This is a genomic window from Mycolicibacterium chubuense (assembly GCF_001044255.1).
In the GTDB taxonomy this organism is placed as follows: domain Bacteria; phylum Actinomycetota; class Actinomycetes; order Mycobacteriales; family Mycobacteriaceae; genus Mycobacterium; species Mycobacterium chubuense.
The window spans coordinates 1-54,735 of record NZ_JYNX01000014.1 but is presented as its reverse complement, the minus strand read 5'-3'; the positions used below and the strand labels follow the sequence as shown (position 1 = coordinate 54,735).

Sequence of the window (54,735 nt, the reverse complement as noted above, 5' to 3'; positions counted from 1 at the left end):
TCGGGAAGTCGCTGGAGGCCGGTGGAGCCGTCGCCGCTGAGCGCCGCGACCAGGAGCTCGCCGAAATCGCGCTCCGGATCACCTGCGGCCCGCCGCAGGGCGCGCCGCAGCTGGCGCAACGACACCGGGTCGACGCGCCCGATCGGGCCGGTCACCAGTGCCAGCGCCCGTTCGCCGTCCAAGCCGTCGGCCGTGGCCTCCAGCACCGTCAGCAGCGCCCGCACCGCCGGCATGTCGGCGAGCGCGACATCGCTCTGCGGCAACTCGACCGGGACACCGGCGGCGCTCAGCGCGCGGCTCAGCGGCGCGCCCATCCGGGGCACCGAGCGCACGATCACCGCCATCTGCGACCACGGCACGTCGTCGACGAGGTGCGCCCGGCGCAACGTGTCGGCGATGATCGCTGATTCGGCGTGCGCGGACGCGGCGATGCGCACCGCGACCGACCCGGCAGCGTCGGTGCCGGCGAATTGCCTTGTGGCGTCGGGACCGGGCAGCCTGCGGCCGACCGCGGCGATGGCGTCGGCCACCGGCCCCGCGCACCGGTGCGACCGGGTCAGCGTGATGGCCGGGCCGTCCCCGCGCAGCAGGGCCGGATCGGCGCCGCGGTACCCGAACACCGTCTGATGCGGATCGCCGGCGATCACGGTCAGCTCGGCGCCGGCGGCGAGCACCGTCACCAGCCGCGCAGCCTGCGGGTCGAGGTGCTGGGCGTCGTCGACGAGCAGCAGTGCCACCCGCGCCCGCTCGGCCGCCAGCAGGTCGGCGTCGGCGGCCAGCGCTTCCAGCGCGGCACCGACGAGTTCGGCGGCACCGAGCGCCGGCACCGTGGCCTGCGGCGCGGCCATGCCCACGGCCGACCGCAGCAGCATGATCTGTTCATAGGCCTGCGCGAAGCGGCCCGCGGCCTGCCACTCGGCGCGGTCGGCGCGCCGGCCGATGCGTTGCAGTGCAAGCGGATCGACGCCGCGCTCGCTGCAGCGGGCCAGCAGGTCGCGCAGTTCGGTGGCGAAACCGACCGTGCTCAGCGCGGGCCGCAGCCGCTCGGGCCACCGCACCGGTGAGGCGTCACCGTCCTCGAGGTCACCGGCGAGCAGCTCGCGGATGATCCCGTCCTGTTCGGCACCGGTGATCAGGCGCGGCGGCGGGCTCCCGGCACGCTGTGCGGCCAGCCGCAGCACCGCGAACGCGTAGGAGTGGACCGTGCGCACCAGCGGCTCCCGCACCACCGTCCGCTCGCCGCCGGCGAGCATCGTCGCGGTGATCGCGGCGCGGGCCTGCGCGCCGAGCGTCGACGAACCCGTCAGCAGCAGAACCGATTCCGGATCGCGACCGGCCGTCAGATGCGCCGCCGCGGTCGTGATCAGCGTGCTGGTCTTGCCCGTACCCGGGCCGCCGAGCAACCGCACCGTACCGCGCGTCTCCGGACGGGCCAGGGCGTCGGTCGTCAGTTCGGTGTGCGGCGCGGACATGAACGCACTACATCACGAGGGTCCGACAAGTGGGCTGCGGTGGTGTCTCGGGCAGCCGCCTGGCAGCATCGACACCTGTGACCGAGCTGTTGTGCACCTACCGATTCGGGCCGTCGACCCCTGTGCGGGTGCTGGCCGTCCACGGTCTGACCGGACACGGCAAGCGGTGGGAGACCCTGTTCGACACGCACCTCCCCGACGTCGCCGTGCTCGCGCCGGATCTGCTCGGCCACGGCCGGTCGTCGTGGGACGCGCCGTGGACGATCGAGGCGAACGTCGGCGCCCTGGCAGCCCTGCTCGACGCCGAGGGCGGAGATCCGGTGGTGGTGGTCGGGCATTCGTTCGGCGGGGCGGTTGCCCTCAATCTCGCGGCGGCACGGCCGGATCTGATCGCCGGCCTCGTGCTCCTCGATCCCGCGGTCGCCCTCGACGGCCGGTGGATGCGGGAGGTCGCCGACGACATGTACTCCTCGCCCGACTACACCGACCGCGCCGAGGCCCGCAACGAGAAGATCGGCGGGTCGTGGGGCGAGGTCGACGAGACCGAGCTCGACCGCGAACTCGACGAACACCTCGTCGACCTGCCCAACGGGCGGGTGGGATGGCGCATCAGCATCCCCGCGACGCTAGCGTACTGGAGTGAGCTGACCCGGCCGGTGCCCGTTCCGCGCGACGGCACTCCGACCACGCTGGTGCGGGCCACCTACACCGAGCCGCCGTATGCCACCGACGAGGTGATCGCCGCGCTCGACGCCGGTCTGGGTCCGAATCTGACGGTGCTGGAATGGGATTGCGACCACATGGTGCCGCTGGCCAAGCCCGCCGAGACGGCCGCGGTGATCCGGGACCTGCTCGGCTGACCCGTGGCGGCCATCACCGACGAGCAGGTGGAGACCGTGCGCGCACTGGTCGCGTCGGTTCCCTCGGGAGCGGTCACGACCTACGGCGACATCGCCGACGCGGCCGGCCTGCCGAGCCCGCGCATCGTCGCGTGGATCATGCGCACCGATTCGTCGGACCTGCCCTGGCACCGGGTGATCCGGGCGTCGGGGCGGCCGGCGCCGCACCTGGCGACCCGCCAGCTGGAGCGGCTGCGCGCCGAGGGCGTGCTGGCCCGTGACGGACGGATCGCATTGGCCGAGTACCGGCACACCTTTTGACGCGCCGGTGAGAACACAGGGCTGTGCTCGAGGGCTGATTCGCGACCAGGAATGCTATTCCGCGGGGAACTACAGGGCGAGGCGCACCAGGGCCGCCGTGCGCGCCAGACCGGGGAACGCAGCCGCCGTCGACCGCGGATGCAGCGCGTGCACGGCGAGCCGGAACATCAACGCGCGCAACAACATCTGCGGCCACTCCGGCAGGGCGTTCCAGCGCTCGATCAGCCCGTCGTCGGCCTCACCCCACGACAGCGCGTCGACGACGACGACACCGGCCGCCCAGGCCGGGGGCCGCCAGTACGGCGTGATGTCGGTGATGCCGGGCGCCGCCGTGCCGGCGAAAAGCACTGTGCCGTAGAGATCTCCGTGCACCAGCTGGCTGGGGCTGCGCGTCGGCCGGCGCAGCGTCGCGAGCTGGTTGATCAGCTCCACGGACTTCTGCCCGTCCGCGGTGCCGGGCGCCACCCGCGCCCCGGGCGGCAGCGAGTGCAGCGGCCGTTCCTCCCATGCGGCGCGGTCGGCGGCGATGAACACGTCGACGTCGGCCCACGGCGCGATCGGGGGCTGGGTCAGGAAACGCGGCCGCTCCAGCTTGGCGGTGGCCTCGTGCAAACGCACCGCGGCCGAGACGACCTCGTCGTGGCGCGGTTCAGGGGTGCCGGCCACGTAGGTGTCGGCCCGCCAGCCGGCGACGACGTAGCGACCATCGGTGGAACGGACCGGACGCGCGAGCCGGACCCCGTCGACGAACAGCGTCTCGCGCACTTTCGCCGACCAGGCGGCGCGGGCGTGATCGGCGACCATCGAGAGCACGACCTCACCGCAGCGCCAACCGCCCTCCCAGCTGGAACCCAGCGGCACCGGCTGCACTCCGGACAGCCCGAAGGCTGTGAGGACATGCTCGGGTGGGCGCTCGGCGGTCACCGCATCAGCGTAATTGCCGCGGACGCCAACCCCGCGTTAGTACATCACCATGTCGGGTTCGAGTTGCTTGCCCCAGGCCACGATCCCGCCCTGGACGTGCAGCGCATCGGAGAACCCGGCGTTCTTGACGATCGCGAGCACCTCTGCCGAGCGCACGCCGGTCTTGCAGTAGAACACCGGGGTCCGGTCGACGGTCAGCTTCGACAGCGCCTCGCCGCTCTCGAACGCGCCCTTGGGAATCAGCTGCGCACCCTCGATGTGGTTGATGTCCCACTCCACGGGCTCCCGCACGTCGATCAGCGCCAGCGGCTTCCCCGAATCCAGCAGCTCGGCCAGTTCGCGGGGCGTGATCGTCGATTCCGCGGCAGCCTCCGCGGCGGCGTCGGACACCACGCCGCAGAACTCCTCGTAGTCGATGAGCTCGGTGATCTTCGGCGTCGACGGATCCTTGCGGATCTTGATCGTCCGGTACGTCATGTCCAGCGCGTCGTAGACCATCAACCGCCCCAGCAGCGGCTCGCCGATGCCGGTGAGCAGCTTGATCGCCTCGGTGCCCATCACCGACGCGATCGAGGCGCACAGGATGCCCAGCACACCGCCCTCGGCGCACGACGGCACCATCCCCGGTGGCGGCGGCTCGGGGTAGAGGTCGCGGTAATTCAGGCCCAGGCCGTCGGGCGCGTCCTCCCAGAACACCGACACCTGGCCCTCGAAGCGGTAGATCGACCCCCACACGTACGGCTTGCCGGCCAGCACGGCGGCGTCGTTGACGAGGTAGCGCGTCGCGAAGTTGTCGGTGCCGTCGAGGATCAGGTCGTAGTCGCCGAAGATCTCGACCGCGTTGTCGGGCTCCAGGCGGACCTCGTGCAGCACCACCTTCACCAGCGGGTTGACCTCGAGGATCGAGTCGCGGGCGCTCTCCGCCTTGGAGCGGCCGATGTCGGACTGGCCGTGGATGATCTGGCGCTGCAGGTTGGATTCGTCGACGACGTCGAACTCGACGATGCCGATCGTCCCGACCCCGGCGGCGGCCAGGTAGAGCAGCGTCGGCGAGCCGAGGCCGCCGGCCCCGATCACCAGGACGCGCGCGTTCTTGAGCCGCTTCTGCCCGTCGAGGCCGAGGTCAGGGATGATCAGGTGACGGCTGTACCGCGCGACCTCGTCGCGGGTGAGTTCAGCCGCTGGCTCGACCAGCGGCGGCAACGGTGAGGACACCGAGTTCTCCTTGGTTGGCGTGCAAGACCCATCTCAACAGGTACGGGTTCCAACAGCAACGAGGCCCTGACCCTTCCCTGGTCGATTCCGCGATGCTCAGGCGATCGGATACGGCCACGGATTGAAGCGGCAGGTCTTCCCGTCGGGGGTGACGGTGCCCGGGTCGAACCGGGCCGCATCGTTGTTGTTGGTCGAGAACGTCTGCTGCATCATGATCGGCGCCAGTTCGCCGCTGACCGTGCACTGCTCGTGCCGGGGATACCCGATCGCGTGCCCCACCTCGTGGTTGATGACGTACTGCCGGTAAGAGCCGATATCGCCCTGGAACGGCACCGCGCCACGCACCCAGCGGGCCTCGTTGATGAACACCCGCGGCTGGCCCTCGAACGCCGGGTTGTAGCAGGACGCCTCGAGCTGGATGTCGTAGCCGCAGCCCTCACGCACCGTCATCGGTGAGGTCAGCGACACCCGGAAATCAGGCTGCACACCGGCGCTGTCGTCGACGCGGACGAACGCGAACTGCGGGTTGTGCGTCCAGCTCTTCGGGTTGGCCAGGGTTTCGCTGACCATCCGGGCGAAGCCGTCGTCACCGCCGAACGTCGTGGTGTCCACGCCGTCCTCCACCTCGACGGTGTAGGTGAAGACCTTGCTGGTGCCCTCCCCGACCTGCGGGGCAGTGCCTGGAACGACGTGCCAGGTGCGCGCGCCCGCCTCGGTGAACGGCCCGCCCTCGGGAAGGATCCCGGTCGGCAGATTCGCGTCGAACTGGGTGAGTCCCTTGGGGGGTGCGCCGACGATCGCGGTGCTGGCCATGCCGATCGTCGGCGGGCCCTGCACGGGGCCCTCCTCCTCCGCGGCCGGCGGGGCGACGCTGGTGCCGGTGACGGTCTGGTAGACGACGACCGCGGTCAGCACCACCAGCAGCGGCAGCGCGTAGGCACGCCAGCCGTACGTGGAGACGAACCGGCCCAGCCACGTCTGCTTGCGCCAGCGCTGATGCTCGTCGCGGTTGGACCGGGCCCGCCCGGAGTCCTCGGCCAGCGGGTCCCGCTGCGCGCGAAGGGGCTCACGCCACTCGTCGCGGAGCACGGGAACGCGACCGCTCCCGCGACGCCCCGGGTCGTAGGTCACCGACACAGGATGTCACAGGACGACCGGTCCCGACCTTCGGCGCGCCTGCACCGGGCCGATGTCCTCCCGCCCGGGCCCGGCCAACGGTAGTAGTGTCAGCGGAACCGAACTCACGACGGTGCATGCGCCGGAAGTAGAACTCGAGGTCCTGATGAGCGAACCCGCCAGAACGGCGCAGCGGCGTGGTGGGCAGCCGGCCAACGGCACCGGCCTGTCCACTCCCAGCGCAGCCCGGCGCGGTAACCGGTTGCCCCGTGACGAGCGCCGTGGCCAGTTGTTGATCGCCGCCAGCGAAGTGTTCGTCGACCGCGGCTACCACGCCGCCGGGATGGACGAGATCGCCGATCGCGCCGGCGTCAGCAAACCGGTGCTGTATCAGCACTTCTCGTCGAAGGTGGAGCTTTATCTCGCGGTGCTGCAGCGCCACGTCGACAATCTGGTCTCCGGGGTGCGCCAGGCGCTGCGCACCACCACCGACAACCGGCAGCGTGTGCGCGCGGCGGTCGAGGCGTTCTTCGACTTCATCGAGCACGACAGCCAGGGCTACCGGCTCATCTTCGAAAACGACTACGTGACCGAGCCCCAGGTGGCGGCGCAGGTGAAGGTCGCCACCGAGGCGTGCACCGACGCCGTGTTCGATCTGATCAGCCATGACTCGGGGCTGGAACCGCACCGCGCCCGGATGATCGCGGTCGGTCTGGTCAGCATCAGCGTCGACTCGGCGCGTTACTGGCTCAACAACGAGCGGCCGATCGCCAAGGACGACGCGGTGGAAGGCACCGTGGCGTTCATCTGGGGCGGGCTGTCGCACGTCCCGCTGACGCGTTCCTGAGCGGCGACAGCCCGCTGCAGCCTCAGCCCGCCGAGCGGGTGACCTCGGAGCCGACGGCGCCCACACCGAATCCCACGCGGCGCGCGTCGGCGGCGCCGATCTCGACATAGGCGATCCGCGCGGCCTGCACGAGGTACCGCCGGCCCTTCTCGTCGGTGAGGGCCAGCACGCCGGAGCCCGCCTCCAACGCGTCGGAGACCAGCTTCTCCACTTCTGCCGGCGTCTGCGCGCTGCTGAGGATCAGCTCGCGCGGGCTGTCGGTGACACCGATCTTGACCTCCACAGTGGGAACCCTTCTGTCGTTCGAAATCTCTTCTCCAGGAGGCTAGTGGACGCCGCCCGGGCGGCGCCGGTCGGCGGACCTACGCGCTCAGCGAACGCCCGCGCCGGTGTGCAACGGCGGCGCGACCGAACCGAGTCCCGACCGTGACTGCGGCGGCAGGCGCGTCACCCTGAGCCGTCAGCGCAGCCTTCGTAGCATCGGCCCGGCAACTGCGAAGAAACGACTGGGACAGCTGGATGAACAGGCCATACACCGCACACTCGCCGTACTCCCTGACGCCGACCGAACGCATCCGCAGCCCGCGGGGCCGCGGGCGCTACGCCGCCGACCCCCACGGCGACGACCGCTACGGCGAAACGGACCGCTACGGCGACCTCGACACCGATGTGTATCCGCCCTACCCGGGCGATGACGACCTCGGCGACGCCGACTACGACGACTACCTCGACGAGGCCCGCATCGACCGGCGCTGGATGTGGATCGCCGGCATCGCCGGGGTCATCCTGTTCGTCGCCGTGATCACCGCCAGCATGATCCTCGGCGGCGGGGACAGCGGGTCGGTGTCGGCGACCGTCGCCTCCGACGAGCCCAGCACCAGCGCAGCGCCGGAACCCTCCGCGACACCCCGGGTGGCAGCCCCGCCCCCGGCACAGCCGTCGCTGCCCGCCGAAACGGTCACCACGATCTCGCCGACGCCCACCCCGACCGCGCAGAGCCCCGTGCCACAGCCGGCCACGCCGCTACTGCCCGCGCCGCAAGCCGCTCCCCCGCCGCCCGCGGCCGCGCCGGGCGCCGTCACCTACCGCATCACCGGCAACCGGGCGCTGCTCGATCTGGTCACGGTCATCTACACCGACGAGAAGGGTGCGTTGCAGACCGAGGTCAATGCGGCGCTGCCGTGGACGAAGACCGTCGTGCTCGATCCGGGCGTCACGCTGAGCTCGGTGACCGCGACCAGCGTTGCCGGTCAGCTCAACTGCAGCATCCTCGACGCGAACGGCTCGCTGATCGCCGCACAGAACAACAACTCGATCATCACCAACTGCACGCGCTGAGGGCGCTCAGGCCAGGCCCAGCTCCTGCATGCGGGCGCTGTGAGTCTGCTGCAGCTTGTCGAAGAAGTCGGTGATCTGGGACAGCCCACCCCCGGACATCACCAGGTCGACGAGTTCGTCGTGGTCGGCCAGCACGTACTGGGCCTGCGTGATGGCCTCCCCGAGCAGCCGCCGCGACCACAGCGCCAGCCGGTGACGCTGGCGGTCGCTGGCCGTCACCGCGGCGCGCACCTCGGCGACCACGAACTGCGAGTGACCGGTCTCGGACAGCACGGAACGGATGACGTCGGCCACCGGCCCGGGCAGGGAGTCGGCGATCTCGAGGTAGAAATCGGCGGCCAGCGCGTCACCGACGTAGGTCTTGACAAGTGCTTCCAGCCAGGTGCTCGGAGTGGTGAGCCTGTGGTAGTTCTCCAGCGCCGAGGCGTATCTCGTCATCGCCGGAACCACGTCGACGCCACGGTGTTCCAGCGCGTCGCGCAGCACCTCGTAGTGGTTCATCTCGGCGGCGGCCATGCTCGCCATGTTGATCCGGCCCCGTAGATTCGGCGCCATCCGGGCCTCGTCGGTCAGCCGGTAGAACGCGGCGACCTCGCCGTAGGCCAGCAGCGCGAACAGCTCGACGACGCCGGGATGGTCGGCGGAAACAGTGGGCGCCGCCGGGGGGCTCGACGCCGCTGCCGGGGCTGACGCGGAGGCCGCGGACGGCGTGGAATTCATGCGCCCAACTCTAGTCCGCGGCGGCGAAGGTGACTGAGCGCCGGGCGACCGGCTACCATGGAGCGCGGTGTCGGCGCGTAAGCCGACAGATCGATCCAGGTCAGACAGGCGTCATCGCCGCAGGCACCGTGGCAATGTGCGTGCACGGAGCGGCCCGCCCCCTCAGAGCAGGGCCCGGCGAAGATCACTTCTCAACTCGTGCGCGCGTGGAAACGCATGAGGATTGACAAGTGAAAGGCTTCGTCCACACGTATGACTCCCGTAACCCCGCACCCCACCCCGACCTTCGCCGAGCTGGGGGTGCGCGATGAAATCGTGCGCGCCCTCGCCGAGAGCGGCATCGAACACGCCTTCGCGATCCAGGAGCTGACGCTGCCGCTCGCGCTGGCCGGCGACGACCTGATCGGCCAGGCCCGCACCGGCATGGGCAAGACGTTCGCGTTCGGTGTGCCGCTGCTGCACCGGATCACCACCGACACCGAACGCCCCCTGACCGGGATCCCGCGGGCCCTGATCGTCGTCCCGACCCGCGAACTCTGCATCCAGGTGTACGAGGACCTCGTCGGCGCGTCGAAGTACCTGATGGCCGACGACACCCGCAAGCTCACCGTGACCGCGATCTACGGCGGCCGTCCGTACGAGCCGCAGATCGAGGCGCTCCAGAAGGGCGTCGACGTCGTCGTGGGCACGCCGGGCCGCCTGCTGGACCTCGCGCAGCAAGGGCACCTGCAGCTCGGCGGCCTGTCGACGCTGGTGCTCGATGAGGCCGACGAGATGCTCGATCTGGGCTTCCTGCCCGACATCGAGCGCATCCTCAAGCAGATCCCCGAGCAGCGTCAGGCGATGCTGTTCTCGGCCACCATGCCGGACCCGATCATCACGCTGGCCCGCACGTTCATGACCCAGCCGACGCACATCCGCGCCGAGGCCCCGCACTCGTCGGCCACCCACGACAGCACCGAGCAGTTCGCCTACCGGGCGCACGCGCTCGACAAGGTCGAGATGGTCAGCCGCATCCTGCAGGCCGAGGGCCGCGGCGCGACGATGATCTTCACCCGAACCAAGCGCACCGCCCAGAAGGTCGCCGACGAACTCGCCGAGCGCGGCTTCAAGGTCGGCGCGGTGCACGGCGATCTCGGCCAGGGCGCGCGCGAGAAGGCGCTCAAGTCGTTCCGCACCGGCGAGGTCGACGTGCTGGTGGCCACCGACGTCGCCGCCCGTGGCATTGACATCGACGACATCACCCACGTCATCAACTTCCAGATCCCCGAGGACGAGCAGGCCTACGTCCACCGCATCGGCCGTACCGGTCGCGCCGGCAAGACGGGCATCGCCGTCACGCTGGTCGACTGGGACGAACTGCCCCGCTGGTCGATGATCGACAAGGCGCTCGGGTTGGACACGCCCGACCCGGCCGAGACCTACTCGAGTTCCCCGCACCTCTACGAGGAACTCAACATCCCGACCGATGCCGGTGGTTCGGTCGGCACGCCGAGCCGCGGCGCCGACAAGCCCAAGCGCGAACCCCGCGAGCGCACCGAGCGGCCCGCGAGCAACCGCAGCCGCCGTCGCACCCGCGGCGGTCAGCCGGTCGGTCACCCCGAGGCGGCCGATCAGGCCGTGGCGGCCGACGCCGACGCCCCTGCGGGTGACTCCGACGCCTCCCGTGCGCCGCGTCGCCGCCGTCGGCGTCGTCCCAACAAGACCGCCTCCGCGGGCGCCAGCTAAAGCCGAACCCGCGCGATGGTCAGACCGGAGCGCCGCACCCGAGCAGATGTGGTGGCGGCCGTGGTGATCGCCGCCGTCGTCGTCCTCGTCGCCGCGATCGTGTGGTGGACCAGTGACGCCCGTGCCACCCTCAGCCGGCCCGCCGCCTCCCCGGTCCCGACCCTGAAGCCGGCCATTGCCGTACCCACCGCGCTGCGGCAGGTGTGGGAGGCGCCGAGTGCGCGCACCAGCCTGCCGCTCGTCGTGTCCGGCGCGGTGGTCACCGGGGACGGCCGCGCCATGCAGGGCCGCGACCCCGCGACCGGTGACGTGCTGTGGAGTTACGAGCGCGACCTGGATCTGTGCGGGGTCACCTGGGTGTACAACTACGCGGTCGCGGTGTATCCCGACGTCCGTGGCTGCGGCCAGGTCAGCACCGTCGACGCCCGCACCGGCATGCGGGGCCCGGCCCGGACGAGCTACGCCGACAAGCAGGTGACGCTGTCCGGAGACGGCACCACGGTGCTGTCCGCCGGCGACACCCGGTTGGAGATGTGGCGCTCGGACATGGTGCGCATGCTCAGCTACGGGGCGCTCGATGCTCCGCTGAACCCGGGCAAGTCGGCCTCGCCGCTGTGTCGCTTCACCTCGGCCGCGGCGAGTTCGACGGCGGTGTCGGTGCTCGAGGCCTGCCCGAACCAGGCCGACGTGCGGTTGACCCTGCTGCGACCGTCCGACGAAGAGGACACCCCCGAACTCAAGTACGTGCCACAGAAGGGCGTGGCCGACGGCAGCGGAGCGCGCGTCGTGGCCGTGTCGGACACCACGACCGCGCTGTACGTGCCCACCCCGAAACCGCGGTTGGACATCGTCGACGAGACCGGAGCGACGATCGACAGCACCGTCGTCCCCGCCGCCCCGTCCCCCGAGGCGACGACCTCGCGCGCCGGCGACCTGATCACCTGGTGGACCGGTGACGCGCTGATGGTGTTCTCGGCGACGAACCTGAAGTACCGCTACACCGTCGCCGCGTCGGGCGCCAACGCTCCCGTCGGTCCCGCGACGATCATGGCCGGGAAACTCCTGGTGCCGGTGACGAGCGGCTACGACGTGTTCGACCCGGCCACCGGCGCCGGTGAGCGGAACATCCCGCTGCAGCGACCGGCCGGGAAGGGTCCGGTGGTTCCCGCGGTGGCGGGCACGACGCTGCTCGAACAGCGCGGCGGCGAGCTGGTGGCGCTCTCCGGTTAGAGCTCCGGGGTGAACGTCGCCAGGGCCTTGCCGCTCTTCCAGTGCTTGAGCAGCGCATCGGCGAACTCGCGGTAGGCGACCGCGCCCTTGTTCTTGCGGCCGGTCAGCACCGACGACCCCGACGCGCTGGCTTCGGCGAAGCGCACCGTGCGCGGGATCGGCGGCGCCAGCACCGGCAATCCGTAGCGGTCCGCGACGTCGAACAGCACGTCCCGGCTGTGCGTGGTGCGTGCGTCGTACAGCGTGGGCAGCGCGCCGAGCAGCTTCAGGTCGGCGTTGGTGATCTGCTGGACGTCGTTGATGGTGCGCAGGAACTGCCCGACTCCGCGGTGCGCCAGCGTCTCGCACTGCAGCGGCACGACGACCTCGTCGGCCGCGGTCAGGCCGTTGAGCGTCAGCACGCCCAGCGACGGCGGGCAGTCGATGATCACGACGTCGAACTTGTCGGCGATCTTCGCCAGCGCCCGCTTGAGGGCGTACTCCCGGCCCGCCCGCATCAGCAGCATCGCCTCGGCCCCGGCCAGGTCGATGTTGGCCGGCAGCAACGTCATTCCTTCGGCGGTGTCGACCAGTGCGGCGTCGGGTTCGACGTCGCCGAGCAGCACCTCGTGCACCGACACCGCGAGCTTGTCCGGGTCCTGGCCCAGCGAGAACGTCAGACAGCCCTGCGGGTCGAGGTCCACGAGCAGCACCCGCTTGCCCGACTCGACCAACGCCGCGCCCAGCGACGCCACCGTCGTCGTCTTGGCGACCCCACCCTTTTGATTGGCGACCGCCAATACCCGCGTCACAGTGCCATCTTGGCACGCCGTCCTGCCACCGCGCCGTCCGGCGGTACCGCGCCGTGCGGCAGAATCGGACATCGTGGCCCCTCTGCAGCACCGGTTGATCCTGCTCCGCCACGGCGAGACCGAGTGGTCGAAGTCCGGTAAGCACACCGGTCGCACCGAACTCGAGCTCACCGATCACGGGCGCGAGCAGGCCGCTGCGGCTGCCGAGACGATCACCCAGCTGCGACTCGAGAACCCCTTCGTCGTGAGCAGCCCGCGGGTGCGGGCCAGGACCACCGCCGAGTTGGCCGGGCTGAGCATCGACGAGGTCAACCCGCTGATCAGCGAGTGGGATTACGGCGACTACGAGGGCACCACCACCGAGGAGATCCGCAAGGCCGTGCCGAACTGGCTGGTGTGGACGCACGGCTGTCCGGGCGGCGAGACCACCGCGCAGGTCTGCGAACGCGCCGACCGCGCGATCGCCTTCGCCCTCGAGCACATGCAGACCCGCGACGTGGTGTTCGTCGGCCACGGCCATTTCTCCCGCGCCGTGATCACCCGCTGGATCGAACAACCCGTCTACGAGGGCATCCGGTTCGCGATGCCGGCTGTGTCGATCGCCGTGTGCGGCTTCGAGCACGGCCAGCGTCAGCTCAGCGCGCTGGGTCTGACCGGACATCCCGACCCGGCCGTGTCCACGTGACGCGGGAGCCGACGTTCGTCCTGGCCGGACCCGACGGCGTCATCACCGCCGAGGGCGTGCACACGGCGTTCCCGCGCATCGCCGACGCACGCGCCGCGCTGGCGTCGCACAGCGCCCCGATCATCGTCGGCGCACTGCCCTTCGACCTGACGGCGCCGGCGGCGCTGATCCGGCCGCAGACGGTCCGCTTCACCGACACGCTGCCGTCGTGGCCGCTGCGCGAGCTGGGCACGACGCGGATCACCGAGACGACGCCCGACGCCGACGAACACCGCCGCCGCATCGCGGTCGCGCTGCAGCGGCTCCGCGACGCCGACTCCGGCCTGCACAAGGTGGTACTGGCCCGGGCGCTGCGCATCAGCGCCGACGGGCCGCTCGACGCCCGGACCGTGCTGCACCGACTCGCGGGCGCCGACGCGCAGGCCACCAAGTATCTCGTGGACCTGTCCGCGGCCGGCGACGGCTACTCCGGCACCGCCCTGGTCGGCGCCAGCCCGGAATTGCTGGTGGCGCGCAACGGATTGCAGGTGACCTGCCGGCCGTTCGCGGGATCGGCCCCCCGGCGGGCCGATCCGGACGAGGACGCGGCCAGCGGCGCGGCGCTGGCGGACTCGGCGAAGAATAGGCACGAACATCAACTCGTGGTCGATGCGCTGCGCGAAGCGCTCGATCCGCTGTGCACCGATGTCCAGATCGCTGATCGGCCGCAGCTGACCCGGACCGCTGCGGTATGGCACCTCTACACACCGATCACTGGGCGGCTGCGCGAAAAGGCCACCACGGCATTGGATCTCGCGTTGGCACTGCATCCCACACCGGCTGTGGGCGGCTCCCCCACCACCGCGGCCACCGCGTTGATCAGTGAGCTCGAGGGCGATCGGGGCTTCTACGCCGGCACGGTGGGTTGGTGCGATCAGCGCGGCGACGGCCGCTGGGTGGTGTCCATCCGGTGCGCGCAGCTGTCCGCCGACCGCCGCTCGGCGCTCGCCCACTCCGGCGGGGGCATCGTCGCCGAATCCGAGCCCGACGACGAACTCGACGAGACCACAACGAAATTCAGGACGATTCTGAGCGCGCTGGGAGTGCCCGATGACTGAGTCCGACACCGTGATCCGCGCCGTGCGGCCCGGCGACGAAACCGAGTTGACGGCGATGATCCACGAACTCGCCGCGTTCGAACGCGCCTCCGCGGAGTGCACGGTGACCGAAAGTCAGTTGCGGGACGCCCTTTTCGGGCCGAATCCGGTGGTGTTCGGCCATCTCGTCGAGGTCGACGGGCAGGCCGCCGCCGGGGCCCTGTGGTTCCGCAACTTCTCGACGTGGGACGGCGTGGCCGGCATCTACCTCGAAGACCTGTTCGTGCGTCCGCAGTTCCGTCGACGCGGGCTGGCCCGCACGCTCCTGGCGACGCTGGCCCGCGAGTGCGTGGACAACGGCTACAGCCGGCTCACGTGGGCCGTCCTCGACTGGAACGTCAACGCGATCGCCCTGTACGACGGCGTCGGTGGGCGGCCGCAGAGCGAGTGGATCACCTACCGGGTGTCGGGACCCGAGCTGTCCGAGCTGGCGGCCTCGTCGCCGGCCTGAGTGAGCCACTGCAGCCCCGGCGGGCTGAACAGCAGCGCCAGCACCGAGACCGACACCCCGGCCACCAGCACCGCGTAGGCCAGCTGCCCAGAGCTGAAGACGTACCAGGCGACACCGAGCAGGACGAGGTTCGCGAACACGGCGATGCCTCGGCCCCACCGCCGCCCCGTCCACAGCGCCCAGCCCGCGGCGGCGACGGCCGACCCCATGATCGCGAACCACACCGCGGTGCCATAGCCGCTGATGGCGTCCTCGTGGTGGCCGGCGATTTCGCGCACGACGAGCACGACCGCCGTCACCAGCGCGAGCGATCCCTGCAGCGCAGCGATGACCCCGGCCGCGCGGACCACCCGCGGCGTCACCGGGCGATCCTGTCCGCCAGATACCGGACCGCCATCTCGTAGCCGAGTGGACCGGCGCCGGCCACCACCATGTCGGCCACCGCCGACACATAGGAGTGGTGCCGGAACTCTTCGCGCGCATGGATATTGCTCAGATGCACCTCGGCGACCGGCAGATCGACCGAGCGCAGCGCGTCGGCGATGGCCACCGACGTGTGGCTGTAGGCGGCGGGATTGATGACGATGGCCGCACAGTCCTCACGCGCGGACTGGATGGCGTCGATGAGGGCGCCCTCGTGGTTGCTCTGCACGGCGCGCACCTCGAGGCCGGCTTCGGCGGCGACCTCGCGCACCCGTGCCTCGATCTGGGCGAGCGTCGTCGAGCCGTAGACCTCGGGTTGCCGGGTGCCGAGCAGGTTCAGGTTCGGCCCGTTGACGAGGAGCAGACGGCGTGCGGTCACGGACGTACGGTACCGGCGGCCACGCGTTGCGCGGCCAACCGGACCGGGGCGTTGTCGGTTCCGTAGCCGTCGTAGTGCCCGAACCGCTGCACGAACTCGAAGAACACCGATCCGACCGTGCGGGTGTAGAAGTGCACGAAATGTCCGTCGGGGCTGCGATCGTAGAGCAGGTTGAGCTCCTTGAGCTCGGCCACCTCATCGGTGCCGAGGCCGAAACGGCCCCGCAGATAGTCGTAGTAGTTGTCGGAGACGGGCAGGAACGCCAGACCGCGGTCGGCGGCGCGGCGGGCCAGCCCGACCACGTCGGAGCACGTGAACGCGACGTGCTGGGCCAGCCCGGAATGGTCGAGCACATGCGGCGCGACGTTGAGCGGGATCCGGATCGCCCCGTCCTCGGTGCGCATCACCTGGCTGCGGACCAGGCCCGTCGGACCGGGTACTTCGGCGGGAGCATCCGGCGTCAGGCCGAACACGCTGCGCAGGAACAGCACGGTGTCCTCGGCGGTCTGCCAGGGTTGGGTGAGGTTCGCGTGGTCGATCGCGCGCACCCCGCAGGGCTCGGTCTCGGGGATGCCGCCGTCGAACTCGGCGACCCACTCCGGAGCGCCGTGCGCCTCGGGGATCCAATAGAACTCCGTACCGTCGGGCGCGACGGCCGCGCCGAAGGGTTGTTCGGAGGCGTAGGTGCGGCGGTAGGCCACCGGGGCCATCAGCTGGGCCGCCCTGGCGGTGGTGGCGCCGGCGTCGGGCACCTGCAGTCCGACCGCCGCGACGTGCGGCACGCGATCGCGGGCCTGCTGTTCGTTGAGCACGATGCGCGCGTCGCCGGCCGACCACAGCGACACCGGCTTGGTGCGGTGCCGGCCGCGCATGGTGAAGCCGAGCTGGCCGAGCAGCACCTCGACCTCGCTGGTGTCCTCGGCCTTGAGCTCGACGAAGTCGAACGCGGTCGGGGGCTTGGCCGCGGCGAGCGTGGTCAGGTCGGGCCGCCATCCTTCCGGGTCGGCGGCGGCGACCTTGTCCTGCAACCACGTCAGTGACCGCAGCGCGTGCACGGCGGTGTGGCGCGGATCGGTCTGGCGGAACGTGTCGTTGAAGACCTCCAGCGACAGCGGGCCGTCGTAGCCGGCGGCCAGCACGCACGAGACGAACCGCGTCAGGTCGAACGCGCCCTCGCCCGGGAACAGCCGGTGGTGGCGGCTCCACGACAGCACGTCCATGGTCAGCGCGGGCGCGTCGGCGAGTTGCAGGTAGAAGATCTTGTCGGCCGGGATCTCGGTGATCTGCGCCGGGTCGTGGCCCAGGGACAGCACGTGGAAGCTGTCTAGGCACACCCCGACGGCGGGGTGGTCGGCGAGTTCGACGACGCGCCAGGCGCGCCGGTAGTCGTCGATGAAGCGGCCCCAGGCGAGCGCCTCGAACGCGATGCGCACGCCGTAGCTCTGCGCGACATCGCCGATGCGGCGCAGTTGCCCCGCGGACACCTCGTCGGAGTCGACGGTCGCGGTGGCGACATTGCTGCAGACCAGCACGGTCTGGATACCGAGCCGCTGGGCAGTGGCGAACGTGGCGGCCGCGCGGCGGAGGTTGTCGGTGAAGGTGGCCTCGTCGACGCCCTCGAGGTCGCGCAGCGGCTGATAGAGATCCAGCGTCAGGCCGAGGCGCCGGGCCAGTGCCCGGATCTCCTCGGGTGAATGGTCCCCGGCGATGAGATCGGGCTCGAAGATCTCGACGCCGTCGAAGCCTGCGGCCGCGCTGGCGTGCAGTTTCTCCACCAGTGATCCGGACAGGCACACGGTCGCGATCGAGGTCTTCATCACAGCAATGTACCAATTGGTTCATTAAGACGGAAGAGTGCGGACCGGATCGGGGCGCGAACAGTAAGCTCAGCCATCGTGGCCGCCAAGCCGAAAGCCGAACTGCAGCGCGACGCCGAGCGCACCCGCGCCGAGCTGCTGGCCGTGGCGACCGAGGTGTTCGCCGAATCGGGCTATTCGGGCGCCCGCGTCGACGAGATCGCCGAGCGCACCCGCACCACCAAACGGATGATCTACTACTACTTCGGCGGCAAAGAGCAGCTCTACCTGGCCGTTCTGGAGGACGCCTACCGCGGCATCCGGGAGGCGGAACAGAAGCTCACGGTCGACCACGCCAATCCGGTGGAGGCGATCCGGCGGCTGGCCGAGGTCACCTTCGACCATCACATCGCGCACGACGCGTTCATTCGACTGGTGTCGATCGAGAACATCCACCGCGGCGAGTTCATCCGCCAGTTGCGTGACCTGCCCGAACTCTCCCAGCCGGCGACGTCGCTGCTCGACGACATCCTGCGCGACGGGCGGGAGGCCGGTGTCTTCCGATCCGACGTCACGGCGCTGGACGTCCACCTGGTGATCAGTTCGTACTGCGTGTTCCAGGTGGCCAACCGCTACACCTTCGGCTATCTCTTCGACGTCGACCTGACCGACATCTCGCAGCGCGCCCACCTGCGCCGGATGATCGGCGACGTCATCGTCGGGTGGCTGACCGCCCCGGTCGGCTGACCAGGCCCATTTCCCCGCGAGCAGACGCGAACCCGCGCGCTGCGCGGCACTTCAGCGCGAGTTCGCGTCTACTCACGGCTCCCGGAACTATGCGCCCCGTCACAATCCGCTCTTGACGCGACACGCACCACAGTGCTCTACTTCTCTGTACGTACCAGTTAGTACATTACGGAGAGGCCCGCATGAACCCGCGTCCCTACCTCGTCGGACTCGTCGGCACCGGCGTCGGCCCGTCGCTCTCGCCGGCGCTGCACATGACCGAGGCCCGCGCCCAGGGACTCGACTACGTGTACCGCACGATCGACCTCGACGAGCTGGCCATCTCCCCCACACGAATCGGCGAGGTGCTGTCGTGGGCCCGGGCGCTCGGGTTCGACGCGCTGAACATCACCCACCCCTGCAAGCAGCTGGTGGTCGGGCATCTCGACGAGATCGACCCGGCCGCGGCCGCCCTCGGCGCGGTCAACACCGTGGTGTTCGGCGACGACGGCCGGACCCGCGGCCACAACACCGACGTCACCGGCTTCGCCCACGGCTTCACCGAGGGTCTGCCCGGCGCGGCGGTCGACACCGTCGTGCTCGTCGGCGCGGGCGGCGCGGGCACCGCGGTGGCCGATGCGCTGCTCCGGCTCAGCTGCCGGAATCTGCACATCGTCGACCTCGACGTCGCGCGCGCCGCGCGGCTGAGCGCCGACCTCGCCGGGCGCCATCCGCATGCTCGGGTGTCGGCATCGGCGTTCGACCAGCTTCCCGACCTGCTGCCCGTCAGTGACGGCGTGGTGCACGCGACCCCGACCGGAATGGCGGCCCATCCGGGCATGGCCTTCTCCGCCGAGCTGCTGCACCCGCGATTGTGGGTCGCCGACATCGTCTACCGGCCGCTGAACACCGCGCTGCTCCAGGCCGCGCGCGCCGCGGGGTGCCGCACGCTCGACGGCGGCCACATGGCGGTCCATCAGGCCACCGACGCGTTCGCCCTCATCACCGGAATCGCCCCAGACGCCGAGCGGATGTCCAAGCACTTCCGCTCGCTGGTCGCCGAATGACCAGATCAGCCCTGAAATGTCCCTTCGTCCGGCACAATTCGCCCTAAGGAGTCACCGATGACCACCACCCACGACCCGGGGATCCTCCCCGAGAAGACGCCGCGGCGGGCCGCGCTCGCCAGCTTCATGGGCAGCGCCGTCGAGTACTACGACTTCTTCCTGTTCGGGTCCGCGGCGGCGCTGATCTTCCCGCACGTGTTCTTCCCCTCCGACGACGAAGCGTCGCTGGTGATGTCCTTCGCCACGTTCGGCTTCGCCTACATCGCGCGGCCCGTCGGCGCGGTCATCCTGGGCCACTTCGGCGACCGCATCGGCCGGCAGCGCGTCCTGATGTTCACCCTGGTGCTGATGGGTCTGTCGACGTTCCTGATCGGCTGCCTGCCGACCTTCGACACCATCGGCTGGGCCGCGCCCGTGCTGCTGGTGATCTGCCGTCTGCTGCAGGGTCTTTCGGCCGCCGGCGAGCAAGCCGGGGCCAGCTCGCTGACCCTCGAACACTCCCCCGACGATCAACGGGCCTTCTACACGTCGTGGACGTTGACCGGCACCCAGGGCGGCCTGATCCTCGCGTCGCTGGTGATGATCCCGTTCATGGCCCTGCCCGACGAGGCGAAATACAGCTGGGGATGGCGGGTTCCGTTCTGGCTGTCGGCCGCGGTCGTCGTGGTCGCGTACTTCATCCGCCGCCAGCTGCACGAGACCCCGCAGTTCACCGAGGCCAAGAACGCCGGCACGATCGCCCGGATGCCGCTGGTGCCGCTGCTGCGCCACCACTGGCGCGACGTGGTGCGCGTCATCCTGTGCGCGTTCATCGCCGCGGTGTCCACGGTGTTCGCCAATCTCGCGCTCGCGTACGGCAAGAAGGTGGGCCTCGACGCCGATCTGACGCTGTGGCTCGTCGTCGCCGCGAACGTGGGTGCGCTCTTCACCCAGCCCCTGTTCGGCAAGCTCGCCGACCGGATCGGACGCAAGCCGGTGTTCATCTACGGCGCGCTCTCCTCGGCCGCGCTGATGCCCTTCTACATGCTCTCGATGAGCCAGGGCAATCACCTGCTGACCTTCGCGCTGGCCGTCGCGACCTTCTCGTTCGGCTACGCCGCGGCCAACGCGGTCTGGCCGTCGTTCTACGGCGAGATGTTCTCCACCCAGGTCCGGTTCTCGGGGATGGCGATCGGCACGCAGATCGGCTTCCTGCTCGCCGGTTTCGCCCCGTCGATCGTCACCGCACTCGGTGGCGTTCGCGAAGGCGGATGGGTGGTCATCAGCCTCTTCACCGCGGTGGTCTGCTTGATCTCGGCCGGTGCCGCGCTGACGGCCCGCGAAACCAAGAACGTCCCGACGGACCAGCTGGGCCGCAGCGACGCCGAGTCGACCCGGACCCTGGTCGCCCACTGATCTATCCGCCGAAACTGTATTCCGCGCGCGTTCGAGCACCGAGAGCCCGCGCGGAATACAGTTTCGGCATATCAGAGGAGGCGGCCGATGCCGCGGGCGGCGACCTGCAGCGCACCGATCAACCGCTGGCGGTCACGCTTGAGGGTGGGCACCACCACTCCGAGCGCGGCCGCCACGGTGTCGTCCGAGGACTGGACGACCGGCACCGCCAGCGAACAGGCGCCCAGCGACATCTCCTCGGCGGTCATCGCGACACCCTCGCGGCGGACGCGGTCCAACTGCTCCTCGAGCACGCGGCGTGACGTGATCGTCCGCGACGTCACCCTCCGCAAACTCGTCAGCACGTTCTCGCGCACGTCCTGCGGCGCGTGGGCCAGCAGCACCTTGCCGACCCCGGTGCAGTGCATCGGCAGCCGGCTGCCGACCGTGGAGACGATCGGCACCGAGGCCCGCCCGGCGAGCCGATGCAGATAGAGCACCTGGTCGCCGTCGCGCACCGCCAGGTGGACGGTGGCCAGCGTCGCCGCATACACGTCACTGACGAAAGGTTCGGCCACCTCGGTCAACCGACCCTGCACCGGCGCCAGGAGCCCGGCCTGCCACAGCAGCCGGCCGACGACGTAGCGGCCGTCGTCGCGGCGTTCCAGCGCACCGCCGCCGACCAGCTCGCCGACCAGGCGGTGCACGGTGGGCACGGCGAGACCGGCTCGGCGCGCAAGGTCGGTGAGCGTCAGCGCCCGATGGCGGTCGTCGAATGCACCGACAACGGCCAGCAAACGCTGGGTGACGCTGACGCCCGGCGTCGCCGCGTTTCCGGCCATCGCACACATCCTTCCGCTCAGCGGAAGCTTAGCCTTCCGTCGGCCGCGCAGCCCGGCATACGGTGAGCACCATGACAGCAATCATCGGCACCGACCCGGACAGCGCGTCGGCGAGCCAGGCGGAGATCAACGCCGAGATGGCGGCGATCGAGTCGGCCTACCTCCGCTCGGGCGTCGAGGAGACCCAGCCGCGGCTGGACTACGCGCCCTACCGCAGCAGCCTTCTGCGCCACCCGACGAAAGACCTGCAGCATGCGGACCCGGAGGGCATCGAGTTGTGGTCACCGGTCTTCGGTGACAGCGACGTGCACCGGCTGGAATCCGATCTGACGATCCAGCACAACGGGGCGCCGATCGGCGAGCGGATCATCGTCACCGGACGCATCGTCGACGGCGAGGGCCGGCCGGTGCGCCGCCAACTGGTCGAGATCTGGCAGGCCAACGCGGCGGGACGCTATGTGCACAAGCGCGATCAGCACGCCGCTCCGCTCGACCCGAACTTCACCGGCGTGGGCCGCTGCCTGACCGACGACGACGGCACCTACGCGTTCACCACCATCAAACCCGGCCCGTACCCGTGGAAGAACCACCGCAACGCCTGGCGCCCCGCCCACATCCACTTCTCGCTGTTCGGAACGGATTTCACCCAGCGGATGATCACCCAGATGTACTTCCCGGGCGATCCACTGTTCACGCTGGATCCGATCTACCAATCCATCACCGACCAGAAGGCCCGCGACCGGCTGGTCGCCGCCTACGATCACGATGTGTCCACGCACGAGTGGTGCACCGGGTATCGCTGGGACATCGTGCTGACCGGAGCGCAGCGCACCGTGTTCGAGGAGGACGCGCGATGAGCAAAGGGCAGAGCATGAGCACCCTGCTGACCCCCACCCCCGGCCAGACCATCGGTCCCTTCTACGGGTACGCGCTGCCGTTCGAGCACGACTCGGAACTCGTCCCGCCGCAGACACCCGGCGCGATCCGCTTCCACGGCACCGTGACCGACGGTGACGGCAAGCCGGTGCCGGATGCGCTGCTGGAGATCTGGCAGGCGGGCGCCGACGGCTCCGTCCCCCGGCAGGCGGGGTCGCTGCACCGGGACGGCTGGACGTTCACCGGCTGGGGCCGTGCCTCGACCGACGACGCCGGCCACTTCAGTTTCTCGACGGTCGAGCCCGGCGCCACCGCGCCAGGCCGCGCGGCGTTCATCCTCGTGACGGTGTTCGGCCGCGGCCTGCTCAACCGGTTGTTCACCCGCGCCTACGTTCCCGGGCCGGCGCTCGACACCGATCCGCTGCTGGGATCGCTGCCCGCCGACCGTCGGCGCACGCTGATCGCCGAACACGACGCGACCGGGTTGCGTTTCGACATCTCCCTGCAAGGTCCCGACGAGACGGTCTTCCTGCGCTACCCGGGACACTGACCGTGGCCGACCTGTTCTGGCCGGGTGATCACCGCGCAGGCGCGGTGATGAGCGACGAGGCATTCCTCGCCGCGCTGGTCGATGTCGAGAACGCCTGGCTGGCCGTGCTTGTCGAGCAAGCCGTGGCTCCCGCCTCGGCTGCTGCCGACATGACGGCGCTCGTCGATCACACCGATGCGGCGACGATCGCCGCGGGTGCGGAGAAGGACGGCAACCCCGTCACGGGCCTCGTCGCCCTGCTGCGGTCGCGGACCGGCGGCGACACCGCCCGGTGGCTGCATCGCGGCCTGACCAGTCAGGACGTGCTCGACACGGCGCTGATGCTGTGCCTGCGTGACGCGCTGGACACGCTCGGCACACAGCTGAACGCACAGGTTCAGGCCCTCGCCGGCATGGTTGCGGCCCACCGGTACGAGCCGCTGCTCACCCGCACGCTGACCCAGCCGGCGCTGCCGGGCAGCGCCGGACTCAAGTTCGCGGTCTGGCTGGGCGCGGTGCTCGACGCCGCCGAAACGCTGGACTGCGTGCCCGCTCCCTCAGTGCAGGCCGGGGGCGCGGCGGGCACGCTGGCCGCCGCGACCGAGCTCACGGGTTCGGCCGACGCCGCGCTGGCGATGTCGGCCGCCCTGGCCGTCAAACTGTCTCTGGCCGAGGCTCTTCCGTGGCACACCTCGCGTGCCCGCCTGACGCGCGCGGGTGACGCGCTGGTCACCTGCTGCGACGCGTGGGGGCACATCGCCAACGACGTCGCGGCCGGCGTCCGGGCCGGTGAACTCGCCGAGAGTTCCGGCGGCGGGTCCTCGACCATGCCGCACAAGAGCAACCCGGTGCTGACGGTACTGCTGCGCCGCGCCGCCCTGACCGCGCCCGCACTCGGCGCGACGCTGCACTCCGCGTCCGCGGCGTCGGTCGACGAGCGTTCCGACGGCGGCTGGCACGCCGAGTGGGCGGCGCTGCGCACACTGGTCCGCACCACGGTCGTCGCCGCCTCGCAGGCCACCGATCTGCTGACCGGACTCCGCTTCGACGCCGCCCGCGCCCGCTCCAATCTCCATGCGGCCGAGGGCATCGACGCCGAACAGCAGGCCATGGCTGAGCTGGCGGACCGTCAGCCCGCCGCCACCTATTCCGGTGCCGCCGATCAGCTCGTCGACGCCGCGCTGCGCCGCGCCACCGCCTATCTGAAGGAGACCTGATGAGCATCCGCGACGACGGAATGGCCGTTCGCCGTGAGGTTCTCGGCGACGCGCATGTGGACCGCGCCGTTGCCGGCACCACCGCGTTCACGGAGGAGTTCCAGGATCTCATCACCCGGTATGCGTGGGGCGAGATCTGGACACGGCCGGGCCTGGACCGCAAGTCGCGGTCGCTGATCACGCTCACCGCGCTGATCGCCCGGGGCCACCACGAAGAGCTCGCGATGCACGTGCGGGCCGCGCGGCGCAACGGCCTGACAGTCGAGGAGATCAAGGAGGTGCTGCTGCAGTGCGCGATCTACTGCGGAGTGCCCGACGCCAACACCGCGTTCCGCATCGCCTCGCGCGTGCTCGACGAGGATTAGCTCACACCGCGGCGGGCACGCCGCTCAGCGGCGCCCCGGTCTTGGCCACCACGTCCGCGTAGGCGACGCCGGGCGCGAGCTCGACGACGGTGAACCCGTCACCGGCGACGTCGAACACCCCGAGGTCGGTGATCACCCGGCTGACCACCGCTTTACCGGTCAGCGGCAGGGTGCAGTCCGAAACGAGTTTGGCGGCACCGGATTTCGCGGTGTGGTCCATCAGCACGATCACCCGTTCGGCCCCGCTGACCAGATCCATCGCACCGCCCATGCCCTTGACCATCGCGCCGGGGACCATCCAGTTGGCCAGGTCGCCGTTGGCCGCGACCTGCATGCCCCCCAGCACGGCGACGTCGACGTGACCGCCGCGGATCATCGCGAAGCTGGTCGCCGAGTCGAAGTACGAGGCCCCGGCCACCACCGACACTGTCTGCTTGCCGGCGTTGACCAGATCCGGGTCGACCTCGTCCTCGTAGGGGAACGGGCCCACACCGAGGATGCCGTTCTCGGCGTGCAGGGTGACCGTGGATCCGGCGGGGAGGTGGTCGGGGATCAGGGTGGGCAGCCCGATGCCGAGGTTGACGTAGTCGCCGTCGTTCAGTTCGAGGGCCGCCCGGGCGGCCATCTCGTTGCGGGTCCAGCTCATCGCACAACCTCCTGCGGTTCCGGCCGCGGCCGGGTGGTCAGCTTCTCGATTTCCTTGCGGGTGGCCTGTTCCGGGGTCAGTTCGTGCACCCGCTGGACGAAGATGCCCGGCAGGTGGATCTCGTCGGGATGGAGTTCGCCCACTTCGACGACGCGTTCGGCCTCCACGACGGTGATGCGGCCGGACATCGCCGCCGGCGGGTTGAAATTGCGCGCGGCCGCGTGGAACACGCAGTTGCCAGCGGTATCGGCGACGGCGGCGCGGATCAGCGCGTAGTCGGTGACGATCGACTCCTCGAGCAGCATCTCGCGGCCGTTGAAGACCCGGACTTCCTTGGGCGGCGACGCCAGCGCGACGGTCCCGTCGCTGCGGTAGCGCCACGGCAGCCCACCCTCGGCGACCATGGTGCCGACGCCGGTCGGGGTGAAGAACGCGCCGATGCCACTGCCGCCGGCGCGCAACCGTTCGGCGAGCGTGCCCTGGGGAGTCAGTTCCACGGTGAGTTCGCCGGCCAGGTACTGGCGGGCGAATTCCTTGTTCTCCCCGACGTACGAGGCGATGACGCGGCTGATCCGGCGCGCTTCGAGCAGCAGGCCCAGCCCGCCGCCGTCGACGCCGCAGTTGTTGCTGACGATGGTCAGGTCGCCGGCGCCCTGCTCCAGCAGCGCCTCGATGAGGAACCACGGGATGCCGGCGAGGCCGAAGCCGCCGACGGCCAGGCTCGCGCCGTCGGGGATGTCGGCGACGGCCTCGGCGGCCGAACCGACCACTTTGTTCACGGTCATGACTGCTCCAGATGTTCGATGAGGGCGGGGGTGATCACCCCGGGTTGTTCGGCGTTGGCCAGATGGGCGGCGGCGTCGACGACGAGCAGGCGCGATTCGGGCACGGCCTCGGCGATCTCGGCCAGCCTGGCCGGCGGGGTTGCCGGGTCGTCGGCTCCCGCGATGGCCAGCGTCGGGGCGGTGATCGCGGAAAGTTGTTGCTGCAGATCGAGTTCGGCGATTACCTCACAGCAGCCCGCGTATCCCTCGGCCGGAGTGGCCGCGACCATCTGCTGCCAGTAGCCGCGGTCACCGTCGTATCCATCGGTGAACCAGCGGTCGACGACGGCGGCGGCGACGGCACCCGTGCCGTGGGCGCGCACGGTGGCGGCGCGTTCGGTCCAGGCAGTGGCCGGCGGCAGCTGCGCACCGGTGCACAGCAGCGCGATCCGGCTGACCCGCTCAGGGTCTCGTGCGGCGACCCGCATGACGGTCATGCCGCCCAGCGACAGCCCGACGAGGTGGGCCCGCTCGAGGTCGAGCCGGTCGAGCAGCGCGATGAGGTCATCGGCCAGATCGTCGATCGTGTACGGCCCGTCCGGGACCGGTGACGCGCCGTGGCCGCGGGTGTCGTAGCGCACCACGGTGAATCGCCGCTCCAGCTCGGCGACCTGCGGGTCCCACATCCGGTGGGTCGAACCCAGTGAGTTGGACAGCACCACCGCCGGTCCGGCGCCGGAGACCACCGCATGCACGTCGACTGTGCTCATCAGGGTCACCGGATACTCTCGAAGACCGCTGCCAGACCCTGACCGCCACCGATGCACATGGTCTCGAGGACGTAGCGAGCGTCGCGGCGGCGCGCCTCGTAGGCGGCGGTGGCGAGGATGCGCGCCCCAGTCGCCCCGATCGGGTGACCGAGCGAGATCCCGGATCCGCACGGGTTGACCCGGTCGTCGAGCGGGTCGATCTTCCATTCGGCGAGCACGGCGAGCACCTGGGCGGCGAACGCCTCGTTCAGTTCGATCAGGTCGATGTCGTCGAGCGTCAAGTCGGCGCGGTCGAGCGCCGCGGCGGTCGCGCTCACCGGGCCGATGCCCATCACCTCGGGGCCACAACCGGCGACCGCCCAGGACCGCAGCGTCAACAGTGGAGTGAGAGCGCGCTTTTCGGCCTCGGCCTGGGTCGTGACGACGCACAGGGCAGCACCGTCGTTCTGCCCGGAGGCGTTGCCCGCGGTGACGGTCGACTCGGGGTCGACCTTCGACCGGATCGGCCGCAGCGCGGCCAGCGCCTCCAGATCGAGGTCGGCTCGGGGGTGCTCGTCGCGGTCCACGACGACGTCGGGCCTGCCGCGGCGCCCCGGCACGGTGACGGGCACGAGTTCGTCGGCGAAGCGTCCGGCGTCGTGCGCGGCCACGGCGCGCTGGTGGCTGCGCAGCGCGAGAGCGTCCTGGTCGGCGCGGCCGATGCCGTACTCGCGGCGCAGGTTCTCGGCGGTCTCGATCATCCCACCCGCGACGGGATGTGTTGCGCCGCCCGCGGTTTCACGGGCCCGATCGAGACGGTCGAGCAGCGCGATGCCGCCCTGGCGCACACCCGTGCGCAACCCGAGGGCGTAGTGCTCGACGTTGGACATCGATTCGGCGCCGCCGGCGACCACCACGCGCGCCGCGCCGGTGGCCACCTGACCGGCTGCGTACAGCACGGCCTGCAGGCCCGAACCGCAGCGCCGGTCGACCTGCAGGCCCGGCACGCCGGTACCGAGCCCGGCGTCGAGGGCGGCGATGCGGCCGATCGCCGGCGCCTCTCCACTGGCGTAGCCCTGGCCGAGGATGACGTCGTCGATGTCTCCCTCGCCGAGACCGGTCTGGGCCGCAAGCTCCCGCAGAACGGCGGTGGCCAGGTCGGCGGCGCTCAGCTCCGCGAGTGCGCCGCCCATCCGCGCCACCGGGGTGCGGAGGGGGCTGCAGATGACGATGTCCATGCGTTCCACGCTAGGTCCGCGACTCAGTAAAGAGAAATACCCAAATGCCGATGATTGAGAGCTCTAAACTCTTGGTCATGGAGTTGCGCCACCTCCGCTATTTCCGCGCGGTCGCCGAGGAGCTGCACTTCGGCCGTGCTGCGCAACGCCTGCACATCGCGCAGCCGCCGCTGTCGCAGCAGATCCGCCACCTCGAGCAAGAGCTCGGCGTCGACCTGCTCATCCGCACCACCCGCTCGGTCGAGCTCACCGCCGCGGGCCGGGCGTATCTGCGGCGCGCGATCGCGGTCCTCGACGAGGTGGACGACGCCGCCGAGCAGGCGCGGCGGATCCACGCCGGGCAGGAGGGCCGGCTGACCATCGGCTGCGTCGGCTCGGCGACCTACTCGCTGCTGCCGCAGCTGGTGCGCGCGTTGCGCGAGACCCTGCCCCGCGTCGAGGTCAGCGTCCGCGGCGAGATGCTGGCGCCGGCCCAGTTGACCGCGCTGCACAGTGGCGCCATCGACGTGGCGCTGCTGCGGCCGCCGGTCGATCACCCCGGCATCGACGTCGAGACGATCCGCCGCGACCCTCTGCTGGCCGTGCTGCCCGCGGACCACCCGCTGGCGGCGCGAGACACGCTGACGGTGGCCGACCTGCGGCAGGAGGCGTTCGTCGCGCACGCCGGCAACGGCCGATCGGTGATGAGCAGCATCGTCGCGGCCGCGTGCGCCGACGCGGGCTTCGTCCCGACCGTGCGCCATGAGGTGACGGAGACCTCGACGCTGGTGACGCTCGTCGCCGCCGGTCTCGGTGTGGCGATCGTGCCGGCTCCGAGCGCCGCGCTGGACATCGCGGGCGTCCGCTACCGCCCGCTGCTGCCGACGACCCTGGGCGTCGACCTGCTGGCCGCGACGCGTTCGGCGGGCTCGGGGGTGTCCGAGGCCGACAACCCGCTGATCGGCAACGTGATCAGCGTGCTGCGGCAGATCGCGGTCGACGAATCCGGATAGGCTCACCCCTCGTGCGTGCCGTGCTGATCGTGAACCCGAATGCGACGTCGACGACGCGGGCGGGCCGCGACCTGCTGGCCCACGCCCTGGAGAGCCGGACCCGGCTGACCGTCGTGCACACCGACCATCGTGGCCACGCGATCGAGATCGCCGGTGACGCCGCCCGACGCGGAGTCGACGTGCTGATCGTGCACGGCGGCGACGGCACCGTGAACGAGGTCGTCAACGGCGTCCTCGGGGAGCTCGGACCATCGAACGCCGGCCCCGCCGTCGGTGTGGTCCCCGGCGGGTCGGCCAACGTGTTCGCCCGCGCGCTCGGCATCAGCCCAGATCCACTCGAGGCCACCAACCAGCTCGTCGATCTGCTCTCGGAGTTCCGGCGCACCCGCACGTGGCGGCGCATCGGGTTGATGGACTGCAAGGAGCGCTGGGCGGTGTTCACCGCGGGCATGGGCGTGGACGGCGACGTCGTCGCCGCAGTCGAGGAGCAGCGCGCCAAGGGACGCAAGGTCACCGCCTCGCGCTACATCCGGGTCGCGATCCGTGAGGTGCTGGCCAGCGCCCGGGCGGAACCGACGCTGACGCTGCACCTGCCCGACCGGGACCCGGTCACCGGCGTGCACTTCGCGTTCGTGTCGAACTCGAGTCCGTGGACCTACGCCAACGCCCGCCCGGTGTGGACGAACCCCGACACCACCTTCGAGACCGGCCTCGGGGTGTTCGCGACCACGAGCATGAACGTGTGGGCCAACTTGGGCCTGGTTCGGCAGATGCTGTCACGAAATCCGCGGCTGAAAGCCCGGCATCTGGTGCGAGACGACGACCTGCCGTGGCTGACGGTGACCAGTGACCGACCGGTGGCATGCCAGATCGACGGCGATTTCATCGGCCCGCGCGAAAAGATGGAGTTCGTCGCGGTGCCGGATGCTCTCGGTGTCGTGGCCCCGCCCCCGAAATCTCGGCCAGAACACCTCTGACCTGCACCGCGACCCGGAAATTGTGACGTCACACTCCCAGATATGGGCGCAGGTGGATTGAGTGTAGTACAACCGGATAGAGGGATCGGTAACGGTCCGACGTAGTGAGATAGCCCACGTGTTAACGAACTGCTATTGACATCTGTTCAGCCTGTGAAAGCATCGGATGCAACAGCGCTGAAACATTTGGAGCGCTTGCGTTAACAGCCGAAGTAAAGCTCGTGCGCTTCGCTGCGCACACGAAAAGGAGTAGGACTCATGGATTGGCGCCACAAGGCGGTCTGTCGCGACGAGGATCCGGAACTGTTCTTCCCGGTGGGGAACAGCGGCCCGGCCCTTGCCCAGATCGCTGACGCGAAGCTCGTCTGCAATCGCTGCCCGGTGACTGCGGAGTGCCTGAGCTGGGCTTTGGAGTCCGGACAGGACGCGGGCGTGTGGGGCGGCATGAGCGAGGACGAGCGTCGCGCCCTGAAGCGCCGCAACGCGCGGACCAAGGCGCGCTCCGGAGTCTGATCGCGTTCCGCATCAACTGGTGACGGCCCCGACGAAATGTCGGGGCCGTAACTGTGTGAACTGAATTACACAAAAACTGTCCCGATTGCGAACGCTCGAATTCGCGGGCCAGGCACAGCGATTGGTCAGAATTGGCTCGTTCTGCCACGTCGGCCGATCGGCACACGCAGCACCACGTCGGTGCCGCCGGTCGGGACATCGTGCATTCCCAATGATCCGTCGAGTTCGGCGGACACGAGGGTTCGCACGATCTGCAGACCGAGGCGGTCGGACTTCTCCAGGCTGAATCCGTCGGGCAGTCCCCGCCCGTCGTCGTGGACCACCACGTCGAGCCACCGGGCCGACCGCTCGGACCTGATGGTCACGCAGCCGGCCGCGGTCGAGGCGTCGAAGGCGTGCTCGATGGCGTTCTGCACCAGTTCGGTGATCACCATGATCAGCGCGGTCGCGCGGTCGGCGTCGAGGACACCCAGCTCCCCCTGCCGGTTGATGCGGATCGGGGAATCGACGGTGGCCACGTCGTTCATGATCGGCAGGATCCGGTCGATCACCTCGTCGAGGTTGACCTCCTCGTCCACCGACATCGACAGGGCGTCGTGCACCAGCGCGATCGACGACACCCGGCGCACGGATTCGATGAGCGCCTCGCGGCCCTCGGCGTTGGTGGTCCGGCGCGCCTGCAATCTCAGCAGAGCGGCGACGGTCTGCAGGTTGTTCTTCACCCGGTGATGGATCTCCCGGATCGTCGCGTCCTTGGACAGCAGCGCCCGGTCGCGGCGTTTGACCTCGGTGACGTCACGGATGAGCACCGCGGCGCCCACGGCCTGGCCGTGCACGGCCAACGGCAGCGTGCGCAGCAGAACCGCGGCACCGCCGGCGTCGACCTCCATCCGCATGCTCGATCCACCGGCCAGCGAGTCGCGGACGTGGTTGGCGAGCTCCTGCGCCTCGAACGGGTCGGAGATCAACGGCCGGGTGACGGTGACCAGGTTGTGGCCCTCGAGTTCGGCCGTCAGACCCATCCGGTGATACGCCGAGATGGCGTTCGGGCTGGCGAAGGTGACCACCCCGGCCTCGTCGAGCCGGATGAATCCGTCACCCACCCGCGGGCTCGACCGCGACATCGCGAGATCCCCGACGTTGGGGAACGTGCCCTCCGACAGCATCAGCAGCAGGTCGGCCGCGCAGTCGACGTAGGCGGCCTCCAGCGGGCTCGCCTGGCGCGGGGCCAGGGACGTCTGGTGGGTCAGGACCGCGACGACGTCGACGCCGTAGCGCACCGGAACGGCCTCCACGTTGAGCCCGGGTCCGGCATCGCTGCCCTCGATCGTCGCGCGCCCGATGTCGCCGGAGTCGAACGCCGCGGCGATGATCGGCACCTCGGCGGACTGCGCGACGGTGCCCACCGCGTCGGCGAGCAGCACCGTCGGCGCCGTGTTCGGCCGGACCTGCGCCACGCACACCACCTGACCGTCGTCGCGGCGCACCCACATCAGGAAGTCGGCGAACGACAGGTCGGCCAGAAGCTGCCATTCGCCCACCACGGCATGCAGGTGGTCGACGGCGTTGCCGGGCAGGACGGTGTGCTCGGCGAGCAGGTCACCGAGTGTGGACATGACCTACTGGGGGCTAACTGATGACCGCGATGAGGTCGCCGGCCTGAATGACGTCACCGACCGAGACACTGACCTTGCTCACGGTTCCGGCGACCTCGGCGAGCACGGGGATCTCCATCTTCATCGATTCGAGCAGCACCAGGGTGTCGCCTTCACCGATCTGATCGCCCTCGCTGACCACGACCTCGAGCACACTGGCCACGATTTCCGCGCGAACGTCCTCGGCCATCTTCACCCCACTCATTCACCGACGTTGTAGGCGTCTATCGAACCACACGACGCTGTGGACAGAGCATCAACCGGTCCGTGAGACAATGGCGGCAATCAGTTGAGTAATTCGGAGGTGGATCATGGCCAAGCGTGGCCGCAAGAAGCGCGATCGGAAGCACAGCAAGGCCAACCACGGCAAGCGACCCAACTGCGGTTCGAAGTCAGTGCGCTGACCCCTGCTTCAACGACAAACCGCCCGGACTTCTCGCGAAGCCGGGCGGTTTCTCGTTGCGGCGTCAGCCGCCGCGGATGATCGTGGTGCGGCTGATCTGTACGCGAAGCCGCTCGCGGAGGCCATCGGGGGCCCGCTCGCCGCTGCACTTGGTGGCGATCAGGTGCTTGACCCGCTCCTCGATGCCGTAGTGACGAAGGCAGGTCGGGCACTCTTCGAGGTGCTGACGCAGGCGGTCGCGGGTCTCGACGGTGCACTCACCGTCGAGCAGCGTCCACACCTCGGCGATCACCGCGGCGCACTCGGGGTGCTCGGGGTCGATCGGCCCGATGGGCGGGCTCCAGCGTTCCTCGTCGGGGCTGTTCGGCGTGCCGCTCATGAGGTGACCTCCTCCGGTGCGTCGGACTGCTGGCCCCGGATGAAACCGCGGTCGCGGGCCACATCGGCCAGCAACTCGCGCAGTTGGCGCCTGCCGCGGTGCAGCCGCGACATCACCGTCCCAATCGGCGTGTCCATGATCTCGGCGATCTCCTTGTACGGGAAGCCCTCGACGTCGGCGTAGTAGACCGCCATCCGAAAGTCTTCGGGCAGGGCTTGCAGGGCTTCCTTGATCTCATTGTCGGGCAGCAGCTCCAGCGCCTCGACCTCGGCCGAACGCAGCCCCGTCGAGGTGTGCTCGGCGTTGGCTGCGAGCTGCCAGTCGGTGATCTCCTCGGTCGGATACTCCGCGGGCTGGCGTTGCTTCTTGCGGTAGCTGTTGATGTAGGTGTTGGTCAGGATGCGATACAGCCACGCCTTGAGGTTGGTGCCCTCGCGGAAGGACCGGAATCCTGCGTAGGCCTTGACCATGGTTTCCTGCAGCAGGTCTTCGGCGTCGGCGGGATTGCGCGTCATGCGCAGCGCACCGCCGTAGAGCTGATCGAGCATCGGAATGGCGTCGCGCTCGAAGCGCGCGGTCAACTCGGCGTCGGTTTCCTCGCGCGCCGGGTTCTGATCTGGATCGAGGGTCGCCTCTGCGGCCAACCCATCGGTGTCGGTCATCCTGGGGAACACCGTCCCTTCTCTTACGGCACCACTGAGAAGGTCCGGCATGATCACCGGACGCAACGGGGCCTCCACGGCCAACGCTGGCACCATCTATCCCCTTCTGTTGATCCTAGAGGTCGAGACCGACGACAAACGCTTGCTGCCTGAAACACCATCACAGCTGTCTCGAATCAACAGCGTCGGCGCCGGTCGTGTTCCCACCCCGGCGCGCCCGTACTCTGTGCCGGTGGCACGCGCAGCGACGCCGGCGATCGCGGCTCTGGTGGCGGCCGGCGCCCCGCACGAGGTGCTGGCCTACCGACACGATCCCCGCACCGAGGCGTTCGGCGACGAGGCGGTCGACGAGCTCGCCCGCAACGGGATCGTGGCTGCGCAGATCTTCAAGACGCTGGTCCTGACGCTGCCGACCGGGCTGGGGGTGGCCGTGCTGCCGGTGCCGTCGAAGCTGTCGCTGAAGGCGGCTGCGGCGGCGCTGGGGGTGGCCAAGGCGACGATGGCCGATCCGGCCGCCGCGCAACGCTCGACCGGGTACGTGGTGGGCGGCATCTCGCCCCTCGGTCAGCGCAAGCCGCTGCCGACGGTGGTGGACTCCTCAGCGCTGCAGTGGGACCGGGTGCTGTGCAGCGCCGGCAAGCGGGGCCTCGACGTCGCGCTGGACCCGCGCGATCTGGTGCGACTGACCAACGCCGTCACCGCGGAGATCACCGCCGCCTAAGCTCTGGTCCATGTCACTCGCGGGAAAAACGATGTTCATCTCCGGAGCCAGCCGTGGAATCGGCCTGGCGATCGCCAAGAAGGTCGCCGCCGACGGCGCCAACATCGCGCTGGTCGCCAAGACCGCTGAGCCGCATCCGAAGCTGCCGGGCACCATCTACACCGCGGCCAAGGAGATCGAGGAGGTCGGCGGCCAGGCGTTGCCGATCGTCGGCGACGTGCGCGACGGGGACTCGGTGGCGGCGGCGGTCGCGGCGGCGGTCGAACAGTTCGGCGGCATCGACATGTGCGTCAACAACGCCTCGGCGATCAACCTCGGGTCGATCGAGGAGGTGCCGCTCAAGCGCTTCGATTTGATGAACGGCATCCAGGTGCGCGGCACCTATGCGGTGTCGCAGGCCTGTATTCCGCACATGAAGGGCCGGGAGAATCCGCACATCTTGACGCTCTCGCCGCCGGTGCTGCTGGAGCCCAAGTGGCTCAAGCCGACGCCGTACATGATGGCGAAGTTCGGAATGACCCTGTGCGCGTTGGGCATTGCCGAGGAGTTGAAGGAGGCCGGCATCGCCTCGAACACGCTGTGGCCGCGCACGATGGTGGCCACGGCGGCGGTGCAGAACCTGCTCGGCGGTGAGGAGTCGATGAAGCGGTCCCGCAAGCCCGAGGTGTATTCCGATGCGGCGTACGCGATCCTGACCAAACCGTCGAGTTACACGGGCCACACGCTGCTGTGCGAGGACGTGCTGCTGGAATCCGGCGTCACGGACCTGTCGGTGTACGACTGCGTGCCGGGCTCGGATCTCGGCGTGGACTTCTGGGTGGAGTCGGCGAACCCGCCCGGCTACTCCCACCCCTGACCCCGCTTGCCGCGGAATAGCATTCCTGGTTGCGATCCGGCCGCTGGAGCGACCAAGAATGCGCTTCCGCGGGGGCCTTCAGGCGACTTTCGACGGCGCGCCGAAGCGGGCGTGCACGCCCGGCGAATACAGTGGTCGCAGCGCCGGGCCGTCGACGGGCACCCCGGCTGCGATCACCAACTCGCTTGCCAAGTCAACGATTTCGGCGCTGTGCAGCGGCCAGGTGGCGTGCTCGTTGGGCAGCCACCAGGTTCGGCCCGCCTTGCGGGTGTGCGCACCCCACCGCGCGGTCAGCCACACCTCCAGCGGCGTCGGTTCGATCGGCTCCCCGATGCGGACGGTGACGTCGCTGCGCAGTCCCCGCCGCGGCCAACGACGCACGCTGTCGTAGCGGATGCGGTCGCCGTCGCGGGTGACGCGCATCCTCGCCCAAGTGTACGGGATGCCCAGCGCGGCCCGGCTGGCCGCGACCGCCGCCAGCCGCTCAGCTTCCAGCGAGCGGAACAGCACCCCGTGCCGGCCGCTGTCGTCGACGGAGTAGAGCCGGACGTTCGTCTCGGCGAACGTCCCGAAGTACGGCAGTCGCACCGCCGTGCCGAGCCTGAGGTCACGCATGACGAACGGCACCAGCCCGACGTAGGTGACGTCGTCGATGACGTCGGGCCGGGTCCCGGGCGGGAAGAACCGCGCGACGGCGCCGGGATCGACCGGCCAGTGCACGAACGTCAGGTCTGCCCAGAACTGATCGAACGTCACCGGCCGCGGCAGCGGCGGCGCGTGGACCGCGAACTCGCTCATCGGCACATCGTGGCACGCTGGTCCCTGTGTCATCGCCGTCGATCTGGTCTGCCGGACGTTACGACGCCGTGGGCGAACGCATTGCCCACATCGCCGAGCGCGTGGTCGACGCCGTCGGGCGGCGACGGCCGCTCGAGGACGCGACCGTCGTCGATCTCGCGTGCGGCACCGGCAGCGCCGCGGTGGCCGCCGCGGCGCGCGGGGCGCGGGTCACCGGGGTCGACCTGACTCCCGAGCTGATCGACCTCGCCGCCCAGCGCGCCCCGCGCGTCACCTGGACGGTCGGCGACGCCGCCGACACCGGCCTGCCGGGCGGCTCGTTCGACGCCGTGGTGTCGAACATGGGCATCATCTTCGTCGAGCCGGTCGGTCAGGTCGCCGAGATCGCGCGCCTGCTCAAACCCGCTGGCGTGCTGGCTTTCTCGTCGTGGGTGCGCGCACAGAGCAATCCGCTGTTCGACCCGGTGATCGCGGTGCTGGGCGCGCCCGCGACCGCCGGCTTCTCCCCCGACCAGTGGGGCGACGAGGCTCTCGTCGCCGACCGGCTGGCACCGCACTTCACCGAGTTGGCGTTCGAGCGCGGCGAGCACCGGTGGGAGTTCGCCTCGGTGTCCGCCGCCCTGGAGTGGTTGCAGACCGAGTCGCCGATGCACGTCGCGGCGTTCGGGCGTGCCGGCGCCGCACGCCAGGAGTTGGCCGACGCGTTCGCCGCGGCGCTGCAGCAGCACGCCGATCAGTCGGGCGTGGTCGCGTTCTCCTCGCCCTACGTCGTGGTCAGCGCCGTCTACCGCGCCTCGTAGAGGATTCCGCGGCCGATCGCCTCGCGCACCACCGGCAGCGCGGCGGCGGCCAGCGCGTCGGCGTCGACGTCGTGGTGGGCGGCCAGCAGCTCGATCAGCATGCCCAGCGGCACCTCACCCCGGCAGCCGGCGAGCAGCGCGCGGGAGACCTCGTCGACGCCGATCACCGCCCCGGGCCCGCCGGGGCGGCGCACCGCGGCGCCGACGGTCTGCCAGCCCTCTGGACCGGGCAGCGACTGTTCGTCGAGGAACACCGGCGCGGTGGTCAGCCGGGTGGCCAGCAGCCGGTCGTCGCTGGTGTCGTGCAGGTACTCCCGGCGGGCGAAGAAGGCCTCCACCTCAGGGCCGGTGAGCTGCTCGTCGGCGCCGGTGATCTCCTCCAGCACCTGCTCGGGTCGACGGTGTTCCCCGCGACGCGGCGCGCGCACCACGATCATGCCCATGCCCACCCCGGCGATGCCCTCCGCGTCGAACCAGTCCAGCCACAGCCCGCCGCGGCGCGCGGCCTCCTCCGGGAGTTCGCCGGCGTCCGAGGTCCACAGCGAGACGTAGCTGATCGGATCGGCGAACTCGCGTTGCACCACCCACGCGTGCAGGCCGCTGCCGTCGAGCCAGCCCCGGACCCGCTCCCGCCAGTCCCGGCCGTCGCGCACGATCCAGTTCGCCATGATCTGCGCAGTGCCGCCCGGCTCCAGATGGTCACCGACTTCACGGATCATGTTCTCGCACAGTGCATCTCCGGCCATCCCGGAGTCACGGTAGATGTAATCGAGCGCCCCGACGCCGACCACGAACGGCGGATTGGACACGATGAGGTCGAACCGCTCCCCCGCCACCGGCTCGAACAGGCTGCCCGCCCTCAGGTCCCAGGACATGCCGTTGAGCCGCGCCGTGGCCGCGGCCAGCGCGAGCGCGCGCTCGTTGGTGTCGGTGGCGACGACGTGGTCGCTGTGCCCGGCCAGGTGCAGCGCCTGGATGCCGCAGCCGGTGCCGACGTCGAGCGCGCGGCCGACGGGCGTGCGGACGACCGCGTGCGCCAGGGACACCGACGCGCCGCCGATGCCGAGCACGTGGTCGCGACGCACCGGCCCGGGCCGCAGCGCCGCGTCCTGATCGGAGACGACGAGGAAGTCGCGGGCGCCGTCGCTGTGCGGCCGGATGTCCAGCACGGCGCGAAACCCGCCTGGGGTGGGCTCGAGGACGCCGGCGGCGGTCAGCGCGTCGACGCCGGCGCCGGGGAACGCGGAGGCGGCGCGGGAGCGGGTCTCGTCGGCGCCGAGCAGGAACAGCCGCACCAGGGTCGCCAGCTGCTGCCGAGAGGCGGGGGCCCGGTCGGTGGCGCGCAGCGCCGACCACCAGAGCCCGCGGCTGAACGCGGCGCCCGCGTCGGCGCCGAGCAACTCGGCGACCCCGTCGGTGGTGAAGTTCGCCGCTTTCAGGTCGGCGCCCAGCGCGTCGACCACCGCGCGGTCGGTCAGCGGCAGGCTCATAGCAGCGTGGCTTGCTCCGGCTGCGGCTCGACGGGCTCGATCAGTTCCGGCCCGTTGTTGCGCACGCTGTTGACCAGCCTCGACACCTCCCGAACCGCGATCCGGTCCAGGTCGCCGTGCCCGCGCAGCAGGCCCTCGTCGATCGGGGCGTCGGGGTCCAGCCAGTGGTCCCAGTCGCGGGCGCTGATCGTCAGCGGCATGCGGTCGTGGATCTCGGCGAGCGGCCCCGCCGCGTCGGTGGTGATGATCGTGCAGCTCAGCAACGGCGGGGCGTCCTTCGGCGCGTCTTTCGGCCGCCAGGACGACCACAGCCCGGCCATGAACAGCGGCTCCCCGTCGACGGGGTGCATGAAGAACGGGGTCTTGGCGCCCTTCTGGCCCTGCCACTCATACCAGCCGTCCATCGGCACCAGGCAGCGCTTGGCCTTGGCCGAACTGCGGAACGCCGGCGAGCTCGTCACCTTGTCCGACCGCGCGTTGATCAACAGCGGGCCCTTGGTGTCAGGTGTGCCGACATCGGTGGCCTTCACCCACGGCGGCACCAGTCCCCAGCGCATCAGCCGCACCCGGCGGGTCGACTCGTCCTCGGGGTCGGTGTGCCGCTTGACGACGGTGGCCACCGTCGTCGTCGGGGCCACGTTGTAGTTGGGTGACGACGGCTCCTTCAGCTGGGAGGTGGCTTCGTCGATCGCCTTGATCTTCTCGGCCAGCAGCGCCGGATCGGTGGTCACCGCGAATCGCCCGCACATGGTCCCCATGGTGGCAGAAACCCATGACGGGGCCAGGATGGCCCACAATGAACCCTGTGAGCACCTGGCCGGCCCCGTCGACCGCGACCCCTGTCCATGCCACCGTCACGGTGCCGGGCTCGAAGTCGCAGACCAACCGCGCCCTCGTGCTGGCCGCGCTCGCAGCCCCGCACGGCACCTCGACCGTGCGCGGCGCGCTGCGCAGCCGTGACACCGACCTGATGATCGGCGCCCTGCGAAGTCTCGGCCTGCAGGTGGAGGCCGCGGCCACCGACGACACCGAGCTGACCATCAGCGGCGCGCTCGAGCCCGAGCCGGGCACGCGCATCGACTGCGGTCTGGCGGGCACGGTGCTGCGGTTCCTGCCGCCGGTGGCGGCGCTGGGCACCGAGACTGTCACGTTCGACGGCGATGAGCAGGCGCGCGCCCGTCCGATCGCCCCGCTGCTCGACGGGTTGCGCGCGCTCGGCGTCGGGATCGACGGCGACGCGCTGCCGTTCGACGTGCGCGGCAAAGGCGCGGTGCGGGGCGGCACCGTCGAGATCGACGCGTCGGGCTCGTCGCAGTTCGTGTCGGGGCTGCTGCTCTCGGGCGCGGCGTTCGACGAGGGGCTGACGGTCGTGCACACCGGTGCCGAGGTGCCGTCCGCGCCGCATGTGGCGATGACGGTCGCGATGCTGCGCGAGGCCGGTGTGCAGGTCGACGACGGGACCGCCAACCGGTGGCGGGTCTCCCCCGGCCCGGTCGCCGCCCACGACTGGGTGATCGAGCCCGACCTGTCGAACTCGGTGCCGTTCCTGGCCGCGGCCGTGGTCAGCGGCGGAAGTGTCCGCGTCACGGGCTGGCCGGACGTGAGCACCCAACCGGCGCAGGCGATCCTGTCGATCCTGTCGACGTTCGACTCGGTGGTGCGCCGCGGCGACTCGTATCTGGAGGTGCAGGGCACAGCCACCTACGGCGGCATCGATGTCGATCTGCGTGCCGTCGGCGAGCTGACCCCGTCGGTGGCGGCGATGGCCGCGCTCGCCACTCCCGGGTCGGTGTCGCATCTGCGCGGGGTCGCCCATCTGCGCGGCCACGAGACCGACCGGCTGGCCGCGTTGAGCACCGAGATCAACCGACTCGGCGGGCAGTGCTTGGAGACCGACGACGGGTTGACGATCACCGCGCAGCAGATGCACGGCGGGGTCTGGCAGTCCTACGCGGATCATCGGATGGCGACCGCGGGAGCGATCATCGGACTGCGGGTGCCCGGCGTCGAGGTCGAGGACATCGGCACGACGGCCAAGACGCTGCCGGAGTTCCCGCAGATGTGGGCCGACATGCTGGCCGGTCAGACCGACTCCCAGGCCGGCCTTTGAGCCCACGCGAGTACGACGAGTCCGATGTCCGGGTGCGCCCGGGCCGCGGCTCGCGACCGCGGACCAAGACCCGGCCCGAGCACGCCGACGCACAACAGGGCATGGTCGTCACCGTCGACCGGGGCCGGTGGGGCTGCGCGCTGGGCCGCGACCCCGCGTGCCACGTCACCGCGATGCGGGCCCGCGAACTCGGCCGCACCCCGATCGTGGTGGGCGACGACGTCGACGTCGTCGGGGACCTGTCGGGACGGCCCGACACCCTGGCGCGCATCGTGCGGCGCAGGGAGCGCCGAACGGTGTTGCGGCGCACCGCCGATGACACTGATCCGACCGAGCGGGTGGTGGTCGCCAACGCCGACCAGCTGCTGATCGTGGTGGCGCTGGCCGATCCGCCGCCGCGCACCGGGCTGGTTGAGCGCACGCTGATCGCCGCGTACGCCGGTGGCCTGGAGCCGATCCTGTGCCTCACCAAGACCGACCTGGCGCCGGCCGAACCGTTCGCCGCGCAGTTCGCCGGCCTCGATCTGACGATCGTGACCGCCGGCCGGGCCGATGAGCTCGCCGCGGTGCAGCAGTTGCTCACCGACAAAGTGACGGTGCTGCTCGGACATTCCGGGGTCGGTAAGTCGACTCTGGTGAATCGGCTTGTCCCCGATGCGGATCGGGCCACCGGGGCGGTCACCGACATCGGGCGGGGCAGGCACACGTCGACGCAGTCGGTGGCGCTGCCGCTGGCGGCGGGGGGCTGGGTGATCGACACCCCGGGGATCCGCTCGTTCGGGCTGGCGCACATCGCGCCCGACGACGTGGTGATGGCGCTCTCCGATCTGGCCCACGCGATCGACGACTGTCCGCGCGGATGTGGGCACATGGGGCCGCCCGCCGATCCGGAGTGTGCGCTGGACTCGCTGTCCGGGGCGGCGGCCGACCGGGTCGGTGCGGCTCGCCGGCTGCTGGCCGTGCTGCGCGACGCCGAGCGCGACCATTCCTGACCTGCCGATGACAATGAACGCGCAGTGTTTGTGCGGCCCGCCCATGGGGCACGCTGCCCGCGAAGGAGGAACAACGTGACACAGGTACCCATGATCAAGTTGAACAACGGCGCGACGATCCCCCAGCTGGGCTTCGGCGTCTATCAGATTCCACCCGAGGACACGGCCGACGCGGTCAACACGGCGTTGAGCATCGGCTACCGACACATCGACACGGCGGAGATGTACCAGAACGAGAAGGGCGTCGGAGAGGGCATCCGCAACTCGGGCGTCGACCGCGGCGAGGTGTTCATCACCAGCAAGCTCAACAACGGGTTCCACAAGCCCGACGACGCGCGCCGCGCGTTCGACAAGACGCTCTCCGAACTCGGGTTCGATTACGTCGACCTGTTCCTGATCCACTGGCCGCTGCCGACGCTCTACGACGGTGACTACGTCTCGACGTGGAAGACGTTGGAGGAGTTCGCCAAAGACGGCCGGGCACGCAGCATCGGCGTGTCCAATTTCCAGGTCGACCACCTCGAGCGGCTAGCCGAGGAGACGGGCACCGTGCCCGCGGTGAACCAGATCGAGGTGCACCCCTACTTCACCAACGAGGAGGTGCGGGCCTACGGCAGCGAGCACGGTATCGCCACCGAGGCGTGGTCACCGATCGCGCAGGGCAAGGTGCTCGACGATCCGGTGATCACCCGCATCGCGGAGTCCGTCGGGAAGTCGCCGGCTCAGGTCGTGCTGCGCTGGCACATCCAGCGCGGTGACATCGTGTTCCCGAAATCGGTGACCGAGCGACGGATCAAGGACAACTTCGCGCTGTTCGACTTCGAGCTCGGCGACGACGATCTGTCGGCGATCTCGGGTCTGGACAAGGGCGAGGACGGCCGCACCGGGCCGAACCCGGACACCTTCGACTACGTGCCCTGATCGACCGCGATTCGGGTGTAGTCGGTCGCGCTGAGGGTGACCAACTACACCCGGATCACTCAGTCAGGCGGCCCGGCGCTCGGCGCCATGAGTCACGGCTCTGCGCGCACGCCGACGCGCCCGCACCGCCGCGATCGCCGATTTCAGTCCTCGACGCTCCGACGGATCCAGCTCGACGAACATCCGCTCGCTGCGCGTCTCGGGTGCATCGTCGGCGGTGTCTTTCAGAAAGCGGTCCGGCAGCGACAGTTTCGCGATCGTGCGCCACGATTTGCCGTACTGCGCCAGGAACGATCCCGTGGTGTAGGGCAGGTCGTACTTCTCGCAGATCTCCCGCACCCGCACCGAGATCTCGTAGTACCGGTTGCTCGGCAGATCCGGGAACAGGTGATGCTCGATCTGGTGGCACAGGTTGCCGCTCATGAAGCGCAACACCGGGCCGTTCTCGAAGTTGGCGCTACCGAGCATCTGGCGCAGGTACCACTGGCCCTTGCTCTCACCGATCATGTCCGTTTTGGTGAATTTCTCTGCACCGTCAGGGAAGTGGCCGCAGAAGATCACGGCGTTGGCCCACACGTTGCGGATGACGTTGGCCACCGCGTTGGCCTTGAGCGTGGAGGTGAATGACGCTCGCGGCGACAGCGACGTCAGCGCCGGCCACAGCGCGTAGTCCTTGGCCACCTGGTGGCCGGCCTTGACGCCGAACTCCTTGACGCGCACCATCGTCGCCTTGCGGTCGTCGCGGCCCTTGAAGATCTTGCCCAGCTCGAGATGCTGAAGCCCGACTCCCCACTCGAAGGCAACACAGAGCAGGGTGTTGAAGAACAGGTTGCCCAGGTTCATGGGCGTCCAGCGCTGGTCGCGGGTGACGCGGATGACGCCGTAGCCCACGTCATCGTCCATGCCGAGGATGTTCGTGTACTTGTGGTGCATGAAGTTGTGGGTGAAGCGCCAGTGCTTGGACGCGCCGCTCATGTCCCATTCCCACGCCGAGGAATGGATCTCGGGATCGTTCATCCAATCCCACTGGCCGTGCATGACGTTGTGGCCGATCTCCATGTTCTCGATGATCTTGGCCACGCCCAGCGTGGTGGCGCCGGCCCACCAGTAGGCGCGCTTGGAGCTGCCGGCCAGCAGGAGCCGGCCCGCGATCTCGAGCGCGCGCTGCGCGGCGATGGTCCGACGGATGTAGCGCGCGTCGCGCGCCCCGCGGGAGTCTTCGATGTCCTGGCGGATCGCGTCGAGTTCGCGCGCCAGGCCCTCGATGTCCGCGTCACTGAGGTGCGCGAACTCGGGTACGTCGGTGATTGCCATGGGTTTCAACCCTCCTCTCGCCCTACCTACGCTACCGTAACCTACGAAGACGTAGGTTACTAGTCAGTAAACGCTAGACGTCGAGCACACAATCGCCCGATGCGGCCGAGACGCAGGTCTGCACCCGGCTGCCCGGCTCGTGCTCGACCCCGGTCCGCAGATCGCGGACGTGGCCGTCGAGCAGGCCCACGACGCACGACTGGCAGATCCCCATCCGGCACCCGAACGGCATCTGGATACCGGCGGCCTCACCGGCGTCCATCAGCGACGTCGCGCCATCCACGGTGACTTCCTTGCCCGCCCGCGCGAACGCGACCGTGCCCCCGGTGCCGTGGCTGCCGCGCGTCACGGCGAAGCGCTCCAGGTGCAGGCGATCGGCGACCCCGGCCGCGGCCCAGGTGCGTTCCGCGGCCTCCAGCATCGCCTCGGGTCCACATGCCCAGGTCTGGCGATTCCGCCAGTCCGGCACCACCTCGTCGAGGCGGGTCAGGTCGAGCCGGCCCTGGGTGCGGGTGGCCCGCACGGTCAGCCGGTAGCCCTCGTGCCGGTAGGCCAGTTGCGACAGTTCCTCGGCGAACAACACGTCCGACTCGGTGGGTGCGGAGTGCACGTGCACCACATCCCCGAGCTGACCGCGGCGGGTCAGCGTGCGCAGCATCGAGATGACGGGCGTGATGCCCGAGCCGGCGGTGAGGAACAGCACCGACGCCGGGGCGGGGTCGGGCATGACGAAATTGCCTTGCGGCGCAGCGAGTCTGACGATCGTGCCCGGTTCGACGCCGCCGACCAGGTGGGTCGACAGGAAGCCTTCGGGCATCGCCTTGACGGTGATCGTGATGGTGCGCGAGCCCTTGCTAGGGGACGGGTGCTCGTGAGGGGGGCTAGTGAGCGAATAGGAGCGCCAGCGCCAGCGGCCATCGACCAGCAGTCCGATGCCGATGTACTGGCCGGCCTGGTAGTCGAACGAGAAGCCCCAGCCGGGCTTGATGACGAGCGTGGCGGAGTCGACGGTCTCGCGGCGCACCTCGAGCACCCGGCCCCGCAGTTCGCGCGCCGACCACAGCGGGTTGGCCAGCTTCAGGTAGTCGTCGGGAAGCAGCGGCGTGGTGATGCGGCCGGCGACGGTGCGGAGGAAGTGCCAGCCGGGCCGCTCTTTCGCGCCGGCGACGACGGGCTTCACGGTGTCGGCGACTCGGGCGGTGGTCTTGATCGTGGTCTTGGCCATGGGGGCTCCTACCGAAGAGCTGTTATCCAACCTACGGTACCGTAACTTACGGCTCCGTAGCCAGCCCCTCACAGCAGTTCGAGCAGGAACGGCAGCTCCTGCGCGGCGTACCAGGCCAGGTCGTGATCCTGGGCGTCACCGACCGTCAGCTCGGCGTCCTCGTCGCCCAGATCCGCCTCGTCGACGGCCTCGACCGCGGCCGCGACCGCCGACTCGGCCGCCGCGTTGTCGACGTACGCGGCGATCACCCGGCCGATCGGAATCTCGCCCGGGATCCGCACCACGGCGTCGTCGAGGTCGGGCCGCAGCGTCACGTCGTCGGCGTCGGCTTCCAGCACGGCGCGCCGGCTGGGCAGCCCGGTGTCGCCCTGGTCACCGATCAGGCGCAGCGACGCCAGCGCCGCGTCCCGCAGCGCGACGTCAGTGAGTTCGTCGTCGTCGCCCTCGGCGTAGGACTCCCGCAGGGTGGGCGTCACCGCGAACGCGGTGCCGTTGACGGGGCGAAGCGATCCGTCGGCCACCAGCTTCTGCAGCATGGCCAGGGTCGCGGGAACGAAGACGCGCACTGTGCCGAGCCTAGTGGCCTCCGCTCGTTGACATCACTGCTAGTCGGCGTCGCCCAGCAGCGTGGCGACGTGATCGTCGACATAGGTGGTCAGCTCGCGCGCCGGCCTGCGGTAGTCGCTGCTGACGATCGGCTTGGCCGGCAACTCCACCCGGGGCAACTCCACCTCCTCGTAGTCGATCGACGAGAGCAGGTGGGCGATCATGTTCAGCCGCGCGTGCTTCTTGGAGTCCGATTCGACCACGTACCACGGACTCTGCGGAGTGTCGGTGTGCACCATCATCTCGTCCTTGGCCCGCGAGTAGTCCTCCCAGCGGTACACCGACTCCAGATCCATCGGCGAGAGCTTCCACTGCCGCACCGGGTCGTGCAGCCGTGATCGGAAGCGGCGCAGTTGTTCGTCGTCGGACACCGAGAACCAGTACTTGCGCAGGATGATGCCGTCGTCGATGAGCATCTGCTCGAAGATCGGTGTCTGGCGCAGGAACAGGATGTGCTCGGCGGGGGTGCAGAACCCCATCACCTTCTCCACTCCCGCGCGGTTGTACCAGGAGCGGTCGAACAGGACGATCTCCCCGCGGGCCGGCAGATGGGCGATGTAGCGCTGGAAGTACCACATCCCCCGTTCGCGATCCGACGGCGCGGGCAGCGCCGCGATGCGGGCGATCCGGGGGCTGAGGTACTCGGTGATCCGCTTGATGGTGCCGCCCTTACCGGCGGCGTCGCGGCCTTCGAAGACGATGACCACGCGCGCGCCGGTGTCCCGGGCCCACTCCTGCAGTTTCACCAATTCCGTTTGGAGACGGAATAATTCGGCCTTGTAGATCTTGTTGGGCAGCTTGGCCTTGGCAGCGCCCCCGTCGTCAGCCGGCTTCTTCTCGCTGTGTGCCATCGCGATCCTTGCCCTTCGGGTCCTTTTCGACCGAGATGATGAAGTCGTCACCGTGCTGGGTGACGCCGGCGACGACCGCGCTGTTGACGGCCTCCGCGGCGTACTCACGGCGCAGGATCTTCGGATCGCGGCGCAGATCCTTGAGCAGCGCCACCGCCATCGCCACCATCACCAGCAGGAACGGCAGCGCCGCGATGATCGTGATGGTCTGCAACCCGGTCAGCGCATCCTCGCCGCCCACCAAAAGCATGACCGCCGCGACCGCGCCGGTGGCCACGCCCCAGAACACGACGGTGCCCCGGCTGGGATGGATCGTGCCCTTCTGCGACAGCGAGCCCATCACGATCGACGCCGCGTCGGCTCCGGAGACGAAGAAGATGGCCACCAGGATCATCACCACCACGCTGGCGATCGTGGCGATCGGATACTGGTCGAGCAGCGTGAACAACTGCTTCTCCACCCCGCCTTCGCCGGCCAGATCGGTTCCGCTCTGCTGCACGTGGATGGCCGACCCGCCGAAGATCGCGAACCACACCAGCGACACCAGGCTGGGCACCACCAGCACCCCCGCCACGAACTGACGGATGGTGCGGCCCCGCGAGATCCGCGCGATGAACATGCCGACGAACGGCGTCCAGGACACCCACCACGCCCAGTAGAAGATCGTCCAGGACTGCAGCCACGTGTTGACGTCGTCACCCTCGGCGCCGGTGCGCGCCGACATCATGTTCAGGTCCGCGAAATAACTGCCCAGCGCGGTCGGCAGCAGGTTCAGGATGAACACGGTCGGGCCGACCACGAACACGAAGAGCGCGAGCGCCACGGCCAGCACCATGTTGATGTTCGACAGCCACTGGATGCCGCGCGCCACCCCCGACACCGCCGAGAGCACGAAGCACACCGTGAGCACCGTGATGATGACGACCAGGATCGCGTTGCCGGTCTCCCCGATGCCGGCGACGATCTGCAGGCCACTGCGAATCTGCAAGGCGCCCAAGCCCAGTGACGCGGCCGAGCCGAACAGCGTGGCGAAGATCGCCAGCATGTCGATGACCTTGCCCCACGACCCGTTGGCCCGTGACCCGAGCAGCGGCTCGAACGCCGAGCTGATCAGCTGCAGCCGGCCCTTGCGGTACACGCCGTAGGCGATCGCGAGGCCGACGACGGCGTAGATCGCCCACGGGTGCAGCGTCCAGTGGAACAGCGTGGTCGCCAACGCGTTCTGCACGGCTTCGGGATTGCCCTCCGCGCCGGTGCCGGGCGGCGGTGTGGTGAAGTGCGACAACGGTTCGGCGACACCGAAGAACATCAGCCCGATGCCCATTCCGGCGCTGAACATCATCGCGACCCAGGAGATGCCGTTGAATTCGGGCTCCTCGTCGTCACGGCCGAGAGGGATGGTGCCGTAGCGCCCGAGCGCGAGGTAGAGCACGAAGACGACGAAGCCGGTGCTGGTGAGCACGAACAGCCACCCGGTGTTGTTCATCACCCACGTCAGCGCCGTCGAGGACGCGTCGGCCAGCGTGTCGGTGCTGACGAAGCCCCACACCAGGAAGGCGATGGCGATCGCGGCGGTGACGCCGAAGACGGCCCAGTCGATCCCGCGGGAGCGGGTGATGCGCGCCTCTTCGACGGGCACGTCGAGGACGGGATGCGGGACCGGGCTCGCGCCGGGCGTGGGACCGTCGGCGACCGCGGCGGTCAGCTCATCTTCGGAGGTGGACATTCGAAACATTCGACCCCGCCCGCGGGCAGGCGTCAAATCCCCATCCGGTCACTTTTCGGTTACCGGGCGGCCTCGAGCAGTTCATCGAGGGCTTCGCGCATCAGGCTGGGCAGCATGTCGACGTCGCTCATCGCGTCGCGGTCGGCGTTGATGCCGAAGTACAGCGTGCCGTTGTAGGACGTCACGCCGATGGCCAGCGCCTGGTTGTGCAGCAGCGGCGGCACCGAGTAGGTCTCGAGCAGCTTGGTCCCGGCGATGTACATCTGTTTCTGGGCGCCGGGGGCGTTGGTGATCAACAGGTTGAACTGCCGCGCCGAGAAGCTGGTGGCGACCCGGATGCCCATCGCGTGCAACGTGGGCGGCGCGAACCCGGACAGCGTGATGATGGTGCGCGCGTCGACCAGGCTGGCGGCTGTCGGGTGGGTCTCGGTGGCGTGCGCGATCTGGGAGAGCCGCACGACCGCATTGGCCTCGCCGACCGGCAGGTCCACCAGGAACGGTGCGACCTCGCCGATCGCCTGGCCCGGGCTGGTCGAGTCGGCCTCGGTGTCGGCGTACACCGACATCGGCGCCATCGCGCGCACCGCGGTCGTCGCCGTCACGGGCTCGCCGCGGGACAGCAGCCAGTTCCGCAGCGCGCCGGCGACCACCGCGAGCACCACGTCGTTGATGTCGCAGTCGTAGCGGGCGCGGATCAGCCGGAAGTCCTCCAGGCCTGCCGAGGCCACCGAGAACCGCCGGTTGCGCGACACCGTGGTGTTGAGCGGGCTGTTCGGCGCGGTGCCGCGGGCGACGATGCGCGCGACGTCCGCCGCGCGCCGACCCAGGTCGACGAGCTGGCCGGTGTTGGTCACCGCCTCGGTCAGCGCCGAGCGCACCGCGGCGGCCTGCTGCGTGGGCCGGGCGATCCACTCGCCGAACGCGCCGAGCAGCAACTGGCGGTCGCTGGGCTCGCGCGCCGGAATCCAGATGTCCTCGTCGAACTGGGGCTGCTTCTGGGTGCGGTCGGCGATGACGTGGTCGATCTCCAGCGCGGTCATGCCGTTGACCAGAGCCTGGTGCGATTTGGTGAAGATCGCGATGCGGTTCTTCTCCAAACCTTCGACCAGGTACATCTCCCACAGCGGCCGGGACTTGTCGAGCGGGCGGGCGCACAGTCGGGCGATCAGTTCGTGCAGCTGGGCGTCGCTGCCCGGAGACGGCAGCGCAGAGCGCCGGATGTGGTAGGTGATGTCGAAGTCGCGATCGTCGATCCACACCGGCCGGGCCAGCCCGTAGCTCACCTCGCGCACCTTCTGCCGGTAGCGCGGGATCTGCGGCAGGCGGTGTTCGACGGTCGCCAGCAGTGTCTCGTAGCTCAACCCGTTGCGGGGCTTGCGCAGGATCTGCAGGGATCCGACATACATCGGGGTGGCGGAGTTCTCCAGCCGGAAGAACGACGCGTCGGACGCCGACAACCTGGTCACCATTGCGGCGCCGCCCTCCTCATCCCCGAACCACCGTTGACGGCCTCACCGTAACGGCACCATTCGGCTGCCCGCATAACGGGTGCGCCGGGGGGTCGGTGGGCCGTGGGATCATCGACTGGTCTGCCACTCTCCAGCAGATGCGCCATCCGCCCGACCCACTGCTGGAGACCTGTCATGTCCGCATCACCCCTCGTCCCCGCCCCGTGGCTCACGTCCCCGGTGATCGACTGCGAGCCCGTTCCCCACCCGCTGGGCCAGCCGTGCCCGACGCCGTCGGGCTCGGCACTGCACCGGGTCCGCCCGCACCGGCCCGCGCCGCGCGAGGCGCCGCCACCGAAGACGGCCGCGGTGTTCGCCGAGACCACGCTGCGCCGGGTCATCGAGGTCATCGACCGCCGCCGGCCCATCGCGCAGTTGCGGCCGCTGATGACGCCGGTGCTGGTGGATCGGGTGCTGGCCCGCGCGCGGGCGGCGCGCACGGGCAGCGCGACGCTGCACCGGGTGCGGGTGCGCGCGGTGGACACCGGCGGTGATGAGGTCACCGCGGCCGAGGTGTTCGCGTCGTTCAGCAGGTCCGGGCGCGTCCATGCGGTCGCGGCGCGCATCGAGCGCTACCGCGACCACTGGCGCATGGTCGCGCTGCAGATCGGCTAGTCGGACGACGATCAAGCGGCGAGGCACGAGCCGCGTTGAGGAGTCCGACGAAATCAGGTAGCGGACGACGATCAAGCGGCGAGGCACGAGCCGCGTCGAGGAGTCCGACGAGATCGGCTAGCGGCGACGCGCGTGCCGGCCGGTCTTCTGCGCACGGGCGGCCTCGCGGCGCTCGCGGCGGGTGCCGCCGCCCGCGGGCTTGGTGCCGCTGCCTCCGCCGGCACCCGTGCGCTTGATCTCCGCCGAGCCGTCCTCCGACGGTCCGGAGTAGACCAGCGGCGGCTGTCCGTCGTCGTCGCCGATTCCCTTGGCGCGCAACGCTGCCGGCCGCTCCTTGGTGGCAACGGCACCCTGCTCCTGGGCGGCGGCGGCCGCGGCGGCGAAGTCGGACAGTCCGGGCGGTGCCGCGACGGGCGCGACCGCGGGGGCGGGGGTGGCTTCGACCTGCACGTTGAACAGGAAGCCGACCGACTCCTCCTTCATGCCCTCGAGCATGCCGATGAACATGTCGTACCCCTCGCGGGCGTACTCGACCTCGGGGCGCTGTTGCGCGAGCCCACGCAGACCGATGCCCTCCCGCAGGTAGTCCATCTCGTAGAGGTGCTCGCGCCACTTGCGGTCCAGCACGTTGAGCAGCACGTTGCGCTCGAGCTGCCGCATCGCGCCCTCGCCGGCCAGCGACTCGATCTCTTCTTCCCGCTGGGCGTAGGCGCGTTCGGCGTCCTCGGTCAGCGCATCGAGCAGTTCCTTGCGGGTCAGCTCACCGGGCTCGCCGACGGCGTCGGAGTCGATCAGGTCGTGGTGGTCGATGCCGACCGGGTAGAGCTGACGCAGGCTCTCCCACAGCTTCTCCAGGTCCCAGTCCTCGGAGTAGCCCTCGGCGGTCGCGCCGTCGACGTAGGCGGTGATCACGTCGATCAGCATCGTGTGCGCCTGCTCGGCGAGGTTCTCGCCTTCGAGGATGCGGCGGCGCTCGGCGTAGATCACCTTGCGCTGCTGGTTCATCACCTCGTCGTACTTGAGGACTTCCTTGCGGATGTCGAAGTTCTGCTGCTCGACCTGCGTCTGCGCGCTCTTGATCGCGCGGGAGACCATCTTGGCCTCGATCGGCACGTCCTCGGGCAGGTTCAGCCGGGTCAGCAGCGTCTCCAACGTCGCGCCGTTGAAGCGGCGCATCAGCTCGTCGGCCAGCGACAGGTAGAAGCGGGATTCGCCCGGGTCGCCCTGGCGGCCCGAGCGGCCGCGCAGCTGGTTGTCGATGCGTCGCGACTCGTGGCGTTCGGTACCGAGCACGTAGAGCCCGCCCGCCGCGACGACGTCTTTCGCCTCGGCGGCGACCTGGGCCTTCATCGCAGGCAGTTCCTCGTGCCAGGCCGCGTCGTATTCCTCCTGCGACTCGACGGGGTCGAGCCCGCGCTGACGCAGCCGTCGGTCCAGCAGGAACTCGACGTTGCCGCCGAGCACGATGTCGGTGCCGCGGCCGGCCATGTTGGTGGCCACCGTGATCGCGCCGAGCCGGCCGGCCTCGGCGATGATGCCGGCCTCCTGCTCGTGGTACTTGGCGTTCAGCACGTTGTGCGGGATGCGGCGCTTCTCGAACTGGCGCGACAGGAACTCCGAGCGCTCGACGCTCGTGGTGCCGATCAGCACCGGCTGGCCCTTCTCATAGCGTTCGGCGACGTCGTCGACGACCGCGATGAACTTGGCCTCCTCGGTCTTGTAGATCAGGTCGGACTGGTCGGTCCGGATCATCGGCTTGTTGGTGGGGATGGGCACGACGCCGAGCTTGTAGATCTCGTGCAGCTCGGCGGCCTCGGTCTCGGCAGTGCCGGTCATGCCCGCGAGCTTGTCGTACATGCGGAAGTAGTTCTGCAGCGTCACGGTCGCGACCGTCTGGTTCTCCGCCTTGATCTCGACGTGTTCCTTGGCCTCGATGGCCTGGTGCAGACCCTCGTTGTAGCGGCGGCCCACCAGCATGCGGCCGGTGAATTCGTCGACGATCAGCACCTCGCCGTTGCGGACGATGTAGTGCTTGTCGCGCTCGAAGAGCTCCTTGGCCTTCAGTGCGTTGTTCAGGTAGCTCACCAGTGGCGAGTTGGCCGCTTCGTAGAGGTTCTCGATGCCGAGCTGGTCCTCGACGAACGCCACACCGACCTCGTGCACACCGACGGTGCGCTTCTTGATGTCGACCTCGTAGTGGACGTCCTTCTCCATGAGCGGCGCGAGCCGGGCGAACTCGGTGTACCAGTTCGATCCGCCCTCGACGGGCCCGGAGATGATCAGCGGCGTACGCGCCTCGTCGATGAGGATCGAGTCGACCTCGTCGACGATGGCGTAGCTGTGGCCGCGCTGCACGCAGTCCTCGAGCCGCAGGGCCATGTTGTCGCGCAGGTAGTCGAAGCCGAACTCGACGTTGGTGCCGTAGGTGATGTCGGCGCCGTAGGCGGCGCGCCGCTCCTCGGGGCTGAGCTGGGACAGGATCACCCCGACGTCGAGGCCGAGGAAGCGGTGCACACGGCCCATCTGCTCGGCGTCGCGTCTGGCCAGGTAGTCGTTGACCGTGACGATGTGCACGCCCTTGCCGGCCAGCGCGTTGAGGTAGGCCGGGAGCACCGCGGTCAGGGTCTTGCCCTCACCGGTCTTCATCTCGGCCACGTTGCCGAAGTGCAGCGCGGCGCCGCCCATCACCTGGACGTCGAAGTGGCGCTGGTTGAGCACCCGCCAGGCGGCCTCGCGGGCGACGGCGAACGCCTCGGGCAGCAGGTCGTCGAGGTCCTCGCCGTCGGCCAACCGCGCCTTGAAGGCCGGGGTCTTGGCCCGCAACTCGGCGTCGGAGAGCTTCTCGACGTCGTCGGACAGGGTGTTGACGTAGTCAGCCACCCCCTTGAGGCGCTTGACCATGCGGCCTTCGCCGAGACGGAGCAACTTCGAGAGCACGCTGTATAACCTCTTGCGTCGATGGATGCGTCACGCGTTGGACGCCCCCATCGTACGGGGCGAACCCGGCGCGCCGAGCAACCGTGACGGTGCTCGAGCGCGCCGGATCGGCTCAGGCGAGCCGGATCAGCCCGTAGTCGTAGGCGTGGCGGCGGTAGACGACGCAGGGCTTGTCGCTCTCCTTCTCGTGGAACAGGAAGAAGTCGTGCCCGACGAGTTCCATCTCGTAGAGCGCGTCGTCGACGGTCATCGGGGTGGCGGGATGTTCCTTGGTGCGCACGATGCGCCCGGGTTCGTGGTCGTCGATGACGGCGCCGTCGGTGGCGACGCTCGCCTCGGTCGGCAGCGCGAACGCGGCGTCGAGGCGGTCGGGGGCGGTGGCTTCGTGCAGCGACTCGGGCCGCTTGTCGCCGTAGTGGATCTTGCGGCGGTCCTTGCTCTTGCGCAGGCGGGCTTCGAGTTTGCTGGCCGCGGATTCAAAGGCGGCGTAGAAGCTGTCTGCGCAGGCTTCGCCGCGCACGACCGGTCCGCGGCCCTTCGCCGTGATCTCGACATGTTGACAGTTCTTGCGTTGACGTCGGTTCTTCTCGTGATCGAGTTCGACGTCGAAGAGGTAGATGGTGCGGTCGAATCGTTCCAGGCGTGACAACTTCTCGGCGACGAAGACGCGGAAGTGGTCGGGAACTTCGACATTGCGTCCCTTCACCACCACTTCGGCATGGGAGGTGGTGTCGGACGGGCCCGAGGCGTCGGGATCCATCACCATCGTGCTGTCGGAGTCCGTGGAATTTACTGACATGCTTGGCAACTCGACTCTCTCTCGCGTGTGCACGTCCTGCGTGCCTGCTGATGAAGAAATCGCGCCGACGGGGCATGTGGGGTTGGCGCCGCTCGCCGGTGCAAGGTGTCGACTACTCACCTCCTACCGCTGGCGCGATACCGGCGTCTCGTGTTCTGAGCGCCGCCGTGAGCTGTTCACGGATGGTTGGTGCCGACGGTAGTCCGTGTTCATGTGTTCGTGCCACCTATTCGCTCGACCTGTTTTCAGTTCTTCACGGCGGATTGATCTGCGGGTAACGCCCTGCGCTCAGGCGTGGGCCACCGCAACGACGGCGGCAACGTCGGCGGTCCTGGTTTGCAGGACGCGGACGGACTCCGCGGCGGTGGCCCCGGTGGTCACGATGTCGTCGACGAGGACGACGGTGCCGTCGACCGGGTGGACGAGTCGAATGCGACCGGCGATGTTGGCCTGCCGGTCGGCGCTGGAGAGCCCGACGGAGTCGCGGGTGAAGGATTTGAGGCGCAGGGCCGGCGCGACGGTCAGCCCGGGCAGGTCGCGGGCGGCACGCCGGGCCAGGCCGGTGACCGGGTCGCCGCCGCGGCGCCGCACCGACGTGCGGCGGGTGGGTGCGGGCACCAGGGTCAGCGGCGGGTCGAGGACACCCCAGGTCAGCAGGTGCTGGAGCGCGGCGCGCAACGCGTCGCCGAGCGGGTCGAGCAGGTCGCTGCGGCCACGCTCCTTGAGGGCGACGATGGCCTGCCGTCGCGCGCCGGCGTAGCGGCCGAGCGAGAGCACCGGCACGCCCGGGTCCAGTCGCGGGGTGATGAGGTGCGGTTCGTCGGGCCGGACCGTCAGCTCCTGCGCGCACACCGGGCACCACGCGGTGGCGGGAGCACCGCAGCCGCCGCACTGCAGAGGAAGGACCAGATCGAGCACGCCGCCAGTGTGGGCTCAGCGTCCGACAGCCCCGCCCTCGTGCCGCGGAATAGCATTCCTGGCTGCGATTTCTCGGGCGGATTCATACGGTCACTGCAACATCCGGTGTTCTGGGGGGTTGCTGAGTGGGCAGTGGGCGGCGGTTCGGGTCTGAGGTTCGGCG

At 69.8% G+C, this 54,735-nt stretch carries 58 protein-coding genes (1 of these 58 only partly in view); 27 read left to right on the top strand and 31 right to left on the bottom strand.

Features of this window, described 5'->3' with window-relative positions; translation table 11 throughout:
* Positions 1-1,472: the 5' end (the start) of an ATP-dependent helicase gene (locus MCHUDSM44219_RS02760; RefSeq protein ID WP_048416698.1), read on the bottom strand. It extends 1,663 nt beyond the left edge of the window; 1,472 of the gene's 3,135 nt are visible here — the first part of the coding sequence; the start codon lies at positions 1,470-1,472; its stop codon lies off the left edge, out of view.
* 77 nt (positions 1,473-1,549) lie between these two features.
* On the opposite strand from MCHUDSM44219_RS02760, the gene MCHUDSM44219_RS02755 reads away from it, so the two are divergent.
* Positions 1,550-2,332, top strand: coding sequence for an alpha/beta fold hydrolase (locus MCHUDSM44219_RS02755; protein ID WP_048416697.1), 783 nt, complete (start codon positions 1,550-1,552; stop codon positions 2,330-2,332).
* A gap of 3 nt (positions 2,333-2,335) precedes the next feature.
* Positions 2,336-2,632: an MGMT family protein gene (locus MCHUDSM44219_RS02750; RefSeq protein ID WP_048416696.1), complete on the top strand. Its 297-nt coding sequence runs from the start codon at positions 2,336-2,338 to the stop codon at positions 2,630-2,632.
* A gap of 69 nt (positions 2,633-2,701) precedes the next feature.
* Here the strand turns inward: MCHUDSM44219_RS02750 and MCHUDSM44219_RS02745 are convergent, their stop codons facing one another.
* The 3 genes from MCHUDSM44219_RS02745 to MCHUDSM44219_RS02735 all read right to left on the bottom strand — a co-directional run bounded on the left by MCHUDSM44219_RS02745 (position 2,702) and on the right by MCHUDSM44219_RS02735 (position 5,902).
* A complete protein-coding gene (locus tag MCHUDSM44219_RS02745) occupies positions 2,702-3,556 on the bottom strand; it encodes a TIGR02569 family protein (RefSeq protein ID WP_048416695.1) in 855 nt (284 codons plus the stop codon).
* Positions 3,557-3,592: 36 nt separating this feature from the next.
* Positions 3,593-4,771 carry an adenylyltransferase/sulfurtransferase MoeZ gene (gene moeZ / locus MCHUDSM44219_RS02740; protein ID WP_048416694.1) on the bottom strand — a complete coding sequence of 393 codons (1,179 nt, stop codon included), beginning with the start codon at positions 4,769-4,771 and terminating at the stop codon, positions 3,593-3,595.
* Between the two features lie 96 nt (positions 4,772-4,867).
* Entirely contained in the window at positions 4,868-5,902 is a 1,035-nt protein-coding gene (locus tag MCHUDSM44219_RS02735; protein WP_048416718.1) for a DUF3152 domain-containing protein, read from the bottom strand.
* 151 nt (positions 5,903-6,053) lie between these two features.
* On the opposite strand from MCHUDSM44219_RS02735, the gene MCHUDSM44219_RS02730 reads away from it, so the two are divergent.
* Positions 6,054-6,734, top strand: a complete 681-nt coding sequence (locus MCHUDSM44219_RS02730; RefSeq protein WP_048416693.1) for an HTH-type transcriptional activator FasR — start codon at positions 6,054-6,056, stop codon at positions 6,732-6,734.
* A gap of 22 nt (positions 6,735-6,756) precedes the next feature.
* Here the strand turns inward: MCHUDSM44219_RS02730 and MCHUDSM44219_RS02725 are convergent, their stop codons facing one another.
* Complete coding sequence (locus MCHUDSM44219_RS02725; RefSeq protein ID WP_048416692.1) at positions 6,757-7,017, bottom strand: DUF3107 domain-containing protein; 261 nt, start codon at positions 7,015-7,017, stop codon at positions 6,757-6,759.
* Between the two features lie 236 nt (positions 7,018-7,253).
* Between MCHUDSM44219_RS02725 and MCHUDSM44219_RS02720 the strand changes: the two genes are divergently transcribed.
* On the top strand, positions 7,254-8,072 hold the full coding sequence (locus MCHUDSM44219_RS02720; protein ID WP_048416691.1) for a hypothetical protein: 819 nt from the start codon (positions 7,254-7,256) through the stop codon (positions 8,070-8,072).
* A 6-nt stretch (positions 8,073-8,078) separates the two neighbouring features.
* Here the strand turns inward: MCHUDSM44219_RS02720 and MCHUDSM44219_RS02715 are convergent, their stop codons facing one another.
* Positions 8,079-8,792, bottom strand: coding sequence for a ferritin-like fold-containing protein (locus MCHUDSM44219_RS02715; RefSeq protein WP_048416690.1), 714 nt, complete (start codon positions 8,790-8,792; stop codon positions 8,079-8,081).
* Positions 8,793-9,044: 252 nt separating this feature from the next.
* On the opposite strand from MCHUDSM44219_RS02715, the gene MCHUDSM44219_RS02710 reads away from it, so the two are divergent.
* Positions 9,045-10,520, top strand: a complete 1,476-nt coding sequence (locus MCHUDSM44219_RS02710; protein WP_048416689.1) for a DEAD/DEAH box helicase — start codon at positions 9,045-9,047, stop codon at positions 10,518-10,520.
* Positions 10,521-10,535: 15 nt separating this feature from the next.
* Complete coding sequence (locus MCHUDSM44219_RS02705) at positions 10,536-11,750, top strand: Rv3212 family protein (protein WP_048416688.1); 1,215 nt, start codon at positions 10,536-10,538, stop codon at positions 11,748-11,750.
* On the opposite strand, the gene MCHUDSM44219_RS02700 is transcribed toward MCHUDSM44219_RS02705, so the two are convergent.
* Entirely contained in the window at positions 11,747-12,541 is a 795-nt protein-coding gene (locus tag MCHUDSM44219_RS02700) for a ParA family protein (protein WP_048416687.1), read from the bottom strand. The two genes, MCHUDSM44219_RS02705 and MCHUDSM44219_RS02700, sit on opposite strands and share 4 nt — an antisense overlap.
* Positions 12,542-12,614: 73 nt before the next feature.
* Between MCHUDSM44219_RS02700 and MCHUDSM44219_RS02695 the strand changes: the two genes are divergently transcribed.
* Genes MCHUDSM44219_RS02695 through MCHUDSM44219_RS02685 form a run of 3 tightly spaced genes read left to right on the top strand, consistent with a single transcriptional unit; the run spans position 12,615 to position 14,813 of the window.
* The gene (locus MCHUDSM44219_RS02695; RefSeq protein ID WP_048416686.1) at positions 12,615-13,226 is read left to right on the top strand and encodes an acid phosphatase; all 612 of its coding nucleotides are present in this window, start codon (positions 12,615-12,617) and stop codon (positions 13,224-13,226) included.
* Positions 13,223-14,323 (top strand): isochorismate synthase, encoded by a 1,101-nt coding sequence (locus tag MCHUDSM44219_RS02690; RefSeq protein ID WP_048416685.1) that lies wholly within the window; start codon positions 13,223-13,225, stop codon positions 14,321-14,323. Before MCHUDSM44219_RS02695 ends, MCHUDSM44219_RS02690 begins: the two co-directional genes overlap by 4 nt.
* On the top strand, positions 14,316-14,813 hold the full coding sequence (locus MCHUDSM44219_RS02685) for a GNAT family N-acetyltransferase (protein ID WP_048416684.1): 498 nt from the start codon (positions 14,316-14,318) through the stop codon (positions 14,811-14,813). Before MCHUDSM44219_RS02690 ends, MCHUDSM44219_RS02685 begins: the two co-directional genes overlap by 8 nt.
* On the opposite strand, the gene MCHUDSM44219_RS02680 is transcribed toward MCHUDSM44219_RS02685, so the two are convergent.
* The 3 genes from MCHUDSM44219_RS02680 to MCHUDSM44219_RS02670 are packed head-to-tail and all read right to left on the bottom strand — an operon-like array spanning position 14,759 to position 17,432.
* On the bottom strand, positions 14,759-15,175 hold the full coding sequence (locus tag MCHUDSM44219_RS02680) for a hypothetical protein (RefSeq protein WP_048416683.1): 417 nt from the start codon (positions 15,173-15,175) through the stop codon (positions 14,759-14,761). The two genes, MCHUDSM44219_RS02685 and MCHUDSM44219_RS02680, sit on opposite strands and share 55 nt — an antisense overlap.
* Complete coding sequence (gene aroQ, locus MCHUDSM44219_RS02675) at positions 15,172-15,615, bottom strand: type II 3-dehydroquinate dehydratase (RefSeq protein ID WP_048416682.1); 444 nt, start codon at positions 15,613-15,615, stop codon at positions 15,172-15,174. Before aroQ ends, MCHUDSM44219_RS02680 begins: the two co-directional genes overlap by 4 nt.
* Entirely contained in the window at positions 15,612-17,432 is a 1,821-nt protein-coding gene (locus tag MCHUDSM44219_RS02670) for a bifunctional sugar phosphate isomerase/epimerase/4-hydroxyphenylpyruvate dioxygenase family protein (protein WP_048416681.1), read from the bottom strand. The genes aroQ and MCHUDSM44219_RS02670 overlap by 4 nt, the downstream gene beginning before the upstream one ends.
* A 78-nt stretch (positions 17,433-17,510) precedes the next feature.
* Here MCHUDSM44219_RS02670 and MCHUDSM44219_RS02665 point away from each other — a divergent pair, with 78 nt between their 5' ends.
* The 3 genes from MCHUDSM44219_RS02665 (at position 17,511) to MCHUDSM44219_RS02655 (ending at position 20,599) form a co-directional block, all read left to right on the top strand.
* The gene (locus MCHUDSM44219_RS02665; protein ID WP_048416680.1) at positions 17,511-18,158 is read left to right on the top strand and encodes a TetR/AcrR family transcriptional regulator; all 648 of its coding nucleotides are present in this window, start codon (positions 17,511-17,513) and stop codon (positions 18,156-18,158) included.
* A 182-nt stretch (positions 18,159-18,340) separates the two neighbouring features.
* Positions 18,341-19,204 carry a shikimate dehydrogenase gene (locus MCHUDSM44219_RS02660; RefSeq protein ID WP_048416679.1) on the top strand — a complete coding sequence of 288 codons (864 nt, stop codon included), beginning with the start codon at positions 18,341-18,343 and terminating at the stop codon, positions 19,202-19,204.
* Positions 19,205-19,261: 57 nt separating this feature from the next.
* Entirely contained in the window at positions 19,262-20,599 is a 1,338-nt protein-coding gene (locus tag MCHUDSM44219_RS02655) for an MFS transporter (protein WP_048416678.1), read from the top strand.
* 71 nt (positions 20,600-20,670) lie between these two features.
* On the opposite strand, the gene MCHUDSM44219_RS02650 is transcribed toward MCHUDSM44219_RS02655, so the two are convergent.
* Positions 20,671-21,420, bottom strand: coding sequence for an IclR family transcriptional regulator (locus MCHUDSM44219_RS02650; protein WP_048416717.1), 750 nt, complete (start codon positions 21,418-21,420; stop codon positions 20,671-20,673).
* Positions 21,421-21,491: 71 nt separating this feature from the next.
* On the opposite strand from MCHUDSM44219_RS02650, the gene pcaH reads away from it, so the two are divergent.
* Genes pcaH through pcaC form a run of 4 tightly spaced genes read left to right on the top strand, consistent with a single transcriptional unit; the run spans position 21,492 to position 24,407 of the window.
* Positions 21,492-22,277: a protocatechuate 3,4-dioxygenase subunit beta gene (pcaH, locus tag MCHUDSM44219_RS02645; RefSeq protein WP_048416677.1), complete on the top strand. Its 786-nt coding sequence runs from the start codon at positions 21,492-21,494 to the stop codon at positions 22,275-22,277.
* 14 nt (positions 22,278-22,291) lie between these two features.
* Positions 22,292-22,846: a protocatechuate 3,4-dioxygenase subunit alpha gene (pcaG, locus tag MCHUDSM44219_RS02640; RefSeq protein ID WP_048416676.1), complete on the top strand. Its 555-nt coding sequence runs from the start codon at positions 22,292-22,294 to the stop codon at positions 22,844-22,846.
* A 2-nt stretch (positions 22,847-22,848) separates the two neighbouring features.
* Positions 22,849-24,042 carry a lyase family protein gene (locus MCHUDSM44219_RS02635; protein WP_048416675.1) on the top strand — a complete coding sequence of 398 codons (1,194 nt, stop codon included), beginning with the start codon at positions 22,849-22,851 and terminating at the stop codon, positions 24,040-24,042.
* The gene (pcaC, locus tag MCHUDSM44219_RS02630; RefSeq protein WP_048416674.1) at positions 24,042-24,407 is read left to right on the top strand and encodes a 4-carboxymuconolactone decarboxylase; all 366 of its coding nucleotides are present in this window, start codon (positions 24,042-24,044) and stop codon (positions 24,405-24,407) included. The genes MCHUDSM44219_RS02635 and pcaC overlap by 1 nt, the downstream gene beginning before the upstream one ends.
* A 1-nt stretch (position 24,408) precedes the next feature.
* Here the strand turns inward: pcaC and MCHUDSM44219_RS02625 are convergent, their stop codons facing one another.
* The 4 genes from MCHUDSM44219_RS02625 to MCHUDSM44219_RS02610 are packed head-to-tail and all read right to left on the bottom strand — an operon-like array spanning position 24,409 to position 27,804.
* Entirely contained in the window at positions 24,409-25,053 is a 645-nt protein-coding gene (locus MCHUDSM44219_RS02625) for a CoA transferase subunit B (protein WP_048416673.1), read from the bottom strand.
* Entirely contained in the window at positions 25,050-25,838 is a 789-nt protein-coding gene (locus MCHUDSM44219_RS02620; protein WP_048416672.1) for a CoA transferase subunit A, read from the bottom strand. The genes MCHUDSM44219_RS02625 and MCHUDSM44219_RS02620 overlap by 4 nt, the downstream gene beginning before the upstream one ends.
* Positions 25,835-26,587 (bottom strand): 3-oxoadipate enol-lactonase, encoded by a 753-nt coding sequence (gene pcaD / locus MCHUDSM44219_RS02615; RefSeq protein ID WP_048416671.1) that lies wholly within the window; start codon positions 26,585-26,587, stop codon positions 25,835-25,837. The genes MCHUDSM44219_RS02620 and pcaD overlap by 4 nt, the downstream gene beginning before the upstream one ends.
* A gap of 5 nt (positions 26,588-26,592) precedes the next feature.
* Entirely contained in the window at positions 26,593-27,804 is a 1,212-nt protein-coding gene (locus MCHUDSM44219_RS02610; protein WP_048416670.1) for an acetyl-CoA C-acetyltransferase, read from the bottom strand.
* A 77-nt stretch (positions 27,805-27,881) separates the two neighbouring features.
* Here MCHUDSM44219_RS02610 and MCHUDSM44219_RS02605 point away from each other — a divergent pair, with 77 nt between their 5' ends.
* The 3 genes from MCHUDSM44219_RS02605 (at position 27,882) to whiB1 (ending at position 30,286) form a co-directional block, all read left to right on the top strand.
* On the top strand, positions 27,882-28,796 hold the full coding sequence (locus MCHUDSM44219_RS02605) for a LysR substrate-binding domain-containing protein (protein WP_048416669.1): 915 nt from the start codon (positions 27,882-27,884) through the stop codon (positions 28,794-28,796).
* Between the two features lie 11 nt (positions 28,797-28,807).
* On the top strand, positions 28,808-29,773 hold the full coding sequence (locus tag MCHUDSM44219_RS02600; protein WP_048416668.1) for a diacylglycerol/lipid kinase family protein: 966 nt from the start codon (positions 28,808-28,810) through the stop codon (positions 29,771-29,773).
* A gap of 258 nt (positions 29,774-30,031) precedes the next feature.
* Positions 30,032-30,286: a transcriptional regulator WhiB1 gene (whiB1, locus tag MCHUDSM44219_RS02595; protein WP_043406682.1), complete on the top strand. Its 255-nt coding sequence runs from the start codon at positions 30,032-30,034 to the stop codon at positions 30,284-30,286.
* 125 nt (positions 30,287-30,411) lie between these two features.
* Here the strand turns inward: whiB1 and MCHUDSM44219_RS02590 are convergent, their stop codons facing one another.
* Positions 30,412-31,902: a two-component system sensor histidine kinase PdtaS gene (locus tag MCHUDSM44219_RS02590; RefSeq protein WP_048416667.1), complete on the bottom strand. Its 1,491-nt coding sequence runs from the start codon at positions 31,900-31,902 to the stop codon at positions 30,412-30,414.
* Positions 31,903-31,915: 13 nt separating this feature from the next.
* Entirely contained in the window at positions 31,916-32,131 is a 216-nt protein-coding gene (locus MCHUDSM44219_RS02585) for a biotin/lipoyl-binding carrier protein (RefSeq protein WP_043414713.1), read from the bottom strand.
* Between the two features lie 121 nt (positions 32,132-32,252).
* Between MCHUDSM44219_RS02585 and MCHUDSM44219_RS31655 the strand changes: the two genes are divergently transcribed.
* Positions 32,253-32,345 carry a 50S ribosomal protein bL37 gene (locus tag MCHUDSM44219_RS31655; protein WP_104863173.1) on the top strand — a complete coding sequence of 31 codons (93 nt, stop codon included), beginning with the start codon at positions 32,253-32,255 and terminating at the stop codon, positions 32,343-32,345.
* Positions 32,346-32,408: 63 nt separating this feature from the next.
* On the opposite strand, the gene rsrA is transcribed toward MCHUDSM44219_RS31655, so the two are convergent.
* Both rsrA and MCHUDSM44219_RS02575 read right to left on the bottom strand, forming a co-directional pair.
* Positions 32,409-32,723 carry a mycothiol system anti-sigma-R factor gene (gene rsrA / locus MCHUDSM44219_RS02580; RefSeq protein ID WP_048416666.1) on the bottom strand — a complete coding sequence of 105 codons (315 nt, stop codon included), beginning with the start codon at positions 32,721-32,723 and terminating at the stop codon, positions 32,409-32,411.
* Positions 32,720-33,385 (bottom strand): sigma-70 family RNA polymerase sigma factor, encoded by a 666-nt coding sequence (locus MCHUDSM44219_RS02575; protein ID WP_048416665.1) that lies wholly within the window; start codon positions 33,383-33,385, stop codon positions 32,720-32,722. The genes rsrA and MCHUDSM44219_RS02575 overlap by 4 nt, the downstream gene beginning before the upstream one ends.
* 232 nt (positions 33,386-33,617) lie before the next feature.
* On the opposite strand from MCHUDSM44219_RS02575, the gene MCHUDSM44219_RS02570 reads away from it, so the two are divergent.
* Together MCHUDSM44219_RS02570 and MCHUDSM44219_RS02565 are read left to right on the top strand one after the other, a co-directional pair.
* Entirely contained in the window at positions 33,618-34,106 is a 489-nt protein-coding gene (locus MCHUDSM44219_RS02570) for a YbaK/EbsC family protein (RefSeq protein WP_048416716.1), read from the top strand.
* A gap of 10 nt (positions 34,107-34,116) precedes the next feature.
* A complete protein-coding gene (locus MCHUDSM44219_RS02565) occupies positions 34,117-34,962 on the top strand; it encodes an SDR family oxidoreductase (protein WP_048416664.1) in 846 nt (281 codons plus the stop codon).
* 78 nt (positions 34,963-35,040) lie between these two features.
* Here MCHUDSM44219_RS02565 and MCHUDSM44219_RS02560 read toward each other — a convergent pair whose 3' ends face one another.
* Positions 35,041-35,760 (bottom strand): YqjF family protein, encoded by a 720-nt coding sequence (locus MCHUDSM44219_RS02560; protein ID WP_082161998.1) that lies wholly within the window; start codon positions 35,758-35,760, stop codon positions 35,041-35,043.
* Between the two features lie 26 nt (positions 35,761-35,786).
* Here MCHUDSM44219_RS02560 and MCHUDSM44219_RS02555 point away from each other — a divergent pair, with 26 nt between their 5' ends.
* Complete coding sequence (locus MCHUDSM44219_RS02555; protein WP_048416662.1) at positions 35,787-36,560, top strand: class I SAM-dependent methyltransferase; 774 nt, start codon at positions 35,787-35,789, stop codon at positions 36,558-36,560.
* Here the strand turns inward: MCHUDSM44219_RS02555 and MCHUDSM44219_RS02550 are convergent.
* Together MCHUDSM44219_RS02550 and MCHUDSM44219_RS02545 are read right to left on the bottom strand one after the other, a co-directional pair.
* Positions 36,545-38,050 carry a DUF7782 domain-containing protein gene (locus MCHUDSM44219_RS02550; protein ID WP_048416661.1) on the bottom strand — a complete coding sequence of 502 codons (1,506 nt, stop codon included), beginning with the start codon at positions 38,048-38,050 and terminating at the stop codon, positions 36,545-36,547. The genes MCHUDSM44219_RS02555 and MCHUDSM44219_RS02550 overlap by 16 nt on opposite strands.
* Complete coding sequence (locus MCHUDSM44219_RS02545; protein ID WP_048416715.1) at positions 38,047-38,799, bottom strand: SOS response-associated peptidase; 753 nt, start codon at positions 38,797-38,799, stop codon at positions 38,047-38,049. The genes MCHUDSM44219_RS02550 and MCHUDSM44219_RS02545 overlap by 4 nt, the downstream gene beginning before the upstream one ends.
* Positions 38,800-38,846: 47 nt before the next feature.
* On the opposite strand from MCHUDSM44219_RS02545, the gene aroA reads away from it, so the two are divergent.
* The 3 genes from aroA (at position 38,847) to MCHUDSM44219_RS02530 (ending at position 42,073) form a co-directional block, all read left to right on the top strand.
* A complete protein-coding gene (gene aroA / locus MCHUDSM44219_RS02540) occupies positions 38,847-40,160 on the top strand; it encodes a 3-phosphoshikimate 1-carboxyvinyltransferase (protein WP_048416660.1) in 1,314 nt (437 codons plus the stop codon).
* Positions 40,157-41,152, top strand: a complete 996-nt coding sequence (rsgA, locus tag MCHUDSM44219_RS02535; protein ID WP_048416659.1) for a ribosome small subunit-dependent GTPase A — start codon at positions 40,157-40,159, stop codon at positions 41,150-41,152. Before aroA ends, rsgA begins: the two co-directional genes overlap by 4 nt.
* Positions 41,153-41,227: 75 nt before the next feature.
* Positions 41,228-42,073 carry an aldo/keto reductase gene (locus tag MCHUDSM44219_RS02530; protein WP_048416658.1) on the top strand — a complete coding sequence of 282 codons (846 nt, stop codon included), beginning with the start codon at positions 41,228-41,230 and terminating at the stop codon, positions 42,071-42,073.
* Between the two features lie 63 nt (positions 42,074-42,136).
* Here MCHUDSM44219_RS02530 and MCHUDSM44219_RS02525 read toward each other — a convergent pair whose 3' ends face one another.
* The 6 genes from MCHUDSM44219_RS02525 to MCHUDSM44219_RS02500 form a co-directional block, all read right to left on the bottom strand.
* Positions 42,137-43,387: a fatty acid desaturase family protein gene (locus MCHUDSM44219_RS02525; RefSeq protein ID WP_048416657.1), complete on the bottom strand. Its 1,251-nt coding sequence runs from the start codon at positions 43,385-43,387 to the stop codon at positions 42,137-42,139.
* Between the two features lie 73 nt (positions 43,388-43,460).
* Entirely contained in the window at positions 43,461-44,612 is a 1,152-nt protein-coding gene (locus tag MCHUDSM44219_RS02520; RefSeq protein ID WP_048416656.1) for a ferredoxin reductase, read from the bottom strand.
* A 68-nt stretch (positions 44,613-44,680) separates the two neighbouring features.
* On the bottom strand, positions 44,681-45,178 hold the full coding sequence (locus tag MCHUDSM44219_RS02515) for a DUF6912 family protein (RefSeq protein WP_048416655.1): 498 nt from the start codon (positions 45,176-45,178) through the stop codon (positions 44,681-44,683).
* Between the two features lie 39 nt (positions 45,179-45,217).
* Entirely contained in the window at positions 45,218-46,069 is an 852-nt protein-coding gene (gene ppk2, locus MCHUDSM44219_RS02510) for a polyphosphate kinase 2 (RefSeq protein WP_048416654.1), read from the bottom strand.
* Entirely contained in the window at positions 46,041-47,795 is a 1,755-nt protein-coding gene (locus tag MCHUDSM44219_RS02505; RefSeq protein ID WP_109777553.1) for a BCCT family transporter, read from the bottom strand. Before MCHUDSM44219_RS02505 ends, ppk2 begins: the two co-directional genes overlap by 29 nt.
* Positions 47,796-47,854: 59 nt before the next feature.
* Positions 47,855-49,264, bottom strand: a complete 1,410-nt coding sequence (locus tag MCHUDSM44219_RS02500; RefSeq protein ID WP_048416653.1) for a WS/DGAT/MGAT family O-acyltransferase — start codon at positions 49,262-49,264, stop codon at positions 47,855-47,857.
* 174 nt (positions 49,265-49,438) lie between these two features.
* On the opposite strand from MCHUDSM44219_RS02500, the gene MCHUDSM44219_RS02495 reads away from it, so the two are divergent.
* A complete protein-coding gene (locus MCHUDSM44219_RS02495; protein WP_048416652.1) occupies positions 49,439-49,918 on the top strand; it encodes an Rv3235 family protein in 480 nt (159 codons plus the stop codon).
* 117 nt (positions 49,919-50,035) lie between these two features.
* On the opposite strand, the gene secA is transcribed toward MCHUDSM44219_RS02495, so the two are convergent.
* The 3 genes from secA to MCHUDSM44219_RS02480 all read right to left on the bottom strand — a co-directional run bounded on the left by secA (position 50,036) and on the right by MCHUDSM44219_RS02480 (position 54,572).
* Positions 50,036-52,855 carry a preprotein translocase subunit SecA gene (gene secA / locus MCHUDSM44219_RS02490; protein ID WP_048416651.1) on the bottom strand — a complete coding sequence of 940 codons (2,820 nt, stop codon included), beginning with the start codon at positions 52,853-52,855 and terminating at the stop codon, positions 50,036-50,038.
* Positions 52,856-52,967: 112 nt separating this feature from the next.
* Positions 52,968-53,654 (bottom strand): ribosome hibernation-promoting factor, HPF/YfiA family, encoded by a 687-nt coding sequence (gene hpf, locus MCHUDSM44219_RS02485; RefSeq protein ID WP_048416650.1) that lies wholly within the window; start codon positions 53,652-53,654, stop codon positions 52,968-52,970.
* A gap of 288 nt (positions 53,655-53,942) precedes the next feature.
* Complete coding sequence (locus MCHUDSM44219_RS02480) at positions 53,943-54,572, bottom strand: ComF family protein (RefSeq protein ID WP_048416649.1); 630 nt, start codon at positions 54,570-54,572, stop codon at positions 53,943-53,945.
* Positions 54,573-54,735 lie beyond the last annotated feature (163 nt).

Coding starts and splice junctions, on each gene's coding strand:
- MCHUDSM44219_RS02730 (WP_048416693.1), top strand. CDS start 6,054: ATGAGCGAACCCGCCAGAACGGCGCAGCGGCGTGGTGGGCAGCCGGCC.
- MCHUDSM44219_RS02720 (WP_048416691.1), top strand. CDS start 7,254: ATGAACAGGCCATACACCGCACACTCGCCGTACTCCCTGACGCCGACC.
- MCHUDSM44219_RS02715 (WP_048416690.1), bottom strand. CDS start 8,792: ATGAATTCCACGCCGTCCGCGGCCTCCGCGTCAGCCCCGGCAGCGGCG.
- MCHUDSM44219_RS02710 (WP_048416689.1), top strand. CDS start 9,045: ATGACTCCCGTAACCCCGCACCCCACCCCGACCTTCGCCGAGCTGGGG.
- MCHUDSM44219_RS02705 (WP_048416688.1), top strand. CDS start 10,536: ATGGTCAGACCGGAGCGCCGCACCCGAGCAGATGTGGTGGCGGCCGTG.
- MCHUDSM44219_RS02685 (WP_048416684.1), top strand. CDS start 14,316: ATGACTGAGTCCGACACCGTGATCCGCGCCGTGCGGCCCGGCGACGAA.
- MCHUDSM44219_RS02670 (WP_048416681.1), bottom strand. CDS start 17,432: ATGAAGACCTCGATCGCGACCGTGTGCCTGTCCGGATCACTGGTGGAG.
- MCHUDSM44219_RS02660 (WP_048416679.1), top strand. CDS start 18,341: ATGAACCCGCGTCCCTACCTCGTCGGACTCGTCGGCACCGGCGTCGGC.
- MCHUDSM44219_RS02655 (WP_048416678.1), top strand. CDS start 19,262: ATGACCACCACCCACGACCCGGGGATCCTCCCCGAGAAGACGCCGCGG.
- MCHUDSM44219_RS02650 (WP_048416717.1), bottom strand. CDS start 21,420: ATGGCCGGAAACGCGGCGACGCCGGGCGTCAGCGTCACCCAGCGTTTG.
- pcaH (WP_048416677.1), top strand. CDS start 21,492: ATGACAGCAATCATCGGCACCGACCCGGACAGCGCGTCGGCGAGCCAG.
- pcaG (WP_048416676.1), top strand. CDS start 22,292: ATGAGCACCCTGCTGACCCCCACCCCCGGCCAGACCATCGGTCCCTTC.
- pcaC (WP_048416674.1), top strand. CDS start 24,042: ATGAGCATCCGCGACGACGGAATGGCCGTTCGCCGTGAGGTTCTCGGC.
- MCHUDSM44219_RS02625 (WP_048416673.1), bottom strand. CDS start 25,053: ATGAGCTGGACCCGCAACGAGATGGCCGCCCGGGCGGCCCTCGAACTG.
- MCHUDSM44219_RS02620 (WP_048416672.1), bottom strand. CDS start 25,838: ATGACCGTGAACAAAGTGGTCGGTTCGGCCGCCGAGGCCGTCGCCGAC.
- pcaD (WP_048416671.1), bottom strand. CDS start 26,587: ATGAGCACAGTCGACGTGCATGCGGTGGTCTCCGGCGCCGGACCGGCG.
- MCHUDSM44219_RS02610 (WP_048416670.1), bottom strand. CDS start 27,804: ATGGACATCGTCATCTGCAGCCCCCTCCGCACCCCGGTGGCGCGGATG.
- MCHUDSM44219_RS02605 (WP_048416669.1), top strand. CDS start 27,882: ATGGAGTTGCGCCACCTCCGCTATTTCCGCGCGGTCGCCGAGGAGCTG.
- whiB1 (WP_043406682.1), top strand. CDS start 30,032: ATGGATTGGCGCCACAAGGCGGTCTGTCGCGACGAGGATCCGGAACTG.
- MCHUDSM44219_RS02590 (WP_048416667.1), bottom strand. CDS start 31,902: ATGTCCACACTCGGTGACCTGCTCGCCGAGCACACCGTCCTGCCCGGC.
- MCHUDSM44219_RS02585 (WP_043414713.1), bottom strand. CDS start 32,131: ATGGCCGAGGACGTTCGCGCGGAAATCGTGGCCAGTGTGCTCGAGGTC.
- MCHUDSM44219_RS31655 (WP_104863173.1), top strand. CDS start 32,253: ATGGCCAAGCGTGGCCGCAAGAAGCGCGATCGGAAGCACAGCAAGGCC.
- rsrA (WP_048416666.1), bottom strand. CDS start 32,723: ATGAGCGGCACGCCGAACAGCCCCGACGAGGAACGCTGGAGCCCGCCC.
- MCHUDSM44219_RS02575 (WP_048416665.1), bottom strand. CDS start 33,385: ATGACCGACACCGATGGGTTGGCCGCAGAGGCGACCCTCGATCCAGAT.
- MCHUDSM44219_RS02565 (WP_048416664.1), top strand. CDS start 34,117: ATGTCACTCGCGGGAAAAACGATGTTCATCTCCGGAGCCAGCCGTGGA.
- MCHUDSM44219_RS02560 (WP_082161998.1), bottom strand. CDS start 35,760: ATGAGCGAGTTCGCGGTCCACGCGCCGCCGCTGCCGCGGCCGGTGACG.
- MCHUDSM44219_RS02550 (WP_048416661.1), bottom strand. CDS start 38,050: ATGAGCCTGCCGCTGACCGACCGCGCGGTGGTCGACGCGCTGGGCGCC.
- MCHUDSM44219_RS02545 (WP_048416715.1), bottom strand. CDS start 38,799: ATGTGCGGGCGATTCGCGGTGACCACCGATCCGGCGCTGCTGGCCGAG.
- aroA (WP_048416660.1), top strand. CDS start 38,847: ATGAACCCTGTGAGCACCTGGCCGGCCCCGTCGACCGCGACCCCTGTC.
- MCHUDSM44219_RS02525 (WP_048416657.1), bottom strand. CDS start 43,387: ATGGCAATCACCGACGTACCCGAGTTCGCGCACCTCAGTGACGCGGAC.
- MCHUDSM44219_RS02520 (WP_048416656.1), bottom strand. CDS start 44,612: ATGGCCAAGACCACGATCAAGACCACCGCCCGAGTCGCCGACACCGTG.
- ppk2 (WP_048416654.1), bottom strand. CDS start 46,069: ATGGCACACAGCGAGAAGAAGCCGGCTGACGACGGGGGCGCTGCCAAG.
- MCHUDSM44219_RS02505 (WP_109777553.1), bottom strand. CDS start 47,795: ATGTCCACCTCCGAAGATGAGCTGACCGCCGCGGTCGCCGACGGTCCC.
- MCHUDSM44219_RS02500 (WP_048416653.1), bottom strand. CDS start 49,264: ATGGTGACCAGGTTGTCGGCGTCCGACGCGTCGTTCTTCCGGCTGGAG.
- MCHUDSM44219_RS02495 (WP_048416652.1), top strand. CDS start 49,439: ATGTCCGCATCACCCCTCGTCCCCGCCCCGTGGCTCACGTCCCCGGTG.
- hpf (WP_048416650.1), bottom strand. CDS start 53,654: ATGTCAGTAAATTCCACGGACTCCGACAGCACGATGGTGATGGATCCC.